Origin of the sequence: Aeromonas sp. 2HA2 (assembly GCF_029237345.1) — a bacterium.
Lineage (GTDB): Bacteria > Pseudomonadota > Gammaproteobacteria > Enterobacterales > Aeromonadaceae > Aeromonas > Aeromonas salmonicida.
In genome coordinates this window covers 1-57116 of sequence record NZ_JAACGB010000020.1, presented here as the reverse complement: position 1 = coordinate 57116, position 57116 = coordinate 1, and the positions used below count along the sequence as shown (strand labels likewise).

The window sequence follows — 57116 nt, the reverse complement described above, 5'->3', positions numbered from 1 at the left end:
GGCCTGCCCCACTGTTTGTCATGGTATTCGATATATTCCGGGTCCTTGGTCACCCAGGCGCAGCGCAGTTCCATTCTTCGTCTCCTGTTATTTTTCTCTGCCCGACTCTCTGTCCGACAAGGGGATTTCGTCGGCGACATGAGGGGGCTTCCATCCCGGGCCAACCAGGCCCGGCGCAGCCCCGCCCCATGAATCCCCTACAATTTCGCCTATTATCCGACCATGCCAGACGGTATACTCCTTCGGTTCACATTCAGCAAATCTTGCTCTGATTTCACTTCGCGCGAAAAACACTATGCAAAAATTCGATGTCAAAACCTTTCAGGGCCTGATCCTGCAGCTGCAGGACTATTGGTCCCGCCAGGGCTGTACCATTATTCAGCCGCTGGACATGGAAGTGGGTGCCGGTACTTCACACCCCATGACCTGTCTGCGCGCTCTGGGCCCGGAGCCCATCGCCTGCGCTTACGTGCAACCGTCCCGCCGTCCGACCGACGGCCGCTACGGTGAAAACCCGAACCGCCTGCAGCACTACTACCAGTTCCAGGTGATCATCAAGCCTTCCCCCGACAACATCCAGGAACTCTACCTGGGCTCGCTGAAAGAGCTGGGCATGGATCCTGAAATCCACGACATCCGCTTCGTGGAAGACAACTGGGAAAACCCGACGCTGGGTGCCTGGGGTCTGGGCTGGGAAGTGTGGCTCAACGGCATGGAAGTGACTCAGTTCACCTACTTCCAGCAAGTTGGCGGCCTGGAGTGCAAGCCGGTGACCGGCGAGATCACCTATGGTCTCGAGCGTCTGGCCATGTACATTCAGGGCGTGGACAGCGTCTATGACCTGGTCTGGTCCGATGGCCCGCTGGGCAAGACCACCTACGGCGACGTCTTCCACCAGAACGAAGTGGAGCAATCTACCTACAACTTCGAACACGCCGACGTGGACTTCCTGTTCCACTGCTTCGAGCAGTACGAGAAAGAGGCCCAGCACCTGCTGGCACTGGAAACGCCGCTGCCGCTGCCCGCTTACGAGCGCATTCTGAAAGCTGCCCACTCCTTCAACCTGCTGGATGCCCGCAAGGCCATCTCGGTCACCGAGCGTCAGCGCTACATATTGCGCATTCGCACCCTGACCAAGGCCGTGGCCGAGGCATACTATGCCTCCCGCGAAGCGCTGGGTTTCCCCATGTGCAAGCGCACTGAGAACAAGCAAGGTTAAGGAACGGACATGGCACAACATACATTTCTGGTAGAGATCGGCACAGCTGAGCTGCCGCCAAAAGCCCTGCGCTCCCTGGCCGAAGCCTTTGCCGACAACTTCAAAGCTGAGCTGACCAAGGCCGACCTGGCCTTCGGCGACGTCGAGTGGTTTGCCTCACCGCGCCGCCTGGCGCTGAAGGTAGACGCGCTGGCCGGCGAACAGCCGAGCAAGAGCGTCGAGAAGCGCGGCCCGGCCGTCTCCCAGGCGTTCGATGCCGATGGCAAGCCGACCAAGGCTGCCGAAGGCTGGGCTCGTGGCAACGGCATCACGGTCGAACAGGCCGAGCGTCTGGTCACCGACAAGGGTGAGTGGCTGGTTCACACCGCCAAGATCGAAGGCCGTCCGGCTAAAGATCTGCTGGGCGAGCTGGTCGCTGCTGCACTGGCCAAGCTGCCCATCCCCAAGATGATGCGCTGGGGCGACAAGACCATCCAGTTCGTGCGTCCGGTGTTCACCGTGACCCTGCTGCTGGATGGGGATCTGGTTCCCGCTCACATTCTGGGTATCGACTCTGCCCGCACCATTCGCGGTCACCGCTTTATGGGCGAGCCCGAGTTCACCATCGACAACGCCAGCCAGTACCCGCAGATCCTGCTGGAAAAAGGCAAAGTGGTTGCCGACTTCATGGCGCGCAAGGCCAAGATCAAGGCTGACGCCGAAGCGGCCGCTGCCGCCTTCGGCGGTGTTGCCGATCTGGACGACGCCCTGCTGGAAGAGGTCACCGCACTGGTCGAGTGGCCTGTGGTGCTGACCGCCAACTTTGAAGAGAAGTTCCTGGCCGTTCCGGCTGAAGCGCTGGTTCACACCATGAAGGGTGACCAGAAGTACTTCCCGGTCTACGACAAAAACGGCAAGCTGCTGCCGAAGTTCATCTTCGTCACCAACATAGAGTCGAAAGACCCGAGCCAGATCATCAGCGGCAATGAGAAGGTGGTTCGCCCCCGTCTCTCTGACGCCGAGTTCTTCTTCAAGACCGACCTCAAGCAGACTCTGGCCTCCCGCCTACCGCGCCTTGAAACCGTGCTGTTCCAGCAACAACTGGGCACAGTCAAGGCCAAGGTCGAGCGCATCGAGACCGTCGCCGGCTTTATCGCCGAGCGCATCGGCGCCAATGTGGCTCAGGCCAAGCGTGCCGGTCTGCTCTCCAAGTGTGATCTCATGACCAACATGGTCGGCGAGTTCGCCAGCACCCAGGGTGTCATGGGGATGCACTACGCCCGTCACGATGGCGAAGACGAAGTGGTGGCCGTAGCCCTCAACGAGCAGTACATGCCGCGCTTCGCCGGTGATGCCCTGCCGTCCGCTCTGGAAGCCTGTGCCGTCGCGCTGGCCGACAAGTTCGACACTCTGGCCGGTATCTTCGGCATCGGCATGCTGCCGAAGGGTGACAAGGACCCGTTCGCCCTGCGTCGCGCCGCCATCGGTGCCCTGCGCATCATGACCGAGAAGCAGCTGGATCTGGATCTGGTTGAACTGGTTGAAGAAGCGGTACGCGTCTACGGCGACAAGCTGACCAACAAAACCGTCGTTACCGACGTGGTCGACTTTATGCTGGGCCGCTTCCGCGCCGCCTATCAGGACGAAGGCATCGGTGCCGACGTGGTGCTGGCCGTACTGGCCCGCCGCCCGACCCGTCCGCTCGACTTCGATCGCCGCGTCAAGGCCGTCAGCCACTTCCGCAGCCTGGATGCCGCACTGGCATTGGCTGCTGCCAACAAGCGCGTCAGCAACATTCTGGCCAAGGTTGAAGGCGAATTGCCGACTGCCGTCAAACCGGAACTGCTGGTCGATGCCGCCGAGAAGGCGCTGGCCACCCAGGTTGCTGAACTGCAAGCCGAACTGGCGCCGCTGTTCGCTGCCGGTGACTATCAGGCTGCCCTCACCCGTCTGGCCGCCCTGCGCGAGCCGGTCGATACCTTCTTCAACGAGGTGATGGTGATGGCCGACGACGAAGCCCTCAAGGCCAACCGTCTGGCGCTACTGAACAACCTGCGCAACCTGTTCCTGCAAGTCGCGGATATCTCCCTGCTGCAGTGATCTTGGTTGGGTTGATTGAATAAAAAACGGCGCCGCGAGGCGCCGTTTTTTATTTAGAGGTCTGTCATACATATAGAACCATTTTATTGACATAGGACATATCTAATGTTCCTTTAATATCATATTAAATTAGAGAGAGCATTGGCATGTCAAAAATAAAATCCCAAGAGCTTTTTTATATTTTTTTGCAAGAAAAGCAAAAAACAAAAAATCGCTTTACTAAAGACGATGTAATTAAAGCTACGGGTTGGAAGCCATCGACTTTTAAAGCATATATGGGAAAAGGTCAGATAACTAATTTTCTAGTTGAGATAGCGGAGGACCAATACGAAGCAGTAAATACAATCAATATTAATTTTGTGGAGTTCAGGAAAAAATTATCGCAGAGTAAACATTATCAAGAGTTAGGTCATAAATGTAAAAATAGTTTATCTAAAGCTCTCCTTAAAAAATCTAAAGACAATATGATGCTTGCGATGGAGCTATATAATAGACCATCTTTAGAAAATAAATTAGATGGTTTTGTTATGTTGTTTTCCACTGCGTGGGAGCAATTGTTAAAAGCAATCATAATTGAGAGAGGTGGACTACAATCAATTTATTGTGGTGTTAGTAAAAAGGGAATTAAGCAGACCTTATCTTTAAGGCAATGCTTGGATAAACACTATAAGCCAACCGATAAAATAAGGCTAAACATTGAGTGTATATCCGATTGGAGAGATAATGCAGTTCACTTACTTATGCCAGAGTTACAAGGATTAGCATCAAGAATATTTCAATCAGGTGTTATTAATTACTCACACGCATTTGAAAAATTTTCTGAAGTTCCATTCTTGGAGGCTCAACACACAGGCATGATGTCGCTTGTTGGTGACTTTAAAATACCGCCAATATCTGTTCTTAAAAGTTTATATGGTGAGTCTGGGGACGAGATATTAAAACTAGCAAAAACGTTACAGGACGAGATTGAAAGCAGTAATGACATGGATTTTGCTATTCCAATCAATGTTTCCCTTGTATATGCAAAAAACAACAACGGAAGCCAGATAATTATTGCAGATGCAAATGGCAGTAAACAGGATTTGGAAAATCTTAGAAAAGCTCTTATTGTAGAGAAGCCTGTCGACTCTGAAAAAACTCACCCCTATACCCAGCAAACCGCCATCTTTGAAATAAACAAAAGACTCCATGCTGATTTCGACATTACAAAGCTCAATAAATGCCTAGTAGCAAGTGATCATTCAGGGACGCCAATAATTAATAGAGATTGTTTTCTGTCTGCTCTTAACAAATTAAATTGGAAAGCCAGCAATAACTCTTATCATCACCACCAAGCAATTGCTAACCGACATCTTTACTCTGAACAATGCATTTCTGAAATGATCGCAAAGATAACGGAAAATGATAATTTCTTAAGAGATGCTAAAGCAAAAAACCAAAAAACACGAACAAGAAAGTAATCCTTGTAGGCTCGATTAACCGTCCGGCGCAACCGGACGTTCACGTAAATCCATTATCCCATCATAACGGTCAGCCGTATTTCCCCCTCCGGCTGGCCGCCGCTGACTCGCAGGAACAACAGCCTCTCGATCGTCCGATTACGCTTCGCTAATCGAACCTACGTCCCCTTTCCCAACGCGGCGACAATCTTCTCCACGCTCTGGGCTACCGACAAGGCGGCGCTATCCAGTATCAGGCGCTCCCTGTCCCAGGGTTCATATTCACGGTCGAGAACCGCCTGCCAGTCCGGCAACGCAAACCCCGCAATATCGGCCGTCCGGCTCTCGACCCTCTCCCGATGCAGCTTCGGATTGGAGCAGACGACCTCTATATCGAGACAGGGAGCCCCGACCGAGAGGGCGATATCGTGGTAAGCATCCCGGGTGAGCTGGATGGGGTTAACGGAATCCGTGATGACGATAGAGCCAAGTTTCAGGTTCTCTCTGGCCAGCTCATAGGCAACAAAATACCCGGCGGGCCCCATCTCTTCACCCGCCCGTTCGGCGTCACGAATGGCCTGCTCTATGGTATCAATGCGCAGATAGACGGCCCCCAACCGCAGGGCCAAGGCACGCGCAATGGTGCTCTTTCCGCTGCCCGGCAAACCACTGAAGATAATCAGCATCATGTTCCCTTGTGATGAAAAGGCTTGCCGGCATTTTCCCCGCGATGGAGACCCTAAGTCCAGCGCTGGTGTGCCGGTACGCTCCACCCGATCACCACGACACAAAGCTGACCAGAACTGGGACACTCACCTACAACTCACTCCCCCTCCATATCCTGCCGAGCCTGATCGCACCAGTCGCGCCGTGCCGTGACCGGGCGTAACATAGCTGGCCCACTCATCGCTTTTTCAGGCACGGTTCCCCCCCGAAAAATCTGAATCGGCGACGGTCGTGGGCTAGGATGAGGAAAGCAACCTCCTGTTAATAGCCGCTGACCATCAGGGAAATTCATGCTGCAGAGACCCAGCTTCTGCCTCTTCTTTTCTGCCATGCTGCTCCTGCTGCACGTCTCATTGGTAATGGGAGCTCCGACCAAAGGCACCATCACCCTGGTGAGCTCGCTGGATACCAAGGAGTCCATGTACGGCCGCTGGCTGAAGCTGATATATCAGGATGCCTTTGCGCGCCTTGGCTACGACTTCATCTATGCCGGTTACCCGGGCGGGCGAGCCCCTCATATGGCCGAAAGTGGCGAGGTCGATGGCGAGATACATCGTGCCACCGAATATCAACTGCAAACCCGCCATCTGCTGAAAGTCCCCGAATCCCACTTCACCCTCTCCTATGAGGCGTATGCCGCCATTCCGGGTATTCAGCTCAAGGGGTGGAGCAGCCTGCTTGGCACCTCTTATCGGGTGGAATACCGCCGTGGGGCCAAGTTGCCAGAGTTGGCATTGTCCAGGGTGGTGGCGCCCGCCCAGCTGTTTGATATCAGCACTGTGGATCAGGGAATGGGCAAACTGCTCAAGGGGCGCAGCGATCTCTATATTGAGCAAACCATGGTAGCCAGACAGGCCATAGCCGCGCGGATCACCAGGTCTGAAGCCGGCACCAGGATCTACTCCGCAGGCATCATGGATACGTTTGACTCATATGTGTATCTGCACGAGAGACATAAAACCCTGGTGGCCCAGCTGGCGCTCGTTATCCGCCAGATGAAACAGGAAGGCACCATTGCCCGTTATCAACAACAAGCACTGCAAGAGAGCACCCCCTGGCAACCGGCCTGGCCTCTTTCCGGCAGATAGCGTTTAGTGTTCAATGGCAGCAAGTTCACCTGTTGGCAGGTCGTTTCCAGGGCGGTATCCAAGCTTGTTATCATTTGAAGCTGGATATAGGCTTGATATCGCGCTCCGGCTCACCAGCCCCCTGTATGAGGAAAGCATGGACATACCTTCTGCTCCCCCCCAGCTATCGTGCCAGCAGTGCCAGGAAAGCGGGGATCTCGGCTTCGATTTCACCATGGCCTTTCAACCCATAATCCGCTGTCGCACCCGCACCATATTTGGCTATGAAGCGCTGGTCAGGGGGATCAATAACGAACCCGCCCACTCAGTGATTTCACGGGTCAACGATGACAATCGCTACCGCTTTGATCAGCTTTGCCGGATCAAAGCCATTGCACTGGCGGCCAAACTCAAGATGCAGGGAATGCTGAGCATCAATTTCCTGCCCAATGCGGTTTATCGTCCGGAGCGCTGCATCCGCACCACCTTGCAAGCAGCGCGGGAGCACCAGTTTCCCATCGAGCAGATCATGTTCGAGTTCACCGAAGTGGAGCGCGTGGCGGATAACCAGCATATTCGCCACATAGTGGATCACTATCAGGCACTCGGCTTCAAGACGGCGATGGATGACTTTGGCGCAGGATATTCCAGTCTCAATCTGCTGGCAGATTTTCTGCCAGACATCATCAAGCTGGATATGCATCTGTTGAGGGGGATCGATAAAGACAAGGTCCGCCAGGCCATTGTGCGCCACTGTCTCGCCCTCTTTGAGGAGTTGAACATCACCCCCCTGGCGGAAGGGATCGAAACCCGGGATGAAATGGCATGTCTGCAGGCGATGGGGATAGACCTGATGCAGGGTTATCTGTTTGCCAAACCCGGTTTCGAAATACTGCCCCCCGTGGACTTTGATGCCATTCAGTAAAGCGGGAGAGGTGAGCTAGGCAAGCGGCCCCGCCATCGATCATCATAATCCACCCCATCGCTCACCTTACCCGGGAGCATGATGGCGAGCAGCGTGACCCGTCTGTGGGGATGCCGCTGCTAGCGGCATTGTCATCCATTTATCAAGGAGAGAGACATGATGCAACGCAAGACCCTGGCCCTGCTGCTGGCGACTCATCTGCTGATCGGGGGATTGGGGTTTGCCGCCGGCATCTATACCCTGCCCATACTGATAGCCCCACCCGCACCGAGCAGTGAAGCGGTAGCGGCCAGCCAGCAGCAGGCCAGTTTCAGCGGCACCTTTCGTCGGGATCTCAAAGACAGCGACCGGCTGCACTGGGGGGAAGGCAAGGTGAGCATTGGGCCCGACGCCGTCAGCCTGATGGGGCAACTGGCACTTGGGCCCGATTACCAGCTCTATCTATCCCCGGAATTTGTCGAAACCGAGGCGGATTTTTCCCGCCTGAAAGCGCAGATGGTGCACGTGGGGCCGGTCAAAACCTTCGACAACTTTATCGTGCCACTGCCCGCCAGCATCGATCCAGCCCGCTACACCAGCGTAATCGTCTGGTGTGAAACCTTCGGCCAATTCATCACCGCAGCCCGCTATCGCTGAGTTCGACATCAGATGGCCCCCCCGAACGGCTAGTTTTTGTTATCAAAAAAGGCGCCAAAAGGCGCCGTTTTCTTGTTGCAGCACACCCCCTCACGCTAACTCGGAGGGAAGTGGCCGCCAATGCTGATCACCTTGACCTGCTGCAGGGTGCCATTGATGGTAAAGGCGACCCTGTGTTCCTGACTGAGCCGGATCGTGTAAACCCCCTTGTTGTTGCCGCTCAGCTGCTCGTAGTGCATATCGCCGACCTTGCCGGCGGCACTCTTGGGATCCGAGCCGCGCTCGATCTCCCGCCGCCATTCGTGATACTTGCTCATGGCCGATGGGGTCACAGCAACATGCTTGTCCTTGTTGTAGAGGATCCGGGGTTGAGAATCATCGATAGTCCATGCCATAGCCATCTCCATAGTCAGGCTCCAAAGAGAACCAAACTATAGCCCAAACCAGCTGAATGGCAGACTACGGTGGCACAACGCCGAACTGCTGTTGCAGCAACCGCTGACCCCGGGCGGTCAGGATCAGCTCACGACTGCCCAGTCCTCGCACCAGCCACCCCTTGTCCAAAAGATGGGCAAGCAGTCGGGTTCCCAGCTCGCCTCCCAGATGCATGCGCCTCTCGCTCCAGTCGAGACAGTGGCAAGCAAAGTGGCGCTTGCCACTCGGCTGGCAATCAACCCCAAGCTGCGCGAAATGGTGCTCCCCCTCAGGAGTCAGGGCATAACTACTGGCGTCCAGCCAACCTCGGGCAATCAGGCTGTCATGGAGTCTCACCCCCAGCTCGCCCGCCAGATGGTCATAACAGGTGCGGGCAAAGCGCAGTCGTTCCGGGGTCTTGCTACGAAGAGAACCTTGCTCTACCAGCCCCATCAACTGCTCCACCACCCTCGCCACCTCATGATTCGCGATGCGGTAGTAGCGATACTTGCCCTGCCGGACACAGGCCGTCAGTCCCTGCTGCTGGAGCATGGCAAGGTGACTGCTGGCAGTGGATGCCGACACCTCGGCGACCGTGCTCAGCTCGGTGGCCGTCCAGGCACGGCCATCCATCAGGGCGCACAGCATGCGGGCGCGGCTACTGTCGGCAATGGCGGCCGCCACCTGTGCCAGACCTTGTTCAAGGGTGTCCTGTTCGCTCATATCGCTACGCTCTGCTCGTCGTTGCTATTGCCACTCGGCCGTGACAGTGCGGGCCTTGTCGATATCATCCGTCACCAGTATCAGCTGGTTGGCATGGTCACTGTACAGGATGATGATGTTGACCGATGCATCCCCCAGGGCGCTGCAGATGGCGCCAAGCTGACCCGGCACTTCCTGTTTCAGACGGCGCACCAGCACCTCACGTACGGCGACCACCTCCAGACCTGCCTGCTCTGCAGCCTGAGCCGCCCTGGCACCATTCTCAACCAGAAAATGGGCATGACCTGCGCCACCCGCAGTAAACATGCCCCCGCCTTCCAGGCTGACGCCTGCCCGTCCCATCAAGAGACCAAACTGCCCCAGCGAGCCCGGGTTATCGGGCAACATCACGTGAATATCGTACATCCTTGCCTCTCCATTCTGCTTGCGATAAGAGCCTGCAGATTAAGGGAGCTACCGCAGCAACGCTTCGATGGCGAGCGAAGTGTGCCCTTGTTTGGCGCATGGGCAGGATGCAAGGGAAGAGTGGGTCACTGGCCTGATACCAAAACGGCGCCCGAAGGCGCCGTTTTGTTGATCCCCCCACAACTGCAGGTGGGACTGGCCAGGCTTGATCAGCCGGTATAGACAGGCAGCAGACCCGCCATGTTGAGCAGGTGGAAGAGGGCTGTCAGCACACCGAACAGCAAGACCCCCACTATCATCGGCAGGCCGCCCGGCGCGCGGAAGCCGTCGCCTTTGCCGCTTTGAGCGCTCTTGCCGGCGCGCACCTTCCAGGCCAGCAGCGCCGGTATGATGCAGGTCCAGAGGGTCGCCACTGCGCCTGCGTAGCCGATGGCCATCAGGAAACCGAACGGGAACAGCAGGGAGAGCAGCAGCGGTGGCAGGAAGGTCACGCCCCATGACTTGGCGCGGCCCTTGGGACTGTTGTCGAACTTGAACAGATCCGCCAGATAGTCGAACACCCCCAGACCCACACCAATAAAGGAGGAGAGGATGGCGGCCATGGAGAAGAGGTTGAGAGCGCTGGAGACGGCCTCCGACTCTATCACCGAAGCCAAGGCCTTGAGCAGCACGTCGACGTTGCCGCCCTGCGCCACCACGGGCCCGAACTCGCTGCGCGGCAGGTTGCCAAACACGCTCACCAGCCAGATTAGGTAGAACAGCAGCGCTATGGCGGTACCACCGAGAATGGCGTAACGGGCGCGGCGCTCCTCACCGTAATAGGCGCGCATGGAGGAGACAGAGTGGTGATAACCGAACGAGGTAAGTGCCACCGGCAGCATGGCAAGCGCATAGGGTGCATAGCTGGCGTGCTCGCTCAGGGTATCGAACAACAGCGTCGGCTTGATGTTGAGGGAGAGACCCGAGATGCCGAACACGAAGCTCAGCCCCATGGCGATGACCAGCACGACCGAGATGCGATCCACAGCCCGAGTCGAGTGCCATACCAGCCCGGAGAAGCCCAGGGTGAACAGAACTGAGGCCCAGTGGCTGCCGATCCCCGTCATCCCATCTATGATGAGACCGGCCGAGGTGATGTAGGCGTAAAGCAGTATGCCACCGACGAAGTAGACGGTGATGTTGTTGAGGGCGTTGACCTTGTCCCCCAGCAGCTCCCGGGTCACGGTATCGAACGACACGCGCAGCGGATAGCCCTGATAGGATTCCAGCAGCATCCAGCCGGAGACCGTCATCACCACCATAGTCAGGGTGATGGCCAGCACCGACCAGATGGTCCAGGCGCCCGCCCCGGCACTCGGCAAGCCCAGCATGCCGGCCCCCACACAGACGCCGGCAATGATGCATGCCCCGCCCACCAAAGATGGTTTCTGTCCCATTTACTTCTCCAAAGACGATTGTTGATCTGATCGCGACCGCGGACCGTTGCATTTGCTACGCCGGTTGTCATGGTAGATCGCGCTCATCTATGCTGCCGGCGCCCAGTGCTTGCTGCTTCGAAAGCGAAGCAAGGTGTGACCGGGGCTAGCTGCCGGCACGACATGGCAGCAGGGCCATCATGTCGGGGAAGGGACTTTACCCTGCTACCCCTCAGGTATCAAATGCGGATGCATCCTCAGACAGCCCGGCGCCCCTCAGAGGAGCACCTGCCACTGACTCATCTGTGCTCAATGAGCCAGTTGGGGCAACAGCTGCAGCAGCTGGGCCCGCACCGCCAGCGGTGTCTGGCTGACCCAGATATCCAGCAGGCCGTAGGAGAGCAGCGGCAGTATCAACAACAGCAGGCAGAGCATACCCAGCAGCCAGCGAGGAGTGAGCCTGTGCGCCTTGCTGCCAAGGTGCAACGCATCGGCCCGTTTGGGGCAGGCGGCGACACAGCTCAGGCAGCTGCTGCACTCCAGACTGCGCACCGCGATCAGCTGATGTACCTGAATGCGGGACGGGCAGGCCCGGCTGCACTTGTCGCAGTCATGGCCAGCGCTTCGCAGGCAGCGGGCTGGGTCGCGGCGAATGCGCAGCGGGGTCAACAAGCCCAGCAGGGCGAGCCAGGCGCCGTAGGGGCAGAGATAGCGGCAGAAGCCCTGCCGAAAGAGGGTTGTGAGCAGCAGAACCCAGCCCAGACAGAGGCCGGAGATGAGGTTCAAATTGAAGAAAAAGGCGCCCATCTTCATGTCCGCCGCCTGATGATAGGGACTGGCGAGATAGCCGGGCAGGGCGGCAGCGGGCACCGCCAGCAGGATAATGAAGAGCAAAAAGCCGAGCACCAGGAATTTCTGGGCTCGCAGCACGCCATCGAGCCAGCTCGGCGGCGTCCACTCCCCCGCCATCAATCGACTGCGCAGACGATACAGCCACTCACCCACCAGCCCGATCGGGCAGAACCAGGCGCAGAAGGCCCGCCCCAGCAGCAGGGCCGACAGGCAGAGCACCAGCACTGTGATAGTGGCCGCCGGATGATGGGGATCCACTATGCCCTGACTGAGCCAGGCCCGCAGCCCGAGCCCGCCGGCGATGGGAAGGAAGCTGTCGACCACGTCCGGACGCACCAGCCAGGGAGGTATCCCCTGCCCCAGCTGCCAGATATGCAGGCCATGCTGCACAGTCACCAACCCCCAGCAGAGCAGCAGCAGATGACGGGTCCACTCCCGCAGCGGCTGGCTGTTGATCTCGCTTGGCATCGGTAGCGGCTTGTAGCGATGAAACAGGCTGAGGGTACCAACCACCAGCCCCAGTGCGAGCCAGAGGGTGAGGTCCGCCGCCACCAGCCAGCCGACGAGCAGCAAGCCGATGGAGAGGCGCCATGACCAGCCGAGCCCGGCCTGCCATTGCAACAGGACCAGATAGACCAGGCCAGCCACCATGGTCATCGCTTCAATCAGGCTCATGCATCTCCCTCATAGCACTCATTCGGATAAGGGGGCAGGATAACGAACATCTGAGTTGATTATTTTGATCTGCATGGGCAGAGGGGGCCATTCACCCAGATTGGCCCCCACCCGTTCTCACCCTTTGCGGCTGTTGAACAGGGGCTGATCGGATTCTGCCTGCTCGGCCCAGAAGTGGATGTTGAAGCGGGCATCCTCCGACAGCTCGACCCTGTGCCAGTACTGGGGCGGGCTGGTGGCAAACTCCCCGGCCCGGATCACCAGGCTGACTTCGGGCTCCTCGGCCTGCTCGTCGGCAAAGCCGTGATAGGTGACGGTTCCCTCCATCACGCAGAGCTGGCCGAACACCCCGGCCGCCGTATTGTGGTGGCTGAGCAGGGCCTGGGGCACATTCTCGCGGGTAAAGAAGGGTGTGGAACGACGCACCACCCAGTGAGACGGAATAAGTTGCATGGACATATCAGTTCTCCTCAAGTGGCCGGGTCAACCCGGCCTGGTGTTATCAATGAATCAACGGGGCAGCTGGCGCAGCAGCGGGAAGGCGGCACTCATCTGATCGCCCCCCACCACAAAGCCGCACAGCTCGCCATCCTCGCCGTGTGCCTCGGCCACCATGCCCCGGCTGTTCCAGCGGCACTGCCAGGCGAGATCCTCGCCCTTGGTGCGGCCCGCCAGCTGCAAGGGATAACGCGGCGTCTTCACCTTCACCAGCATGGGCGGCAGAGTCAGCGGGGTGAGCGTGCCAAGCAGCGTTTTGGCCAGGGCGTTTGCCCCCAGCACGATTGGTTGCAAGAAGGGGAGCAGCTGTCCCCGCCACTGGGCGCAATCACCCAGTGCGAAGATATGGGGAGCGCTGGTCTGCAAGCTGTCGTCGACCAGGATGCCGCGCTCGACCGCCAGCCCGGCGGCTTGTGCCAGTACCAGATTCGGCCGCAGGCCGATGGCGGCGATCACCAGATCCTGCTCGCTGACGCGCCCGTTACTCAGGGTGACGCGCCAGCCACCCTGGGGCCGATCGGGATCGAGCAGGCCCAGTTCAGCGATACCCTGACCCAGTTGCAACTTCACTCCCTGACTGTGCAGTGCCTGCTGCAGTGGCTGACTCAGCACTGCCGGCAACAGGGCGCTGAGCGGGCTGTCGGCCAGATCCACCAGAGTGACCTCGCGACCATCGCTCGCCATGTCCATCGCCAGCTCGCAGCCAATCAGTCCTGCCCCCAGCACCATGATGCGGCGGGCCTGCTGGATTGGCCCCTCGGCAGCGGCGAACTCTTGCTGGCTGTTGAGTGTCACCAGATGCTCACTGCCAGGCAGGTCGGGGCGGGCCGCACTGGCGCCGGTGGCCAGCACCAGCTGACCATAGGCAAACTCCCCCTGCCCGGTCATCACAATACGACGAGCGGGATCGATGCCAAGCACGGGACAGTGGGGCACCAACGCGATGCGCTGCTGCTCGGCAAAGTCGCTGCCGCTCAGCCGGGTCATGGCCGCTGCGGTACAACCTCGGCTCACCACGTGGCTGAGATCCGGCTTGTTGTACTCGTCGCCGCTGTCGGCCGTGATGAGACGAATGGGCTGCTCGGCATCCAGCTTGCGCAGGCTTTTGACCAGTTGCTGGGCAGCGAAGCCGCTGCCGATCACCAATATCTCCCGGCTGACACCGGCCTCACTCAGAGTCGCAGCCTTCATACACAGGCCTCCACCGCGCAGGGCTCGAATACCTCCTTGCCGATGCAGCAGCCGGGGCAGAGGAAGCTGTCTGGGACTCGGGCCCAGGGGGTACCCGGCGCCACCAGCTGATCCGGCTCACCGAGGGCCGGGTCATAGATCCACTGGCAGACGGTGCAGAGCATGGGCTGGTCATCGTCCTGCTCGCAGGTGATCGGGGCCACGCCGCGAGATACCGGGAGCTCCATCGCACCAGAAAAAGCTGGGACACTCATCTCAACCACAACTCCTGCCTCAACTACCGGAGCCGCTGCGGCGCTAGTTGTGGTGATCGGACGGGGCGCCTCGAGCGGGTGCAGTGCCCACTGGCGGGCGAGCTGGCGACCATGCTCGCGGCACAGGGCCAGCGCCGATCCGTCGGGGCGCCACTTGGCCTTGAGGGAGATGCTGATGTCGAAACCCGCATCCATCAGCCGGGTCTGGATCCGGTCAACGGCACCACCGGTCCAGCCGTAACTGCCGAAGGCCGAGGCGCGCTTGTTTCTGAAGCGCAGGCCGGTGATCTCTTCGAGCATGCCCGCCACCTTGGGCATCATGACATTGTTCATGGTGGAGGAGCCCACCAGCACCCCCTTGGAGCGGAACACCTGGGTCAGGATCTCATTCTTGTCGTGGCGCGCCACGTTGTAGATTTTCACCGCCACCCCGGGGTCCACCTCGTGGATGCCCTGGGCAATTGCATCGGCCATCATGCGGGTGTTGTTGGACATGGAGTCGTAGAAGAGGGTGATGCGATCCTCCTGGTAGTGGTCGGCCCACTCCAGGTATTTCAGGATGATCTGGGTGGGATCGTCGCGCCAGACGATGCCGTGGGAGGTTGCCACCATGCTCACCGGCAGATTGAAGCCCAGCACCTCCTTGATCTTGGCTGTCACCAGCGGGCTGAAGGGGGTGAGTATGTTGGCGTAGTAGCGCTGGCACTGCTCCATCAGCTCAACCTGATCCACTTCGTCGTTGAACAGGTGCTCGTCGCAGTAGTGCTGGCCGAAGGCGTCATTGGAGAAGAGCACCGCATCCTCCGTCATATAGGTCATCATGCTGTCTGGCCAGTGCAGCATGGGAGTCTCGATAAACACCAGCTGCTTGCCATTGCCGATATCCAGGCTGTCGCCGGTTTTCACCGGGTGGAAGTTCCACTCTGGATGATGATGGTGGCCCGTGATGGAGTCGATGGCGTTGTGGGTGCAGTAGATGGGGGTGCCCGGGATACGGGCCATCAGCTCGGTCAGGGCACCGGCATGATCCTCCTCGGCGTGGTTGATCACGATAACGTCGATGGAGGCGAGATCGATCTCGGCCGCCAGATTCTGCACGAACTCGCGGCTGAACTTGTGATCGACCGTATCGATCAGCACATTCTTGCCTTCGCGGATGAGATAGCTGTTGTAGCTGGTGCCCTTGTGGGTCTTGTACTCGGTGCCGTGAAAGTCGCGCACCTCCCAGTCCCGTTGGCCGACCCAGTGAATGTTGTTTTTGACGTGAATGGTCATCAAGTTGTTCCTCAGAATGCAATAGCGAATGTGCGACTGAACGGACTATTGCAGTTGACGTGCCAACTCATAACTCATTGTTTTTATAGAAAACAGATTTCAGGCATTGTCATTTAGACACTTACTCTTCATAGTCAAAAACACAAAGACACTGTCATTTGGACAATTCTCGTGATTTCAACCGACAGCCTGGCGCGCATCGCCCTCGACCTGCAACTCGGCATCTCCCATCAGGACAGGTTCCACCGTCTGATCCAGAGCGTGCGCAGCCTGCTGCACTCGGACGCCTCGGCCCTGCTGCGCTACGAGGGGGGCCAGTTCATACCGCTGGCCATCGACGGCCTGATGCAGGACGTGCTGGGCCGCCGCTTCGCGCTGGCGGACCATCCGCGCATGGAGGCCATCGCCCGTGCCGGTGACGTGGTGCGCTTCCCCGCCGACAGCAACCTGCCCGACCCCTATGACGGCCTGATCCCGGATCACGACGACTTCAGGGTGCACGCCTGTGTCGGCCTGCCACTGTTTTCGGATCAGACGCTCATCGGCGCCCTGACCATAGATGGCATGAACCCGACCCAGTTCGACGGCATCAGCGACGAAGAGCTGCGACTGGTGGGCGCCCTGGCCGCCGCCGCCCTCAGCAACGCCCTGTTGCTGGAACGGCTCGCCCGCCAGAGCAGCGAACCCCTCGCCCCCTCCACCCAGAATGGGCCGGGCCAGCCCGAGATGATTGGCCGCTCCCCGGCCATGGACCGGTTGCGCCACGAGATAAACGTGGTGGCGAGCTCCGAGCTGAACGTACTGATCCTGGGGGAGACAGGAGTCGGCAAGGAGCTGATCGCCAAGGCGGTGCATCAGGGCTCACCCCGTGCCAGCGCGCCGCTGGTCTATCTCAACTGCGCCGCCCTGCCGGAATCGGTGGCGGAGAGCGAGCTGTTCGGCCACGTGAAGGGGGCCTTCACCGGCGCCATTCACAACCGGGCGGGCAAGTTCGAACTGGCCGACAAGGGCACCCTGTTCCTGGACGAGATCGGCGATCTCTCCCTGTCGCTGCAGGCCAAGCTGCTGCGGGTGCTGCAATACGGCGATCTGCAGCGCATCGGTGACGACACCCCCCTCAAGGTGAACGTACGTATTCTGGCCGCCACCAACCGGGATCTGAAACAGGCGGTGGTCGAGGGGCAATTTCGAAGCGATCTCTACCACCGCCTGAGCGTCTTCCCGATCCACGCCCCCGCCCTGCGGGAGCGGCCGGACGACATCCCCCTGCTGGCCGGTTATTTTTGCGAACGCTGCCGGGTCAGCCTGGGGCTGGAGCGGCTGCGCATCGAGCCCAGGGCGCTGCAACTGCTCGGCAGCTATGACTGGCCGGGCAACGTGCGGGAGCTGGAGCACGCCATCCACAGAGCCGCCGTGCTGGCGCGGGCCGAGCAGGGCAGTCAGGCCCCGGCACTGGATTGCCACCACTTCAACCTTGCCACCGGCAGCGCCTCCTCATCCAGCCGCATTCCTGTGGAACAGGCAGCGCAGCAGATGACGGCTGGCATGGGGCTGCGCACGGCTACCGATGCCTTCCAGCTCCGGCTGATCGAGCAGACCCTGGCAGCCCAGCACGGCAACTGGGCCGCCACCGCCCGAGCGCTGGAGATGGACGGCGGCAACCTGCACCGGCTCGCCAGACGGCTCGGCCTCAAACCCTGAGACGCACCCCGCCCATAAACAAAACCCCCCTCGGTGACGAGGGGGGGGGGGTCGTGGTGCCTATGCGATGACAGGTGCAACGGCATGGTCCATCAGTCGCGGGCACGGCGCAGGTGGTAGTCCACGTGATAGTCGTTGGCGTTGCGAAACATGATGGAGTAGTTGAGAAACTCCCCGTTCTCGCCATACGAGAGGGAGGTCAGCCGCAGGATGGGCGCCCCCTGCTCGATATGCAGCAGCTCGGCCATCTGCCGGTCGGCCAGCACGGCGCTGAAGCTCTCGTAGTTGCCGGCGATGGGGAGCTGGCACTCGTTCTCGATATAGGCAAACTTGGAGCCCTCCAGATGGGCCACCGACAGGGTGCGAAACAGCCGCACCGGCATGTAGCTCTCCTCCACCAGCAGGGCCCGACCATCCACAGACCGCACCCGGCTTGAGTAGTAGACGGGCTCGTTGACCTTGACCCTGAGCTGGCTGGCAATCGCCGGTGGGGCTGGCATGGTACGAAACTCCAGCACCTGACTGGTGAGTACCCGGCCCTGATCGCGCATCAGCTCGGTAAAGCCGCTCAGCCCCTTGGTCTCGTGCTGGACATCCTTCTTGGTCACATAGGTGCCGCTGCCGTGGCGCCGCGCCACCAGCCCCCATTCGATCAGCATGTCCACCGCCTTGCGCACCGTCATCCGTGACACGCCAAACTGGCTCGCCAGCATCTTCTCGCTCGGCAATACGTCTCCCACCCGGCAATCCGCGCCATTGACCCGGATACGCAGCCGATCCGCCACCGATTTATAGATCACTGCTAGACCTCCCTCAACCTGCACCTGTGACACCCTCGTTGAGGCTCATCAGGCCCAAGCAATTGAAAATAAACAATTTTAAATTCAAATAAAACGACAAGAACGTCACAAAAACAAGATGTACAACAATATCTCAAAATTTAGATCTCTTTGTCTAAATAAGAGCATGCGCCGGATCACATAACCACCATCTATTTCATGAGGGCTTGACCCATTGTTGTTAGGTTCAATTCAGCAACACCAACGACACCCCATCAAAAAATCTTTTAATAAAGGGACTATATATGCTCAGTCAAATTCAACGCTTTGGCGGAGCAATGTTTACTCCTGTACTACTGTTTCCATTTGCAGGTATGGTAGTGGGCATTGCAATCATGCTGAAAAATCCCATGTTCGTGGGAGAGGCGCTGGCAAACCCGCAAGGTTTGTTTTTTCAAATAGTACATATTATTGAAGAAGGTGGCTGGACCGTATTCAGAAACATGCCGCTGATATTTGCCATTGGTTTGCCGATTGGGCTGGCAAATAAGGCGCAGGCACGAGCCTGTCTCTCCGTCTTGGTCAGCTTCATGACCTGGAATTATTTCATCAATGCCATGGGGATGATCTGGGGCGACTATTTCGGAGTCGATTTCAGCCAGACGGTCGGCGGTGAAAGCGGCCTGGCCATGGTGGCCGGGATCAAGACGCTGGATACCAGCATCATAGGGGCCATCGTTATCTCGGGTATCGTCACCGCCCTGCACAACCGCCTGTTTGATCGACAGCTTCCCGTCTTTCTCGGCATCTTTCAGGGCAGCTCCTTTGTCACCATCATCGCCTTCTTCGTCATGATCCCCTGTGCCTGGCTGACCCTGCTGGGGTGGCCCAAGGTACAGATGGGCATCGCTTCGCTGCAGGAGTTCATGCTGATCTCAGGCCCGCTCGGTGTCTGGGTCTACACCTTCCTTGAGCGCATTCTTATCCCGACCGGCCTGCACCACTTCATCTATGGCCCCTTCATCTTCGGCCCGGCCGCGGTGGAAGGCGGCATCCAGCTCCACTGGGCCCAGCATCTGCAGGAGTTCAGCCAGAGCACGCGTCCGCTCATCGAGCTGTTCCCCCAGGGTGGCTTCGCCCTGCACGGCAACTCCAAGATCTTCGGTGCCATGGGGATTGCCCTGGCCATCTACGCTACTGCCGCCCGTGAAAACAAGGCCAAAGTTGCCGGTCTGCTGATCCCGGCAACCCTGACCGCCATGCTGGTGGGCATCACGGAGCCGCTGGAGTTCACCTTCCTCTTCATCTCGCCTCTGCTGTTTGCCATCCATGCCCTGCTGGCTGCCACCATGGCCACCGTCATGTACCTGTTCGGCGTCGTCGGCAACATGGGCGGCGGCCTGCTCGACCAGTTCCTGCCGCAGAACTGGATCCCCATGTTCCACAACCATGCCGGCATGATGTTTACCCAGATAGCCATAGGCCTGGCGTTCACCGGACTCTGGTTCCTGATATTCAGAAGCCTCATTCTGAGATTCAATTTAAAAACCCCGGGACGGGAAGACAGCGAAATAAAGCTTTATTCAAAAGCAGATTATCAGGCAGCCAAACAACAGCGGGGTGGTGATATTGCGACTCAAATCATCGAAGCACTCGGCGGCAGCAAAAATATAAGAAGCCTGAATAATTGTGCCACCCGATTAAGAATGTCGCTGATAAATGCCAGCTCGGTCGCAGCAGATGAAGTTTTCAAACAACTGGGCGCCCATGGAGTGGTTCGTCATGGCGACAGCATTCAAATAATCATAGGTCTGCATGTGCCACAGGTACGTGAAAATATGGAATCGATAATGAACAACCCCACTCAATCCTCTTCTTTCGTAACGGAGTCATGAACATGAAAAAATTCTCTGTAGTCATCGCCGGCGGCGGCAGCACTTTCACACCGGGTATCGTCCTCATGCTGCTCGAGAACCAGCATCGTTTCCCGCTCAAGGAGATCAAGTTCTACGACAACGATGGTGCCCGCCAGGAAGTCATCGCCGAGGCATGCAGGATACTGCTGAAAGAGAAGGCACCCGAGATTGCCTTCAGCTACGGTACCGATCCCAAGGCCGCATTCAGCGAAGTGGATTTCGTCATGGCCCACATCCGGGTCGGCAAATACCCCATGCGCGAGCTGGACGAGAAGATCCCCCTGCGCCACGGCGTGGTCGGTCAGGAGACCTGCGGCCCGGGCGGCATCGCCTACGGCATGCGCTCCATCGGTGGCGTGCTGGAGCTGGTCGATTACATGGAGCAGTACTCCCCCAACGCCTGGATGCTGAACTACTCCAACCCGGCCGCCATAGTGGCGGAAGCAACCCGTCGCCTGCGCCCCAACGCCAAGATCCTGAACATTTGTGACATGCCTATCGGGATCGAGGGCCGCATGGCCCAGATCGCCGGCCTTAAATCCCGTAAAGAGATGCGGGTGCGCTACTACGGCCTCAACCACTTCGGCTGGTGGACCCGCATCGAGGATCTGGCAGGCAACGACCTGATGCCCAAGATCAAGGAGCACGTCGCCCGCCACGGCTATGTGCCCGATCACGCCAGCCATGCCGAGGCAAGCTGGAACGATACCTTCGCCAAGGCCAGGGATGTGTGGGCACTCGATCCGGATACCCTGCCCAACACCTATCTCAAGTACTATCTCTTTCCGGACTATGTGGTGGCCCACGCCAACCCGGAACATACCCGCGCCAACGAGGTGATGGAGCACCGCGAGAAACAGGTGTTCAGTGCCTGCCGCGCCATCGTCAAAGCGGGTCACTCAGAAGCGGGCGAGCTGGAGATCGACGAACACGCCTCTTATATAGTGGATCTGGCCACCGCCATCGCCTTCAACACCCAGGAGCGGATGCTGCTGATAGTCCCCAACCGGGGGGCCATCAACAACTTCGACCCCGAGGCCATGGTCGAAATCCCCTGCCTGGTGGGCAGCAGCGGGCCCGAGCCCTTGCAGGTCGGCGATATCCCCCTGTTCCAGCAAGGCTTGATGGGCCAGCAGGTGGCCGTCGAGAAGCTGGTGGTGGAAGCCTGGGTCGAGCGCTCTTACCAGAAGCTGTGGCAGGCGATCACCTTGTCCAAGACGGTGCCGAGTGCCTCGGTGGCGAAGGCCATCCTGGATGACTTGGTGGCCGCCAACAAGGATTTCTGGCCAGCGCTGCAATAAATCGCCCGCAAACAAAAACCCCCTCGGTAAAGAGGGGGTTTTTCGTGGTGCCGACTATGCCGTGCAATACGGCGTGGCGGTCAGCGCAGGGATTTGACCGAGCGACGGACGATAAGCTCGGGCTCTACCGTCATGGACTCGACTTCCAGCGCCTTGTTGCGGATGCGGCTCACCAGATGCTTCACCGCCAGCAGGCCGAGCTCGGCCTTGGGGTGGCGTATGGTGGTGAGCGGCGGGCTGGAGAAGCGCGCCATTTCCACGTCGTCATAGCCGATCATGGAGATATCATCCGGCACCTTGACCCCGGCTTCCCAGGCAGCGCAGATAGCACCTATGGCCATGGGATCATCGAAGGCAAACACAGCCGTCGGGCGAGGCGTGAGGGCCAGGATGCGCTGCATGGCATCGAAACCGCTCTGGCTCTCGTAATCCCCTTCGAAGATCTGCTCCTCTTTCAGAGTCAGACCCTGCTCGCCCAGGGCATCGCGTACCCCGGCCAGTCGCTGCTGGGTGGTCGGCTTGGAGATCTGGCCCGTGATACAGACGATGTCCGTGTGACCCTGCTCCAGCAGATGGCGCACGGCCAGACGCGCACCTATGCGGGCGTTGTCATTGATCACGTTGGCAAAGTCGCACTCGGTTCCCCAATCCAGCACCACTTGTGGCACATTCTTGTGGATGCGCAGCATGTCACGCAGCGGGGTGTCGATGTCGGTCCCCAGCACCAGCAGGCCATCGACCCGCTTCTCCATCAGCATTCTCAGGTAATGCTGCTGGCGGGGCGGCTGGTTTTCGGTGTTGCACAGGATCAGGCTGTAGCCCTGCTCGAAGCAGTAAGCTTCGACCCCTTGCACCACTTCCGCAAAGAAGGGGTTGGCACTGGTGGTCACCAGCATGCCTATGGTCTTGGTTGAGTTTATCTTGAGGCTGCGCGCTACCGAGTTGGGCGCGTAGTTGAGTTCTGCCACCGCCTCAAGCACTTTTTGGGTTGCATCTTCGCTAACCCGACGGGTGTGATTGAGTACATGTGAGACGGTGGAGATGGATACGCCTGCGCGCGAGGCGACATCCTTGATAGTGGCCATCTCTGTCTCCTGAATATCAAAGGCGGAACATTAGCAGATTTCCCGAATAAAGGCTTGGTTTTAACGGGCACTGCCAATGATTTGTCAATGCTGGCTAATCTAAGCGGTCACCTCCATTTGCGCAAACGGATTTTGGTCAAAATGGGAGCAGTATCAGAGTAAAATATCGTCAGTTTTTTCCTCTACCATTTACCACCAGCACACCTTGTTGTGAAGATGTTAACTTGATAAATCAGCAGCAACATCTACTAAAGCAATAAATGTCAGTTATTTGTTTCAAAAAAGCCCTATTCCCCCCTCTCTGGTTAGTATCTTTAACAGCTTGTTATTGCCCAGCGAGGAATGATAGAACCATACCTATTGCCGGACTGGCGGGATCCTGGTTCGGAATGACACACGGAAAATGAAACAATCCACTGATTAAGGGACGAATCGATGAATAAGTTGAGCAAAATTGCAGTCAGGACAGCGGTTTCTATGGCTCTGTTCGGATCGGTATCGCTGGCCCATGCGGCGGACACCATCAAGATCGGCATCGCCGGCCCGGTGACCGGCCCGGTCGCCCAATACGGTGACATGCAGTTCACCGGTGGCAAGATGGCGGTCGAACAGATCAACAAGGCCGGCGGTATCGCAGGCAAGCAGATTGAAGCCGTCATCTATGACGATGCCTGCGATCCCAAGCAGGCGGTGGCGATCGCCAACAAGGTGATCAACGACGGGGTCAAGTTCGTGGTCGGCCACCTCTGCTCCGACAATACGCTGCCAGCCTCCGACATCTATGAAGATGAAGGCGTGCTGATGATCACCCCCGCTTCCACCAACCCCAAGATCACCGAACGTGGCTACCAGCTGACCCTGCGCACCATTGGTCTGGACAGCGACCAGGGCCCGACTGCCGCCAAGTACATCATCGAGCAGGTCAAGCCCCAGCGCGTGGCCGTCATCCACGACAAGAAGCAGTACGGTGAAGGCATCGCCTCCAGCGTGAAAGCCTCGCTGGATAAAGCCGGCGTGAAAGTGGTGGCGTTCGAAGGCATCACAGCCGGTGACAAGGACTTCTCCGCCCTGATCGCCAAGCTGCAGAAAGAGAACGTCGACTTCATCTACTACGGCGGCTATCACCCCGAGCTGGGTCTGATCCTGCGCCAGGCGGCCGAGAAAGGGCTCAAGGCCAAGTTCATGGGTCCGGAAGGGGTAGGTAACAAGGACATCTCCGCCATCGGTGGCCCGGCTTCAGAAGGCCTGCTGGTCACCCTGCCGAACAAATACGATCTGGTGCCGGCCAACGCCCCGCTGGTCGCCGCGTTCAAGGCCAAGGGACAGGACTCTTCCGGTCCCTTCGTCTGGACCACCTACGCCGCGGTGCAAACCCTGGCTGCCGGTATCGCCAAGGCGGGTGAAGATGACCCGGCTGCCGTCGCTGCCGCCATCAAGGCCACGCCGATCGAGACCGTCATGGGTACCCTGAGCTGGGCACCGAGTGGCGACCTGAAAGGCTTTGAATTCGGTGTGTTCCAGTGGCACGCCGACGGTACCTCCACTCAAGTCAAATAATCTGCCGGTCGGGGTGACGTGAGTCACCCCTCCCTTCTTGCGGGCAAGCACAGGGAACGTAGTATGTCCGAACACCTCCTTTACCTGGTTCAGCAACTGCTGAACGGGTTAACCATAGGTAGCACCTATGCGTTGATCGCCATCGGCTACACCATGGTCTATGGCATCATCGGCATGATCAACTTCGCCCACGGCGAGGTTTACATGATCGGCTCCTATGTCGCCTTTATGGTGATGGCCGGGCTCATGATGATGGGCATCGACAGCACCTTCCTGCTGCTGGGAGGCGCCTTCCTGGTCAGCATCATCATTACGGGAACCTATGGCTGGACCATAGAGCGGGTCGCCTATCGCCCGCTGCGGGGCGGTAATCGCCTTATTCCCCTCATCTCCGCCATCGGCATGTCGATCTTCTTGCAAAACATGATGCGAATGGCTCAGGGCTCGCGGGATATCGCCATGCCCACGCTGATCTCCGGGGGCTGGACCCTGGGTGGAGAAGACGGCTTTCAGGCCAGCCTCTCCTACATGCAGCTCATCATCTTCGTGGTGACCTTCATCACCATGCTGGCACTCACCCAGTTCATCGGCCGATCCCGCATGGGACGGGCCTGCCGGGCCTGCTCGGAAGATATCAAGATGGCCAACCTGCTGGGGATTGATACCCATGTGGTCATCTCCATCACCTTCGTGCTGGGGGCCACCCTGGCCGCCGTCGCCGGCGTGCTGCTCGGCATGTACTACGGCGTCATCAATCCCTATCTCGGCTTTATGGCCGGGCTGAAAGCCTTTACCGCGGCTGTCTTGGGCGGCATCGGCAGCATACCCGGCGCCGTGCTCGGCGGCCTGCTGCTGGGGGTGGTTGAAGCGCTCACCGCTGGCTATCTCAGCACCGAATACAAGGATGTGATGGCCTTCGTCCTGCTGATCGGTGTCTTGCTGTTCATGCCCACCGGCATTCTGGGTCGTCCGGAGGTCGAAAAAGTATGAAACATCAATTTATTCATGCCTGCATCGCCAGCCTGGTGCTGATGGTGCTCTCCTTCTGGTTGCTTGGCTTTCGGCTCGAAACGCAAGGCAGCCAGTTGCTGGTCGTGAGCCGCCTCGACATATCGCTGGCCTGGCTGGTGGGTGGCGCGGCACTGGTGTTCTGGTTCCAGCTGTTGCGCGGCCAGATAGGCAGATTGTTTCAGGCCTCCATCAGCGGCTTCTCCACCGGTTTCACCAAGCTGGTGCTGCCAAGCCCGGAAGAGGCACCACGGCTCTACAATGTCACCGCCATTCTGGTGCTGCTGTTTGCGGTGAGCTGGCCCTTCATGGCCTCTCGCGGTGCCATCGATCTGGCGACCCTGGCGCTGATTTACATCATGCTGGGGCTGGGGCTCAACGTGGTGGTCGGTCTGGCTGGCCTGCTGGATCTGGGCTATGTGGGCTTTTACGCCGTCGGCGCCTACAGCTATGCCCTGCTCAACACCTATTTCGGCCTGAGCTTCTGGGAGTGTCTGCCCATCGCAGGGCTGATGGCAGCGACCTTCGGCTTTTTGCTCGGCTTTCCGGTATTGCGGCTACGGGGGGACTATCTGGCCATCGTCACCCTGGGGTTTGGCGAGATCATCCGCATCCTGCTCAACAACATGACCAGCCTCACCGGCGGCCCGAACGGCATCTCCGGCATTCCCAAGCCGACCCTGGCTGGACTGGAATTCAACCGTACCGTCAAAGATGGGGGCTTTGGTACCTTCCACGACTTCTTTGGCATCGCCTACAACGCCAACCACAAGGTGATCTTCCTCTATCTGATGGCACTGGTACTGGTTGTCGCCACCCTGTTCGTCATCAATCGCCTGCTGCGCATGCCGCTGGGCCGAGCTTGGGAAGCGCTGCGGGAAGACGAAATCGCCTGCAAGTCCCTGGGACTGAACCCCACCATCATCAAGCTGACCGCCTTCACCATAGGCGCCACCTTTGCAGGGTTCGCCGGCAGTTTCTTCGCCTCCCGTCAGGGGTTTATCAGCCCTGAATCCTTCGTCTTCATCGAGTCGGCCATAGTGCTCGCCATCGTCGTGCTGGGCGGCATGGGCTCCCAGATAGGGGTGGTGCTGGCAGCCATCGTCATGACGGTGCTGCCGGAGCTGGCCCGTGAATTCAACGAGTACCGCATGCTGATGTTCGGCCTCTTGATGGTGTTCATGATGATCTGGCGGCCACAAGGACTGCTGCCGATGACCAGACCTCACCTGGAGCTACAAAAATGAGCGCGAATCAGAACAAGTTGTTGGAAGTCTCTGATCTGTCGATGCGCTTTGGTGGACTGCTCGCAGTCAACGGCGTCAAGCTGGATGTCGACAGGGGGGAGGTCATCTCCATCATAGGACCGAACGGCGCTGGCAAGACTACAGTCTTCAACTGCCTGACCGGCTTCTACCGCCCGAGCGGCGGCACCATCCGCTACAAGGGCGAGGAGATCCAGGGGCTTCCTGGCCATCTCATAGCGCGCAAGGGGATAGTGCGTACCTTCCAGCATGTGCGGCTGTTCAAGGAGATGACAGCGGTGGAGAACCTGCTGGTTGCCCAGCACAGGCACCTCAACACCGGCTTTATCGCCGGTCTGTTCAAGACAGCGGCCTTTCGCCGTGCCGAGCAGGAGGGGCTGGAACAGGCCGCCTTCTGGCTGGAGAAGGTAGGGCTCAAGGATCTCGCCAATCGGGCCGCCGGCAACCTGGCTTATGGTCAGCAGCGCCGCCTCGAGATAGCCCGCTGCATGGCGACCCGGCCCGACCTGCTGATGCTGGACGAACCGGCCGCCGGCCTCAACCCGAACGAAACCGATGAGCTCAACGATCTCATCATCAGCTTGCGGGACGAATTCGGCGTCTCCGTGCTGCTGATTGAGCACGACATGAAGCTGGTGATGGGCATCTCCAACCGCATCTTCGTGGTCAATCAGGGGACACCGCTGGCCCACGGCAAGCCGGATGAGATCCGCAACAATCCGGCTGTGATCAAGGCCTATCTGGGCGAGTCGTAAGGAACACAAGATGTTAGAACTTCGCAACGTATCGACCCACTACGGCAAGATCCAGGCTCTGCACGACGTCAGCGTCGAGGTAAAAGAGGGGGAAATCGTCACCCTGATCGGCGCCAACGGTGCCGGCAAGACCACCTTGTTGATGACGCTGTGCGGCGAGCCCAAGCCCAGCAGCGGCAGCATCTGGTTCGAAGGGGAGCAGATAAGCTCCCTCAGTACGGCCCGCATCATGCGCAAGGACATAGCCGTGGTGCCGGAGGGGCGCCGCATCTTCGCCCGCCTGACGGTGGAGGAGAACCTGCTGATGGGCGCCTTCTTCGTCGACAAGGAAGAGCAGCACGGCCTGCTGGATCAGGTGTTCACCCTGTTCCCCCGCCTGCACGAGCGACTGCAGCAAAGGGCCGGCACCATGTCCGGTGGCGAGCAGCAGATGCTGGCCATAGGCCGCGCCCTCATGAGCAAGCCGCGCCTGCTGTTGCTGGACGAACCCTCGCTGGGGCTGGCCCCCATCGTCATCCAGCAGATCTTCGACACCATAGAGCAGCTGCGCCAGAAAGGGATGACCATTTTTCTGGTGGAGCAGAACGCCAACCAGGCGCTCAAGCTGGCCGACCGGGGTTATGTGCTGGAAAACGGCCACGTGGTGCTGCAAGACTCGGGGGCTGCCCTGCTGGCCAACCCGGCCGTTCGGCAGGCCTACCTGGGTGGTTAACCCATGAGCAGGGCCAGGGCGGAGGCGGATCACCACAGCTTCTGGCGTGACCCTGCCCTGCCGTTCATAGAGGCGCGAGCGGTGCAGGATGGCCGCCGCGTCTGCTATGAAAAACACAGCCACGCCCATTTCTCCATTGGCGCCATCACGGGTGGTCACAGTCACTATCTCAACCAGCACACAAAACAGGAGGTCAACGCAGGCACCCTGGTACTGATGAACCCGGAAGAGGTACATGCCTGCAACCCCATCGCCGATCACCCCTGGTCTTATCTGATGTTCTACCTCGATACCGACTGGCTGCGCGGCCAGCAGGAGGAAGCCGGGCTGGGGGCCCATTTTCGCCCCTTCGACATGACGGCCAGTCGGGATCCCGTGCTGTATGCAGGTTTGCTACACCTCTATCGTACTTTGCAAGATGACCAGCAAGATCGCCTCGCCAAGGAGGTCGTCTGTCACCAGTTCAGCCACCAGCTGCTGGCAAGGCTCACGCCCGCCAGATGGAGCGAGCCACCGCCCCTGCATCTGAGGCGCGCCGCCGAGCTGATAAAGGACGAGTATGCGACGACCCTCACCTTGCAGCACCTAAGCACAGTCGCCGGGCTGACCCCATCCCACTTGGTGCGAGTATTCAGCCGCCATTACGGCATGACCCCGCACGCTTACCTGCTCAACCAGCGGATACGCCAGGCACGAACCTTGCTCGCTCAGGGACGGCCCCTGGTCGAGGTGGCATTGGCGACGGGCTTCTCCGATCAGGCCCACTTCCAGCGCCAGTTCAAGCGGCTGGTCGCCGCGACCCCGGGTCAATACCAGTCGCAGACCCTTCCTCAAGGTTCCAGAACAAGGTAACCGGCACTGAGCAACAGCAACATGGCCATCGCCCGGTTGAACCAGCGCAAGCGGTGAGGCGAGAGCAAAGCTGCCTGCAGACAGCTGCCGACATAGGCCCAGCAAGCGATAGAAACCAGACAGATCACCAGATAGAGGCTGGTAAACCACACTATCTTGCCCACATCGCCCACGGCTCCATAGGCCCCCATCCCCATGCTGGCCGCCAGCCAGGCCTTGGGATTGAGCCACTGCATCAGGGCGCCGTATAAAAAAGCGGGTGGCGTGCCGCCTTCACGCTCTATCTCTCCGCTGTCCATCAGCAGCAGCCAGGCCATGTAGCACAGGAAGAGGATGCCTCCCCAGCGGATGCCACCGAGCGCCACTGGCCAGTGCGACAGGGCTGCGCCGAGACCCAGCCCCATCAGCAGCAACAACAGGATGAAACCCAGGGTGGCCCCCACCACATGGCGCAGGCTGGCGCGAAAACCATATTGCGCCCCCGCACTGAGGGCGACCAGATTGACCGGCCCCGGAGAGATGGACATGGCCAGGGCAAACCCGGCCATGGATAACAACAGACTCATTTCCATGGATAATGCTCGTTGAAGATATCGAGATCTCACCCTACCCATGAGCCTGGTTCTGATATTGAAGAAAATTGCGATCTTCCCGGCGGGACGACCGAACACATTGCGGGCTTAGCACCAGCGCAGGCTTGCGGTAAACTGGCCTCCAGTTACCTATTCGCAGGACATGCAAATGGACCAGTTTGCCCATATCAGTGCCCATGATGCCCACCAGAAGCTCGCTGCCGGTGAAGCCCGCCTCGTGGATATTCGCGATCCCCAATCCTTCGAGGCAGCCCATGCGGTCGGTGCCTTCCACCTCACCAACGGCACCCTGGTGCGCTTCATGGACGAGGTGGACTTCGACACCCCTGTCATCGTGATTTGCTATCACGGCAACAGCAGCCAGAGCGCTGCCCAGTACCTGCTGCAACAGGGGTATGACGAGGTCTACAGCCTGGATGGCGGCTTCGAGGCGTGGCGCCGGGAGTTTCCCATCGAGGCAGGCGACGCATGATCCAGCTGCTGGTGCTCGACAACGCCCGCATGGCCCAGGCGCTGGTGGACTATCTCGCCACCCTCGGCATCTCGTGCGAGCTGACCCAGTCAGAGCTCGGCGTCTCGGTCTGGCTGGCGGATGAACAGCGCCTCGCCCAGGCCCAGCTGGAGGTAAAGCGATTCCTGGCCGATCCGTCCCATCCCCGCTACATGGAGGCCTCCTGGCAGTCAGGTCAGGCGGATGCCCGCATCGATTACAGCAAGGGTATGACGGATCCCGTCACCGATTTCCTTCATCAGGCGGGGCCCCTGACCCTGGTAGTTATCATCGCCTGTCTGGCCATTTATGCCCTGGATGCCATCGGCCTGCCCATCTTCGACGAGCTGGCGTTCCACCCGACCCTGGCCCAGTTCACCGACTGGCAGGCGTGGCGTTACTTCACCCCGGCCTTTATCCACTTCTCGATACTACATCTGGTGTTCAACCTGCTGTGGTGGTGGTATCTGGGGGGCCAGATAGAGCAACGCCTCGGCAGCGGCAAGCTGCTGGTCCTGTTGCTGGTGGGGGCTGCCCTGCCCAATATCGCCGAGTTCTTCGTCAGCGGACCGCTGTTTGGCGGCCTCTCCGGTGTTGTCTATGCCCTGCTGGGCTACTGCTGGCTGCGCAGCAAACTGCAGCCGGCCTGCGGTATCACCCTGCCACCGGCCCTGATGGGTTTCATGCTGTTCTGGCTGGTGCTCGGCTTCTTCGACATGCTTGGCACCAGCACCGCCAACATGGTTCTTCTGGTGGGCCTGCTGGTAGGCCTGCTGCAAGGCTGGCTGGACAGACACCACCAGCCTGCCTGACGGCCGGACCTCGCCCCGGTCGCAGAAACGAAAACGCCGCCCCAAGGGGCGGCGTTTTTTTATGGTCTGCAGCGTTATTGCTTGAGCAGAGAACTGTCGGTGACCTGCACCGCAGTACCGCCACTCATAAAGAAGCTGCCGAACTGGGTCTGCATCTCGGTAGTGACGGCGCCGGTCGGGTCGAAGTTCTCGTCCGGTGCCAGCAAGGAGCTGTGACCGCCAGCCACGAAACGAGCCGCATGGTGGTTGGCTGCGCCGGTGGCGGTCAACGGTTGCAGGGCCAGCAGCTTGAACAGCGGCTCTGTGCCCCCCAGCGGAGCGGACGCTATGCTGTTCGGGATCACCTGATCCGACAGGCTCAGGGCACCGTCACCCACTATCTCGGTGGCAAACAGCGGGAAGTCCGCCTTGATGCCGCTGGCGAGGTTGATCGGATCCGCCGAATCCAGTACCGACTGGGCCGCAAAGCTGTAGCTCTGCAGCGTGCTGGCTGCGGCCGCCTGAGTGGTTGCACCCAGGCTAGGCAGGAACTCGTTGACGAAGCAGGTTGGCACTGCCGTCTGGCAGTTGGGCGCATAGGCGGTGAAGGCCGCCTTCAGCTCGGCACTGCCACCTGTCAGCACGCCCATCTTGATGGTCGGGCCGAAGGTCGGCGAGTTCAGCAACAGCGGTGCTATGCCGCCACCCGGCATGGCCAGACCACCGGTATCGAACTTGAACAGGGCATCCGCCGTCGGGTTGCCGATCGGCTGGTTGGCAACCGCCAGCAGGTTGGCTCCCGCAATGGCGCCCAGGGAGTGACCCAGGAAATGTACCTTGAGGTTGCCGGCACTGCCGATGGCGTTCTGGCTATTGGCCAGACCCACCGCCATGCGCAGACCCAGCAGATCCGCCACGCTCTGTTTCAGGTTGTCCCGCGCCACTGTCAGGTAGCTCAGGTTCAGATACGGCGTCGGATTGTCGGAGGTGGTCACCGTATCCATGCTGCCACTCAAGGCGAAGCCACGTTCACCGTGCAGCGGATGATCGATCACCACCACTGCGACATTTTTGCTGGCCGTGATGCCAGCGCCAATCTGCCCCAGTGCCAGCGCATAGGCGTTCTCTTTCACCGAGGTGACGCCGTGCTGATAGATGATCACATCGGTGATATTGGCCAGCGGCGCTGCCGCGAAGATCCGCATCGGCACTGACTGGACCTCTTCCAGCGCAGGCAGCGGATTGAAGCGACCAATGTTCTGCTCGGCATCCAGCGGCTTGCCGCCGGAGGTGAGGGTCACCCCGACCAGCTTGCTCGCCTCGGCCAGCAACTCGCTCTGACGAGTCGGATCGGCCATCAACTCTGCCAGCAGGGCCGGATCCACACCCGCGCCCACCAGACCGGCGATCACTTCGCTGTCAGATGCCTTCAGCGCATTGGCGATGGCGTACAGGCTGGGGATGGCACCGTGCCAGGACTGGGTCTTGGCTTTGTCCCATGAACCGGCGGTCGCCGGTGAGGAGAGGAAATAGGGCAGTTTGACCGTACCGGTGTAGACCTTCGTCATGCCGGCGATGCCGGTCAGCGTCGGGCTGGCGGCAACGGCGGCGGCAATGGCATCCTTCTGCTCCTGCGGCAGGAACTGCTCATTGTCCAGCTGGGTCAGGAAGTCATCGTTGCCGGTCACGGCCAGGGTATAGGTACCGGGCAGGCTGGTATTGCCCAACGCATCCTGCTTCCATACCTTGGCGGCATCCAGCCCCTGCAACACGACAGATGCGGCGGCGCCTTTCACGGCCACCAGCACATCGGCGCCGGACTGGGTACCGAACCAGTCGGAGAAGATCACGTGATCCGTGGCGATACCCGTTGCGGCCTTGAACAACCCTTCCTGCAGCGCGATCAGACCATTGATGGTCTGCTCCTGCGCATTGCTGCCCGCGTTGTTCTTGTAGTTGCTGTAGTCGCTACCTGCCCGTACCGGGCTGCCGGTGCTGTCTTTCAGCGAATCGGTGGCCACTATCATGTAGTAGGAAGAAGGATTGAGCGGCTTGAGCGGCACCAGATTCAACTTGCCAGCCGATGCGGCCACCACGAAATCCACCCCGTAGGTCAGCACCTTCTTCACGCCATTCGGGCGCAGCGCAGCGCTGTCGAAGGCAAGCTCCAGCAGGTAGAGCGGTGCCACAGAGGCACTGAACTCGGCCGCAGTCGGTGCCTGAACCTGAATGCCGGACGAGGTGACAGGCACGATCTGGATAGCCTGGGTCGTGGACCAGCCATCCAGCGTTGACATGGCAGAGACCGGATTGGAGAGATCTGCCGTCTCGGTAGAGAACTTCAGGGTACCATCGCTGGCCCGTGCCGCCAGGGCACTGGGGCGTACCGCATTGGAACCGGTCAACAGATAGTCGAGATAGCTTGAGGTATCGCCTTTGTTATCGTCACTGCCACCACAGCCAGCCAACAGGGCACTGACAACTGCGGCGTAAATTAGCTTCTTTTTCATATCCTTATCTCTTTTTAGTTGTTATCCATGATGTGCTGACGGGGGAGGGTGAAAACCCGACCGAACCATCTTAACAGCAACGCAACAATTGTTAAGCGTCTGGTCGGTCATCTGATCTGCTTTTTTTGTGTACAACATCAAGGAATTGGAATAGAAACGGGACTCGATAGGTTAACAGCTTCATTCCGGATACCAGACCCGACCAGCACGCCCTGTGTTCCTGATGGCAAAAAGCCACCCCGATCTCGGCAAAGGGGATGAATTGTCGGTAGAATGGCGCCATTGCTTAAGGAGAATCACATGATCGACCCGAAGAAACTGGAAGAGATCGCCAAACAGGTGCACAACTCCCTGCCGCCCGGCATTCGCAGCATGGGTGAAGAGGTTGAAAAGAAGATCCGTCAGGTGCTGCAATCTCAGCTCAACAAGCTGGATCTGGTCAGTCGCGAAGAGTTTGACGTACAGACCAAGGTGCTGCTGCGCACCCGTGAGAAGCTGACGGCCCTCGAGGCCAAGCTGGCACAGCTGGAACAGCAGTTTGGCGCCAAGGGCGAATAACCCGGCCGTCGCCGATGGCCCGCACAGCACATAAAGCAAACCCCAGCCTGGCTGGGGTTTGTTGTTTCTGGCTCGCCGAAGAGCAGCCGGCAGGGTCGATTAGCTAAGCGTAATCGGCCGACATATACGATTGACGCCTGTTTGAGGCCTACCGATTCCCATTCTGAACTCAGATGAACTCGTAGGCGTCGCCGAAGATGCGCTCAGGCTCGGCACCGAGGATCTTGAACTCCTCCCGCGCCGCACCCGCCATCTCGAAACGGCCAGCTACATAGATGTCGTAGTCATGCAGACTGACGAAATCATCCATGATGGCCTTGTGTACCAGCCCGCTCTTGCCGGTCCAGCCGCTTTCCGGCTCCTGCACCACAGGGATGAAGGTCAGCGGCGCATAATCGCTCGCCCACTGCTGCATCTGCTCCAGTTCGTAGAGCCAGTGGGCCTGACGCACACCCCAGTAGAAGAACACAGGACGCTTGCTGCCGGTATCGATCAGATACTCCAGGATGGAGCGGGCATAGGAAAAGCCGGTGCCTCCAGCCATCAGGATCAGTGGGCGCGGCGACTCTTCCCGCAGGAAGGCCTTGCCTGCCGCCAGTTCAACCTCTATTTCCCCCTGCTCGCGCATACGGGCCAGCACCTGGCCTGCGTAGGCATTCTCCGGGGTTGCACCGATCTGCAGCTCCAGCACACCGGGGCGAGTCGGTGAGTTGGCGATGGAGAAAGGACGCTTGTCCGAATCACTCATCACCACCAGCAGATACTGACCGGGTTTGAAGCTGATCTCTTGCAGCGGCGTCAGGACCACGTGCCAGATGGTGTCGACATATTCGCGCAGTTCCTCTACGCGGCACTTGATACGTTGCATTCTTATCCTTGTGACGGGCTCGCTCGGCCCGCTTTCGCTCATTGATTCACTGTGGACTGACGACCAGTGCATCTGGTCAGGTTCCCCGAGCATACCCAATTCCGCCCGGAGATCCTCAACCTTTTGCACCATGGCAGCCGTGTTTAGCCGAGAATATTCAGCTCGGCCCAGATGGAATCCACCTTCTGCTTCACCGCTTCGTCCTGGACTATGGGCTGACCCCATTCACGGTTGGTCTCCCCCGGCCACTTGTTGGTAGCATCCAGTCCCATTTTGGAACCCAGACCCGACACAGGCGAGGCGAAGTCGAGATAGTCGATGGGAGTGTGTTCGATCAGTGTGGTGTCACGGGCTGGGTCCATCCGGGTGGTGATGGCCCAGATCACATCCTTCCAGTCACGGGCGTTGATGTCGTCGTCACAGACGATAACGAACTTGGTGTACATGAACTGGCGCAGGAAGGACCAGACACCCAGCATCACCCGCTTGGCATGGCCGGGATAACGCTTCTTGATGGTGACCACCGCCATCCGGTAGGAACATCCTTCCGGCGGCAGGTAGAAGTCCACGATTTCGGGGAACTGCTTTTGCAGCAGCGGCACGAACACTTCGTTCAATGCCACCCCCAGCACGGCAGGCTCATCGGGTGGACGGCCAGTGTAGGTGCTGTGATAGATGGCATCGCGGCGCATTGTCATGTGAGTGATGGTAAAGACCGGGAACTCGTCCACCTCGTTGTAGTAACCGGTGTGGTCCCCATAGGGTCCTTCCGGCGCCAACTCGCCCGGCTCCAGATAACCTTCCAGCACGATTTCGGCACTGGCGGGTACTTCCAGATCGCAACTGAGGGCCTTTACCACCTCGGTGCGGCTGCCACGCAGCAAACCCGCAAACGCATACTCCGAGAGGGAGTCGGGCACTGGGGTCACAGCACCGAGTATGGTTGCAGGATCGGCGCCAAGCGCCACCACCACGGGGAAACGCTCCCCCGGGTGGGCTTCCTGCCACTCGCGAAAATCGATGGCGCCACCGCGATGATCGAGCCAGCGCATGATCAGCTTGTTCTTGCCGATCTTCTGCTGGCGGTAGATACCGAGGTTCTGGCGCTTCTTGTAGGGGCCGCGAGTAATGGTGAGACCCCAGGTGACCAGGGGCGCCACATCACCGGGCCAGCAGTGCTGGATCGGGATCTGGTCCAGATCGACCGCCTCCCCTTCCAGCACCAGTTGCTGGCAAGGGGCGGAGGAGAGCCGCTTGGTCGGCATGTTGAGCACCTGCTTGAAGATGGGCAGCTTCTCCATCAGCTCCTTGAGCCCACGGGGCGGCTCGGGCTCCTTCAGGTAGGAGAGCCAGGTGCCCACCTGGCGCAGGGCGCCGACGTTGGGCTGACCCATTCCCATGGCGACCCGATCCGGGGTGCCGAACAGGTTGGTCAGCACCGGCATGGAGTAGCCTTTGGGATTCTCGAACAGCAGGGCCGGGCCACCTGCACGCAGGGTGCGATCGCTGATTTCGGTCATCTCCAGATAGGGATCTATCTCGCGAGTGATGCGCTTTAGTTGTCCGTTTTGTTCCAGCTGCGCGATGAAATCACGCAAATCCTTGTATTTCATGCAGGTACCCTACCGGGTTCAGGAGATGCCGCATTATAACCCTGGCTGGGCAGCGGGTGTACCCGTATCAGGCAGCATCACTGAACTCGAATGGCGCTTTTCCTGTCGTGTGAGCCGATCGGCGAACTGGGCAAGCAACCTGGGTTCATCCATCTGCAGCAAGAGGCTGGCGACCTGACCGCTGTAATTGCGATTGCCAAGCTCGGCCAGCAGGAATTGCTGAGCCGCCTCGGGCAAGGGAGAGAGCTGGCTGAGCTGGTGCAGGGCTGGCTGTTTCAGGCGACTGTTGCGGCTGGCGGCGATCAGCAGGCTGCTTGCATCCTGACCCTGGTGAAAACGAGCCACGCTTTTCAGGGCAGCCACGCTATCGTGATCCACTGGTTGACGCCACAGCTTTAGATAGAGAGCGCTATCGCCGGTGCGTTCGACCAGTTGTCGCAGCAGCTGGTTATCGGGCAGGAAAATGTTCATGGCGGCAAGTCGATGGGCTTCACGCTGCAAAACAGAAGCAGGCTGCTGATCGAGCACCGCCAGCAGCGCCTCTTGCTGCAAGGCCAGTTCAGGGTTGCGGCTGTTGTATATCTGCTTGAACTGGAAGCTGTCCTGCGCCAGCAACTGGCGATAATTGCCCTGCCAGGCCTGCTGTTGCCAGCGGTTCAGCACCAGCCGCGCCGCAGCGGCAAAATCGTAGGCGGGCAGCTGGACCAGAAAGCCATCCACCTCTTTTTCTACCAGCCATCGGGGTGCCTTGACCGCCTGGGCGCGCACCCAGGCAAGCTGCTCCGGGGTACTGGCCCCGGAAGTCTTGCCGAGGGTGGCAAGCAGCTGGCACAGCAGATATTCGCGCTGGCCCACGGCCAGGGAGTCCAGCAGCGCATCGATGGCGGCAAACTGCCCCTGCTGCAATCGGCCAGCCAGAAAATCGAGATGGCCCTGCAATCCTTCGTCGGCCACCAGCGCAGCCCTGGGTGGGGAAGGAGGCGAGGCATGTGCCGGCAAGGCCATCAACCAGCCCAGCCATATCCAGAATACAAGCTTCATGACGTCCCTATCCTTGTGACATCGAGGTTTCATACTACTCAGGCGACCGGGAAATAGATAAACAAAAACCGCGACATGAGCCGCGGTTTTTCATTTTCCGACCAGATTACTTCTGCTGACGCCGCATGGAGTCGAAGAATTCGTCGTTGGTCTTGGTGGCCGCCAACTTGTCGATCAGGAACTCTATGCTGTCGATCTCACCCATGGGATGAATGATCTTGCGCAGGATCCACATCTTCTGCAGCTCATCACCGGTGGTCAGCAACTCTTCCTTCCGGGTGCCGGAACGGGTGATGTCGATGGCCGGGTAGATGCGCTTCTCGGCAATCTTGCGCGAGAGGTGCAGTTCCATGTTGCCGGTACCCTTGAACTCTTCGTAGATAACCTCGTCCATCTTGGAACCGGTATCCACCAGCGCGGTGGCTATGATGGTCAGGCTGCCGCCTTCCTCAACATTGCGAGCGGCGCCGAAGAAGCGCTTGGGTCTGTGCAGGGCGTTGGCATCCACACCACCTGTCAGTACCTTGCCGGATGACGGGATGACAGTGTTGTAGGCGCGGGCCAGACGGGTGATAGAGTCCAGCAGGATGACCACATCCTTCTTGTGCTCGACCAGACGCTTGGCCTTCTCGATAACCATATCGGCAACCTGAACGTGACGGGAAGCAGGCTCGTCGAAGGTGGAAGCAATCACTTCACCCTTCACCATGCGTTGCATCTCGGTCACTTCTTCCGGACGCTCGTCGATCAGCAGGACGATCAGTTCACAGTCCGGGTGGTTGTAGGCAATGCTCTGGGCGATGTTCTGCAGCAGCATTGTCTTACCGGCCTTGGGCGGCGCCACGATCAGACCACGCTGGCCTTTACCGATGGGGGAAGCCAGGTCCAGCACACGGGCTGTGATATCTTCGGTAGAACCGTTACCCCGTTCCATGCGCAGACGTTCGTTGGCATGCAGGGGGGTAAGGTTTTCAAACAGGATCTTGTTGCGGACGTTTTCCGGACGGTCGTAGTTGACCTCGTTGACCTTGAGCAGCGCGAAATAACGTTCGCCCTCTTTCGGTGGCCGGATTTTGCCGGAAACAGTATCGCCGGTTCGCAGGTTGAAACGGCGGATCTGGCTCGGGGAGACATAAATATCGTCCGGGCCAGCCAGATAGGAGCCATCTGCACTACGCAGGAAGCCAAAACCGTCGGTCAGGATTTCCAGCACACCGTCGCCAAAGATATCCTCGCCACCCTTGGCGTGCGCCTTGAGGATTGCGAAAATAATATCTTTCTTGTGCGCCCGAGCCAGATTTTCTAACCCCATGGATTCGCCAAGCTTTACCAGCTCGGACACAGGAGTGTTCTTTAATTCAGTCAGATTCATAGTGGTGAAAGTCTGTAAGCAAGGATTGAAATGAGGAGACAGTCTGCTGGATTGATGCTGATCGGATTTGACTTGCCAGGCTGCTGCTAAGCAAAGAGTCAGGCAAAAAGGTTAGCAAACGAACGATAAGCTAGCACCAATCGGGATGAGCGTCTAGGTGATAAAACACAAGGAGCGCATTATTGCAATGCGCTCCTTTTTGATTATTACAGGTTAACGTCCAGAAACTCTTTCAGCTGAGTCTTGGACAGGGCGCCGACCTTGGTCGCAGCCACTTCGCCATTCTTGAACAGCAAGAGGGTCGGAATACCGCGAATGCCATACTTGGGCGGCGTGTCGGCGTTATGATCGATGTTCAATTTCGCCACTGTCACACGACCGGCATACTCTTGGGCGACTTCGTTCAGGATAGGGGCAATCATCTTGCACGGACCACACCATTCGGCCCAGAAGTCGACCAGAACGGCGCCATCGGCTTTGATTACATCTGCCTCGAAGCTGGCATCGCTCAGCTGAACAATCTTGTCACTCATCTCCAACTCCAGTCAGTAATTAAGGCTTTATTGACGTATCAACAAAGGCAATAGTTGCCCTATTTGAAATGATCCTGTTTATTATTGCAAGCCTAACCTGATAACCTACCGCCATGAGCAAAACACACTTAACGACCGAAAAATTCGCCCAAATGGGCCTCGAACCCGAAGTTCTGGCTGGTCTGGAATCAAAGGGATTTCACTATTGCACGCCCATCCAGGCGCTGTCTCTGCCACTGCTGGTTGAAGGTCATGACCTCGCCGGTCAGGCTCAGACAGGGACCGGCAAGACCATTGCCTTCCTGGCCGCGACATTCAACTATTTGCTGACCCACCCGCTGAGCAATCCCCGTCTGGTTAACCAACCCAGAGCCATCATAATGGCGCCCACCCGGGAACTGGCAGTACAGATCTACAACGATGCCGACACCATTTCCGCATCCACCGGCCTGAAACTCGGCCTCGCCTACGGTGGCGAAGGTTACGACAAACAGCTGGCCGTGCTGGAGCAGGGCGTCGACATCCTGATCGGCACCACGGGTCGCATCATCGACTACTTCAAGTCCAAGGTGATCGATCTGAGCAACATTCAGGTCGTGGTGCTGGATGAAGCGGATCGCATGTTCGATCTGGGTTTCATCAAGGACATCCGCTTCCTGTTCCGTCGCATGCCTGCCCCGACCGAGCGTCTGAGCATGCTGTTCTCCGCCACCCTCTCCCTGCGGGTGCAGGAGCTGGCCTACGAACACATGAACCACCCGGAACATGTGCAGATAGAGCCGGAGCAGATGACCGGCATCCGCATTCAGGAGGAGCTGTTCTACCCCTCCAACGAAGACAAGATGCTGCTGTTGCTCTCCCTGATGGAAGAAGAGTGGCCGGAAAAAGCCATCGTCTTCGCCAACACCAAGCATGTCTGTGAAGACGTGCATGCGTGGCTGGAGAATGACGGCCACCGCGTCGGTCTGCTGACCGGTGACGTGCCGCAGAAGAAGCGGATGAAGATCCTGGAAGACTTCACCAAGGGTGCGCTCGATATTCTGGTCGCCACCGACGTCGCCGCCCGTGGTCTGCACATTCCTGATGTGACCCACGTCTTCAACTACGACCTGCCCGACGATGCCGAAGACTATGTACACCGTATCGGTCGTACCGGTCGTGCCGGCAAGAGCGGTCACTCCATCAGCCTTGCCTGTGAAGACTATGCCTTCAACCTGCCGGCCATCGAGGAGTACATCCACCACCCGATCCCGGTCAGCAAATATGACCGTGAAGCGCTGCTGGATGACGTGACTGCCCCGAAACGGGTCGTTCGCAACCGTCAGCCGGTGAACCGCAACATGCGGGATCGCCAGGGCGGTGGCAACAGCAACAACCGTCGTCGTCCGCCACGCAAGAGCTGAAGGACAGGCCCAGTTGCACAACTCGCCTCTCTATGCCGCCATTGACCTCGGCTCCAACAGCTTTCATATGCTGGTGGTGCGCGAGGTCGCCGGTGCCCTGCGCACCGTCACCAAGGTCAAGCGCAAGGTTCGCCTCGCCGCCGGGCTCGATCCGGAATTTCGTCTCAGCCGTGCCGCCATGGAGCGGGGCTGGGACTGCCTGCGTCTGTTCTCCGAGCAGCTGCAGGACATTCCGGCCGACAATATACGGGTGGTGGGCACGGCCACACTGCGCCTTGCCACCAACGTCGACGAGTTCCTGAGCGAAGCGGAACGGGTGCTCAACCACAGCATAGAGATCATCTCTGGCGAGGAAGAGGCCAAGACCATCTACGAGGGTGTCTCCTGGACCTCGGCCGGGGAAGGCAACCGGCTGGTGATCGACATCGGCGGCGCCAGCACAGAGCTGGTGATTGGCGAGCACAGCGAAGCGAAACTGCTCAACAGCCTGCACATGGGCTGCGTAACCTGGCTCAACAACCACTTCGGTGATGGCGAGCTGAGTGAAGCCCGCTTTGCGCAGGCGATTGCCGCTGCCAAGGCGGTGCTGGAGAAGGTGGCGGAAGATTACTGCGTCCTTGGCTGGCGCACCTGCGTCGGCGCCTCCGGCACTGTACAGGCGCTGCAGGAGATCATGCTGGCGCAAGGGAAGAGCGAGCGGGTCACCCTGCCCAAGTTGCAGGAGCTGATGGGTCAGGCCATCGCCTGCGGCAGGCTGGACCGACTGCAGCTGGAAGGACTGGCGGCCGAGCGGCTGACCGTATTCCCCTCCGGTCTCGCCATCCTGATCGCCATCTTCGAAACCCTGAACATAGAGAGCATGACCCTGGCGGGTGGTGCCTTGCGCGAAGGGCTTATCTACGGTCTGCTTGGCAACAATCACGACTGCGATGCCCGGGATCGTACCGCCGACAGCCTCATCAGCCGCTATCAGCTGGATAAAGAGCACGCCGAGCGGGTACGTGACACCGCCATAGAAGCGTTCAACCAGCTGCAACCGGCCTGGCGCCTATCCAAACGTTACGGTCGCCCTATCCTGCGTTATGCGGCCCTGCTGCACGAGATTGGCCTCTGTATCGAGTACAAGAAGGCCCCGCAACACGCGGCCTACATCATAGACAACATCGACATGCCGGGTTTTACCCCTGCACAGAAGAAGTTGTTGTCGGCCCTGCTGTTCAACCAGCGGGATGAATTCAAGCTGGAAACCCTGGAGAAACAGGGTGCCGTCACGGGTCGTCAGGCGATCCGGTTGGCCCGCATCCTGCGCATCTCGCTGATCCTCTGCATGCGCCGTACCCAGGGCACAGTACCCAACTTCACCCTGCAGGCCGAGGAAGAGGCGTTGACCCTGACCTTGCCCAAGGGGTGGATGGACGAGCACTACCTCCGCGCCAGCGAATTGCGTCTCGAAGTGGAACGCCAACAGAAGATGGGCTGGCCTACCCGCTTGCTGGAAGCCTGACCCAGAAACTTGCTCGTTTGGGAGCCGATCATGCCGGATTACCAACCCATCAGCTGCGATCTCTACGACTGGCTTGAAATTGCCGCCAGCTGGCAATTGCCGGTGACTCTCGCCAGCCGCGATGGCCACCAGTGGGATGACAAGATCCGCACCATCGAAGCCAGCGAGGGTATCGAGTATCTGCTGCTGCACAGTGGCGAGCGACTCAGCCTGGGGGATCTGGCGACCCTGCGCCTGAGCTGGCAAGGGGAAGAGAAGCTGATCCGCTTCGCCCCAACCAACTGAATCCGGTACGAAAAAAGAGGGCCAACCTTGGGTTGGCCCTCTTTTTTAATCAGCGGCTCACACTGGCAGTTAACCCGCCGCCAGCGCTGCCATCACGTAGACATCGAAGCGGTTGCTCTTGGTCTCGATGGCCATGCTGGGCTTGTGCTCGTTGAGCCAGCCTGCGTAGTCGGGGCGCTTCACCACCACCCGCTTGTCCGCCATCTGCAGCGCGGCCGGCAGCAGGGCATCCGCATCGAGATCCGGCCCCACCAGCGACTGGAACACCCGCATCTCTTTCTTCACCAGCGCCGACTTTTGCTTGTGAGGGAACATGGGATCGAGGTAGATGACATCGGGCCGCTCCGGCAACGCCAGCAGGTTGTCCACCGCCGGCCCTTGCAGCAGGCGCATCCGCTCGCTGACCCAGGGACCTATCTCGGGATCCTGTGCCGCCCGCATCAATCCATCCTGCAACAGGGCCGCCACCACAGGGCTGCGCTCAATCAGGGTCACCTTGCAGCCGAGGGAGGCCAGCACGAAGGCGTCTCGGCCGAGCCCGGCGGTGGCATCCACCACGGTAGGCATTGCACCGGCCTTGAGCCCGACCGCCTTGGCAATGGATTGACCGCGCCCGCCGCCAAACTTGCGGCGATGGGCCACCGCCCCTTCCACGAAGTCCACATAAACGGCACCCAGCTTGGGTTCGTCCAACTTGCGCAGCTCCAGCCGCTCAGGCGTAAACACCAGCGCAAACTGGGGGTAGTCGGTCTGGTTCAGCTGGCTGGCCAGCGCGTGTGCCTGCGCGGCCTTGGTGGGGTCTTCGAGGAGGATTTGCATGGTCTTGGCTGCGTTCTAAATTCAATGAGCGGAGTGTATCACAGCCCCTTTATGCGGCTGTAGGGTGTGTCGTATCGGGGCATAATGGCATGGCGAGAACACGCTACAGGCTGACGTTAGCGCCAGAGCTGGTATCGGCTAGCTGATCTGCAGGAACATGCTCTTGTCGTTGAGTTGCAGATATTCGACCAGATCGTCATAGGCCAGCGGGCGGCTGAGCAGGAAACCCTGAGTGAAGGCACACCCCTTCTGGCAGAGGAAGTTGAGCTGCTCGCGGGTCTCCACCCCCTCGATCACCACCTGCATACCGAGGTTGTGCACTATGTTGATGATGCCGTCGAGCAGCAGCCTGTCCTGTTCGTTGAACGGGATATGACGCACGAAGGCCCTGTCAATCTTGACCAGATCCACAGGGAAGTTACGCAGGTAGTTGAGGGCAGAATAGCCGGTGCCGAAGTCGTCGATGGCCAGCTTGCAGCCCGCCTCGCGCAGGGCATCGATCCGCACCCTGTGCTGATCGCTGGTCTCCATCAGCAGAGATTCGGTGATCTCGATGACGATGTCGCAAGGGTCGAGTCCGAAGTGGTGAATCACCTTGAGCCACTCGCTCGCTTCCGGATCTATGGTCTGGAACTCCAGGGTGGAGCGGTTGATCGACATCTGCAGGTTCGGAAAGCCGGACTGCTGCAAGCGCGCCAGATCCCGGCATGACTGCCACAGCACCAGCGCACCCAATCCCTGAATGAGCCCCGCTTCTTCCGCCAGCGGAATAAAGTCCGCCGGTGAGACCTGACCCCAGTGCGGGTGATACCAGCGCACCAGTGCCTCCAGCTTGGCCACCCGGCCGCTGCGGTTGTCCCAGATGGGCTGATAGGCCATGGTCAGCTGCTCGAGCTTGATGGCCTCCGCCAGATCCTGCTGCATCTGGTGGCGCTGGCGCACCTCTTCCCGCATGGAGGCGCAGTAGCTGCCCAGCATCCGCCCCTGGCGCTTGGCGGCAAACAACGCCTGCTCCGCGTTGCGCAGCAGCTCGTCGCTCTCGACACCATCCCCCGGGCAGAGGGTGATGCCTATGGTGGCCGTCACATAGAGGTGCTGGTTGGCCAGCATGAAGGGGCGGGCAAAGCCGCCGATCACCTGTTTGGCAAACACCTCGGCCTGACGGCGGTTGACGATGCCGGGCACCAGAAACGCGAACTCGTCGCCGCCGATACGGGCCACCAGATCTTCGGTGCGCACCCGGCTCACCAGCCGATCCGATACCTCGCGCAGCAGGGCATCACCAGCGTGGTGATCCATGCTGTTGTTGACCGCCTTGAAGTTGTTGAGGTCGAGCACCATCAGCGCGAAGCGCTCGCCCCGCTCGCAGAAGCGGCTGAGGCAGCGACCAAACAGCCAGCGGTTGGGCAGGCCGGTGAGGTTGTCGTAGTTGGCCTGGGCGGCAATCTTCTGTTCCGCCAGCTTGGTCTGGGAGAGATCGCTGAAAATGCCTATGTACTGGCTGATCTTGCCCCCTTCCCGCAAGGTGCTGATCATCAGCTGCTGGGGGTAGAGCTTGCCATTCTTGCGCTTGTTCCACACCTCCCCCCGCCAGACGCCCACCCGCTCCAGCGCATGGTACATGTCGGCATAGAAGGCCTGATCGTGCAGCCCGGATTTGAGCATGCTGGGACGCTGGCCGCACACCTCCTCCCCGCTGTAACCGGTGATCTGCTCGAACGCCGGATTGACCGAGATGATGCGACTGTCGGCATCACACACCAGAATGGCTTCGGAGAGGTTGTCATAGACCCGGTGGGAGAGCTTGAGCTGCTCGGCATGGCGCTTGAGGGGATCGATATTTTCCAGCACCACCATCAGGTAGTCGGGCTGCAAATGTTCATCCCGCACCAGAGTGACGGTCACCCGGCCCCACAGCACCTGGCCATCTCGATGCAGGTAACGCTTCTCCTGGGTGAAGGCGGTGCGCTCGCCACGCTTGAGCTCCGCATAGCAGGAGACGCTGCGCAGCCAGTCTTCCGGGTGGTTGAGCTCGGCGGCGGTACGGTGCAGCAGCTCGCTCTGGCTGTAGCCCAGCATCTTTTCGATGGCCGGGTTGGTCCAGAGGATCTTGCCATCCAGATCCAGCTTGCCGATCCCCACAGGGGCGTGGGACATCATGGTGTGCAGGAAGTGGTGATACTCGGGCTGGCTCTGCACCGGCTGCTGCTGAAACATCAGCGCCAGCTCACGGCCGGCCAGTGGGGCCAGCAGTCGCAACAGCCCCATCACCTTGTCCATGTTGGCGAGCGGCCGTTTGAACAGCACGCTGCAGATACCGATGGTCTCGCCCTGGGCATTCTTGAGGGCGATCCCCGCATAGGCCTGGATGTGCCAGGCCTGCAACACAGAAGCATGGGGGAACAACTGCTGGACGCGGTCGCTGAACCAGGCCTCTCCCTCTTGCAGGGTGATTTCCCCCGGGGTGGCGCTGACCGGAAAAGTGAAGCTTGTGGTGTCGAGAGATGCGGGATGAGCGGCGTGGACCTTGAAAAACAGCTCCGCTTGATCCCTACCTGAAATCAGGACGAAGTCGGCCCCGATCGCTGCTGCGATTTCACTCACAAAGGTATCGAAATATCCCTGACCACTCGAATGAGACAGATTTGAGATGATTTGATAGACAGACTCGAGTGCTCGCCTCATGGCAAGGTTCTTTCTCTCCCTGGAAGGTAGAACCCGACTCTACTCAAGAGGCGGGGACAGTGCAAACATGCACTCCGCAAGATATTAAAAAGCCTTGAGAAAAGGGACCAAAAGGTCCCTTTTTATCTCAAAAATCACGCGGAGATCGCACTATGCCGCAAAAGTGTACCTGCTTGAAGCTCAAGGCCGCCTGGGGCACTGAGTCTCACGCGGCAATCCCGCTATGGCGCAGCAGAGCATCCACTTGGGGCTCGCGGCCACGGAAGGCTCGGAACAGCTCCATCGGCTCCTTGGAACCGCCCTTCTCCAGGATGTTCTTCAGGAAGGATTGGCCTGTGGCCGGATTGAAGATCCCCTCCTCCTCGAAGCGGGAGAAGGCATCTGCCGACAACACTTCGGCCCATTTATAGCTGTAGTAACCCGCCGCATAGCCGCCCGCAAAAATGTGGGAGAAGCTGTGCTGGAAACGGTTGAACGCAGGCGGCGTCATCACGGCTACCTGGCTGCGCACCTCGGCCAGCAGGGTCGGGATCTGATCCGGGTTGGCCGGGTCAAACTCCTGGTGCAGACGGAAGTCGAACAAGGCGAATTCCAGCTGACGCAACATCTGCATGGCGGCCTGGAAGTTGCGGGCAGTCAGCATCTTCTCCAGCAGATCGGCAGGCAATGGCTCACCGGTCTCATGGTGGCCGGAGATAAAGGCCAGCGCCTCGGATTCCCAGCACCAGTTCTCCAGGAATTGACTCGGCAGTTCCACCGCATCCCAGGCCACGCCGTTGATGCCGGCGACACCGGCCACGTCGATCTGGGTCAGCATGTGGTGAATGCCGTGGCCAAACTCGTGGAACAGGGTCACCACCTCGTCGTGGGTAAACAGGGCCGGTTTGCCATCCACAGGGCCGTTGAAGTTGCAGGTCAGGTAAGCCACCGGCTTTTGCAAGGATCCATCCTGACGATAGCGACGACCCAGGCAGACATCCATCCAGGCGCCGCCCTGCTTGTGCTCACGGGCATAGAGGTCGAGGTAGAAGCTGCCGCGCAGCTCATCCTCGGCATCGAAGATGTCATAGAAACGCACGTCCGGATGCCAGGTGTCGATGCCGAGACGCTCGCGCACCTTGATGCCGAATACCCGCTTCACCACCTCGAACAGCCCTTTCACTACCTTGTTGGCAGGGAAGTAGGGGCGCAGTTGCTCGTCGGAGATGGAGAACTTGTGCTGCTTGAGCTTCTCGGCGTAATAGGGAAGATCCCAGGCCGCCAGCTCGCGCTGACCGTGATGCTCGGCGGCAAAGGTGCGGATCTCTTCCAGCTCGGCCTTGCCTTGCGGCAGGGATTTGGCTGCGAGATCAGTGAGGAAACCCACTACCTGTTCGGTCTTTTCCGCCATCTTGGTCGCCAGGGAGAGCTCGGCATAGCTGCCAAAGCCCAGCAGCTGGGCCAGCTCGCGACGCAAGGTGAGCAGCTCTGTCATGATGGCGGAGTTATCCCATTTGCCGGCGTTCGGGCCCTGATCCGAGGCGCGAGTCGTGAATGCCTCGTACAGCTCGGCACGCAGCTCGCGGTTGTCTGCATACATCATTACCGGCAGATAGGAGGGGATATCCAGGGTGAACAACCAGCCCTGCTGACCCTTCTGCTCCGCCAGCTGACGGGCGGCAGCCAGTACGCTTTGTGGCAGACCGGCCAGTTCGGCCTCGTCACTCACCAGCTTGGTCCAGCCCTGGGTCGCATCCAGCACATTGTTGCTGAAGCGGGAGGCGAGCTCGGAGAGGCGGGCATGGATTTCACCGTAGCGCTGCTGCGCCTCGGCGGGCAGACCGATACCGGACAGACGAAAATCGCGCAGGGTATTCTGGATCTCCTTGCGCTGGGCACCATCGAGGCGAGGGAAATCATCGCTCTCAAAGAGGCCCAGATAAGCCTGATAGAGGCCTTCATGTTGACCGACATAGGTCTGGAATTCGGACAGCAGCGGCAGGCAGGCGTCGTGGGCCGCGCGCAGCGCTTCGCTGTTGAGGACGGAGTTGAGATGGCTGACCGGCGACCAGACTCGTGCCAGGCGGTCATTCACCTCTTCCAGCGGGGCAATCAGGCTGTCCCAGGTATGGGAATCGCGCTGGGCCAGCACATCGCTGATCTTCTGTTTGCAATCGGCGATGGCCTGCGTCACGGCAGCTTGCACCTGTTCGGGCTGGATCTGGCTGAAGGGGGGTAGCGAGTCCATTGTCAGCAAAGGGTTGTTCATCCTGCGGTACCTCTAAATTCTCTTACAGCCCCTGCCGTCCAGAAGCCTGCTTGGACTACCTAAGATGTAGGCAGGAACCTCATTAATCAAGCCTTTGCCGCCGTGAACCGGGTCAGTTGCCCACTTTTCGCGAAAACATGCTCATTAAAGCAGCGATCAGGCTGTCAGAGACGACAATGCCGGCCCAGGGGCCGGCATTGTGAGGGAAATGAGACGGCGGACATCAGCGTCTGGCGTCTTCCTGCAGCCACTGGGCAACCCGTTTGGCGAAGTAGGTGAGAATGCCATCGGCACCGGCTCGCTTGAAGCAGAGCAGGGACTCCATGATGCTCTCCTTCTCCTTCAGCCAGCCGTTCTGGATCGCCGCCATGTGCATGGCGTACTCGCCGCTCACCTGATAGGCAAAAGTCGGCACGCCGAACTGATCCTTCACCTGACGGATCACATCCAGATAGGGCATGCCCGGCTTGACCATGACGCTGTCAGCCCCTTCCTGAATATCCAGCGCCACTTCGTGCAGGGCTTCGTTGCTGTTGGCCGGATCCATCTGATAGGTGGCCTTGTTGCTCTTGCCCAGGTTGCCGGCAGAGCCCACCGCATCGCGGAACGGGCCGTAGTAGCAGGAGGCATACTTGGCGGAGTAGGCCATGATCTGGACATTGATGAAGCCGTTCGCTTCCAGTGCGGCGCGAATCGCGCCGATGCGGCCATCCATCATGTCGGACGGCGCAACGATATCGGCCCCGGCGGCAGCGTGGGAGAGCGCCTGCTTCACCAGGATTTCCGTGGTGATGTCGTTCAGCACATAGCCTTCATCATCTATGATGCCGTCCTGACCATGGGTGGTGAAGGGGTCGAGCGCCACGTCCGTAATGACACCCAGCTCGGGGAAACGAGCCTTGAGGGCGCGGGTCGCCCGCTGGGCCAGACCGTCCGGACTGTAGGCCTCTTCCGCCAACAGGCTCTTGCTCTCCAGCGGGGTCACCGGGAAGAGCGCAATGGCGGGCACGCCCAGCGCCACCAGCTCTTCGGCTTCCGCCAGCAGCAGGTCGATGGAGAGACGATCCACCCCCGGCATGGAGGTGACGGCCTCACGACGGTTCTCCCCCTCCAGCACGAACACGGGATAGATGAGATCGTTGGCGGTCAGTACGTTCTCGCGCACCAGACGACGGCTGAAATCATGTTTGCGCACCCGGCGCAGACGGCGACCCGGAAAGGCGCCCGGAAGAGTTGTAGCCATGAATCACTCCTGAAGAGGAAGTTGGAAGAACGCGGCGGAGGTGGCCCGGGTATGGGCCAGCAAGGCCTCGGGCGCTTCACCACGGCAAGCCGCCACCACCTTGGCGATATGCGGCAAAAAAGCGGGTTCGTTGCGTTTGGGTCTGGGTTTCAAATCCCGCGGCACCAGATAGGGGGCGTCTGTCTCTATCATCAGCCGACCGGCCGGAATGCGGGCCACCTGTTCGCGCAGCAGCTGGCCGCGGCGCTCGTCGCAGAGCCAGCCGGTCACCCCGATATGCAGCCCCAGCGCCAGACACTCGTCCAGCTCCTCGTCGGAACCGGTGAAGCAGTGCAGCACGGCTCCCGGTAGTTTCGGCAACCAGGGACGGAGGATCTCGATGAAACGGGCGTGGGCATCGCGGCAGTGGAGAAACACCGGCATCCCGAGCTCGGCGGCCAGTGCCAACTGGGCGTCGAATACCGCATCCTGTACCGGACGGGGGGAGAAATCGCGGTTGTAGTCGAGGCCGCACTCGCCGATGGCCACCACCTGCGGCAGCGTAGCCAGCTCGCGCAAGGCGGGCAGGGTCGCCTCATCGACACTCTTGGCGTCGTGAGGGTGAACCCCGGCGGTGGAGAAGCAGTAACCCGGCCAGCGGGCGGCCAACTCGGCGCTCTCGCGGCTGCCAGCCAGATCGGTACCGGTCAGGATCAGCGCTTCCACTCCGGCGGCACGGGCGCGTGCCACCAGTTCAGGCTGTTCACCGGCAAACTGGCTGCTGGTGAGGTTGAGACCAATGTCGATCATGGGATGAGACGTTCCAAACAAAAGGAAGACATATCAGGTATTTGAAAACCATCTACTCGATGGGGCATCACCATACGCCTCGAACGTGGGCATGAAAAGAGGAAGGGAGCCTCAGCTCCCCTCTTCCGTTTGTTCCTGTTGCTCCTCATCCTCTTTCTTCACATAGAGACGGGCGAAGAACAGACCTATCTCCCACAAAGCCCACATGGGAATGGCGAGCAGGGTCTGGGAGAAGACATCGGGTGGCGTCAGCAACATGCCGACCACGAATACCCCGACGATAACGTAAGGGCGCTTCTCCCGCAGGCTTTGGGGGTTGGTCACCCCGGTCCAGCAGAGCAGTATGGTGGCCACAGGTATCTCGAACGCCACCCCGAACGCGAAGAACAGGGTCAGCACGAAGTCCAGATAACTGGCGATGTCGGTGGCGATGGTCACGCCGGCGGGCGCCGTACTGGTGAAGAAGCCGAACACCAGCGGGAACACCACGTAATACGCAAACGCCATGCCGGCGTAGAACAGTGCCGCACTGGAGAAGACCAACGGCATGATGAGACGCCGTTCATGCTTGTACAGACCGGGGGCGATGAAGGCCCAGGCCTGATACAGCAGATAAGGTATGGCCAGGAAGAAGGAGACCACTATCGTCAGCTTGATGGGGGTCAGGAAGGGGGTTGCCACATCCGTCGCTATCATGCTGGTGCCGGCCGGCAACTGGCTGAGCAGCGGCTGGGCTACGAAGTCGTAGATATTGTTGGAAAAGTAAACCAGACAGACAAACACCAGCAGGATGGCCGAGATGGCATGCAGCAACCGGGTTCTCAGTTCGATCAGATGACTGATCAGAGGTTGTTCGGCCTGACTCATGGCTTCACCTCCTCTTTTTTGTCGGCAAGGGCATCCGTGCTCTGAACGGTTGTCACCATGGGTGCCTCATCATGAGTCATGGCCGCGGCTGGTTGTGCAGGTTCAGCCTTCACCTCGGCAGCAGCCGGGGCAGGATGGATGGTATTTTGCTGTTCATAGGGACGGGTCACCGATTGTGCCGCCGCCTTCAACTGCTCGATAGACTCCTGCAACTCGGGGCTCAGGTTGCTCATCTGCAACTGTTCGGCCTTCTTCAGGTCGTTGTGCAGCTCTTGCAACCTCAGCTCCTGCTCCAGCTCGGACTTGACCGAGTTGGCAGTGCTGCGGATCAGTCTGATCCAGTGGCTGGCGGTACGGATCGCCACGGGCAGCCGCTCGGGGCCGAGCACCACCAGGGCGACGATGCCGATGACAACCAGTTCCCAGAAACCGATATCGAACATGGCTTAAGCCTGATCTTTGTCTTTCTGCTTGGCGGCCTCGGCTCTGGTAGCCGCATCGTTCAGCTGTTTCGGATCGAAATCTGCATCCTTCTCGGCCGGCTTGGCCTCGGGTTCGTCAGACATGGCTTTCTTGAAGCCTTTGACGGCCGCGCCCAGATCACCACCGATCCCGCGCAATTTCTTGGTGCCGAACAGCAAGACTACGATGGCCGCGATGATCAACAACTGCCAAATACTGATACCACCCATGATATTTCTCCAAAATTGGCGCCAAGGAGCGCGAGTGTGTTATTGACGAGCACGATACTGATACCAGCACGTAATCTTTTCCAAACTGGCACTTGAGGTGTGCAAGCAGGCAATTAGTGTGAACGGGCCTTGAACCACCCAAGCAGCCAGCATAATCCGGCACCAGCCAGGCTGATTTGTCCCCATTCAATGTGTTGTTTTTGAGTCAGCAAGAATACACCCACCAACAGCAGGCTGGCTCCAACCCCTAAGAGGTAGCGTGCCTGCCCCTGCCGCCGGCTATGACGGCGAAAATCGGCAAACATCTGGTCGAAGTGGCGCTGCTGATGACGGGTCTGGCGCAGTGTCTCGTAGACCAGCTCGGGCAACTCCGGCAGCTTCTCCGCCCAGAACGGCGCCTTCTCCTTGATGGCATTCCACACCGCTTTCGGCCCGACCTGCTCCTGCATCCAGTTTTCCAGATAAGGCTTGGCGGTCTGCCACAGGTCCAGCTGGGGATAGAGTTGACGACCCAACCCTTCCACATAAAGCAGGGTCTTTTGCAGCAGCACCAGTTGCGGCTGCACCGCCATATTGAAGCGACGGGCTGTATTGAACAGGTTGAGCAGCACGTGGCCGAACGAAATCTCGGACAGCGGTTTCTCGAAGATGGGTTCCAGCACGGTGCGAATGGCAAATTCGAATTCATCCACCTTGGTATCGGGTGGTACCCAGCCAGACTCCACATGCAGCTCCGCCACCCTTTGATAGTCGCGGTTGAAGAAGGCGAGGAAGTTCTCGGCCAGGTAGCGCTTGTCTTCCCGATTCAGGGTGCCGACTATGCCGCAGTCTATGCCGATCCAGAGCGGATTGTCGGGATGCTCATAGGAGACGAAGATGTTGCCCGGGTGCATGTCGGCGTGGAAGAAACTGTCACGGAACACCTGGGTGAAGAAGACTTCCACACCCCGCTCGGCCAACAGCTTCATGTTGGTGCCGTTGGCTTCCAATGCCGGAATGTCGGAGACAGGAATGCCGTAGATGCGCTCCATCACCAGCACATGCTCACGGCAGTGTTCGGTGAACACCTCGGGCACGTAGAGCGCATCGGAACCGGTGAAGTTGCGGCGCAGCTGGATGGCATTGGCCGCTTCTCGCATCAGGTTCAATTCTTCGAGTATGGTCTTGCGATACTCTTCCACCACCTCGATGGGTCGCAGGCGCGCGCTCTGAGGTACGAAACGGGCCACCAGACGGGCCAGGGTCTGCATCAGACGCAGGTCGGCCTCGATGACCGGCTCTATATCCGGGCGGATCACCTTGATGACGATCTCGCGGCCATTCTCCTTCAATCGACCGGTATGGACCTGGGCGATGGAGGCCGATGCCAGCGGCGTCTCGTCGAAATCGTCGAACAGCGTCTCGACGGGGCAACCCAGGCTCTCCTCGATCTTGAGACGGGCCGCCTGACCGCAGAAGGGGGGAACTCTGTCCTGCAACATGGCCAGCTCTTCGGCGATATCCGGCGGCAGAAGATCGCGCCGGGTCGACAGCATCTGACCGAACTTGATGAAGATGGGGCCGAGAGCCTCGAAGGCGAGGCGAATGCGGGCACCCCGGCTAAGATCGGGCTGCTTTTTCTTCAGCCAGAACAGGCTGCGACGAGCCAGACGACCCGGCCAGGGTTGATAGCGGGCAGGCACCAGTTCATCTATGCCCTGCTCCAGCAGTATGGTGATGATGCGATAGAGGCGCTTGAACTCCTTCGGGGTCATCAGGCTACCTGCTGTTCGAAGCGTGCCAGCCGTAGCTCGACTGCTTTCATCTGTTGCGCCAGCACCTCGACGTCATCGTTGAAGCTCGCCACCTCCAGCGGACCGGGAGCGAGCCGGATCTCTTCGGTCAGGTATTCGGCCAACTGACGCTGGGAGCGGCACAGCTCGCGCCCCAGCACGCGGCGCGCCTGACGGGCACCGCTGAACAGGGTGTGAGCCAGCACGTCGCCGGTATAGCGCGACAGCTCCTCTTCCCAGTCGATATCCAGCTCGCCAAGCAAGACACTGAACGCCTGTACCAGCTGGGGATCGCCGCTCAGATCCAGCTTCTCCTCGCGGATATAACGGGTAAGAGCGGACGGGTCTTTCAGCAGGCCAAGCGCCGTCAGCGACAGGCTGAGCACGGCATCGGCCTCACCCTCATGCTGAGCCAGCACATCGAGCCGGCGATCGGAGAAGACGAACCAGAGCGGTTTGAGCTCACGCAATTCCAGCTTGAGCACCTTGCCCGTCAGCTTGCGCAACCGCTCCGGGCTCTGCTTGTCGAACCTCAGCAGCTGATTGAGGCTGGTTTCGATCACGGCAGTGACCATGACATCCATCGGCATAGGCAACCTTAAAACTTGTAACCGCGGTGCAGGGCAACCACACCCTGGGTCAGGTTGTAGAACTCAACCTGCTCGAAACCGACATTTTCCATCATCCCCTTCAGGGTCTGCTGGTCCGGGTGCATGCGGATGGATTCTGCCAGATACTTGTAGCTTTCACCGTCGTTCGCGACAAGTTCGCCCATTTTCGGCAACAACTTGAAGGAGTAGAGATCGTAGAGCTTGGCGATCACTTCGCTGGCCGGCTTGGAAAACTCCAGCACCAGCAGGCGGCCACCCGGCTTGAGCACACGGTACATGGAGGCCAGCGCCTTGTCCTTGTCGGTCACATTGCGAAGGCCGAAGCCGATGGTGATGACATCGAAGTGATTGTCCGGGAAGGGCAGTGCCTCGGCGTTGGCTTGCACGTAGGAAACGTTGTTCGCCACCCCCAGGTTGCGCAGCTTGTCGCGGCCCACCTTGAGCATGGAGTCATTGATATCTGCCAGCACCACCTGACCTGTCTCGCCGACGATGCGGGAGAACTTGGCGGTCAGATCACCGGTACCACCGGCCAGATCCAGCACCTTCTGGCCCTTGCGCACACCGGAACAATCGATGGTGAAGCGCTTCCACAGGCGGTGGATGCCGAACGACATCAGATCGTTCATCAGATCATACTTGGCTGCCACCGAATGGAAGACGCCGGCAACCAGAGTTTCCTTCTCGGTCGCGGCCACGGTTTTAAAGCCAAAATGCGTTGTCGTAGTCTGTTCTGACATCCCTTAAACACCCATAGAGCAAAGAATGGTCGCCAGTTTACCAGAGCCAATGGCGTGCGGACACCTTAAACCCGGCTGGCGACCAACTGCATCCCCAACAACACCATGGCCAGGCAGAGGGACAGGTTGAGACCCATATTCAGCACCGCCTTCAGGTAGGCCCCCTGCTGCGCCAGCACGACTGTATCCAGCGCGAAGGAAGAGAAGGTAGTCAGGGCCCCGAGGATCCCCACCATCAGCAACGGCTTCATAGGGTGTTCCACCACATGACCGTGACTGATAAGGGCAAAGGCGATACCCATGATGAAAGAGCCCACCACATTGACCACCAGGGTGCCGTAGGGGAAATGGCGACCCAGCAATAACGCCATCAGCTCGGATATACCAAAGCGCAGGCAGGCACCGATGGCACCACCGGCTGCAACAAATAACCAGGTTTGCATGGGGCAGACTCCGTAATATCAGGCCGACATTATGCAAAATATCCACAGCAGAGGACAGACAGGCAATTAATCGACACAGCAGTGCCGTCTTAGCGGCGAAAATCGACCGGCTCGACCCGATCCAGATGGAGTGAGGCCTGGGCTGGCCTGGTCTCGGCAATCACCCGACCATGGCGAATGGAGTAACGCACCGGCACCTGACGGCGAACCGCATCAAAGCCATTCTCGGCAGGCAGGATCAGCAGATTGGCCGGCTTGCCCACCTCGATGCCGTAGCGATCCTGCACATTCAGGGTACGGGCGCTATGGCGGCTGATCAGTTTCAAGCTGTCGTTGATCTGCTCATAACCCATGATCTGGCACACATGAAGCCCCATGTGCAGCACCTGTAGCATGTTGGCGGTGCCCATGGGATACCAGGGATCGAACACATCATCGTGGCCGAAGCAGACATTGATGTTGGCCTCCAGCATCTCCTTCACTCTGGTGATGCCGCGACGCTTGGGATAGGTATCGAACCGTCCCTGCAGGTGGATGTTCACCAACGGATTGGCGACGAAGTTGATGTCCGCCATCTTGAGCAGCCGGAACAGGCGGGAAGCATAGGCCCCGTTGTAGGAGTGCATGGCTGTGGTATGGCTGGCGGTCACCCTATGGCCCATGCCGCGCTCGTAAGCCAGAGTCGCCAGGGTCTCGATAAAGCGGGACTGCTCGTCATCGATCTCGTCACAATGAACATCTACCAGAACCTGATACTTCTCGGCAAGATCGAAGATGTAATGCAGACTTTCGACCCCATATTCCCGGGTAAACTCGAAATGGGGTATGGCGCCAATCACGTCGGCTCCCAGCCTGAGCGCCTCTTCCAGCAAGGCCTTGCCATTGGGATAAGAGAGGATCCCCTCCTGCGGAAAGGCCACTATCTGCAGCTCGACCCACTCCTTCATCTCCTCCCGCACCTCCAGCATGGCTTTCAGGGCCACCAGATTGGGGTCGGAGACATCCACATGGGTGCGGACAAACTGGATGCCGTTGGCCATCTGCCATTTCAGGGTCTGGATGGCCCGCTGTTTCACATCTTCATGAGTCAGCAGCGCCTTGCGCTCGGCCCAGCGCTCTATCCCCTCGAACAGGGTACCGGACAGATTCCAGCTTGGCTCCCCGGCAGTCTGGGTAGTGTCGAGGTGAATATGAGGCTCGATAAAAGGTGCAATAGCCAGGCCTGCTTCCCCATCCAGCTCCCGGGCAGACAGAATATGAGTGCTCATGGGCGCTATGGTCCGGATCAACCCATCCTGACAGAGGATTTGCCACAACCCCTCCCTGTCAGTCAGACACACATTCTTTATCAGCATGTTTTTCATCCTTTTTCTGACACCTATTACCTTTCCAATCGACAACTTAGCTCGGATCAATTTAATAGAACAGCATTCACGTTGAATACATATGAAGCTGACACTATTGGCAAACGGCAACAATAAAATGAATTGACCGGAATGAAGGCAGGATTGACCGAAATAGGGGCCTCGGATCAGACCCGTCTCTATCTGGATGCCAGAAAAATCTCAGTAAACTGAGAAACGCAGATGCAAAAAAGCCTCCCGATTGGGAGGCTTTAATATTTAATGGTGCTGATACCCAGAGTCGAACTGGGGACCTCATCCTTACCAAGGATGCGCTCTACCAACTGAGCCATATCAGCACACTAACCGGTAAAGACCGCACTGCGTGCGTTATCTAAATCTCTTGTCCGCAACAACCTTACGTTGTCACACGACCAACCACATCGCTGTGATTGCTTAATTGAAGCCTGGCAGTGTCCTACTCTCGCATGGCGAATGCCACACTACCATCGGCGCTACCGCGTTTCACTTCTGAGTTCGGCATGGGATCAGGTGGTTCCACGGCGCTATGGCCGCCAG

Annotated in this window: 53 protein-coding genes, 1 tRNA gene and 1 rRNA gene (1 of these 55 running past the window's edge); 21 read left to right on the top strand and 34 right to left on the bottom strand. The window is 59.2% G+C overall.

From position 1 onward, the window contains the following. Window positions 1–74 carry the 5' end (the start) of a DNA-3-methyladenine glycosylase I gene (locus GWQ29_RS19900; protein WP_275920157.1) on the bottom strand. 499 nt of this gene lie to the left of the window's left edge, so 74 of the gene's 573 nt are visible here — the first part of the coding sequence; it begins with the start codon at window positions 72–74; its stop codon lies off the left edge, out of view. Window positions 75–295: 221 nt separating this feature from the next. Between GWQ29_RS19900 and glyQ the strand changes: the two genes are divergently transcribed. The 3 genes from glyQ (at window position 296) to GWQ29_RS19885 (ending at window position 4758) form a co-directional block, all read left to right on the top strand. Continuing rightward, window positions 296–1219 (top strand): glycine--tRNA ligase subunit alpha, encoded by a 924-nt coding sequence (glyQ, locus tag GWQ29_RS19895; protein WP_005320598.1) that lies wholly within the window; start codon window positions 296–298, stop codon window positions 1217–1219. A gap of 9 nt (window positions 1220–1228) precedes the next feature. Then, window positions 1229–3298 (top strand): glycine--tRNA ligase subunit beta, encoded by a 2070-nt coding sequence (gene glyS / locus GWQ29_RS19890; RefSeq protein ID WP_275920156.1) that lies wholly within the window; start codon window positions 1229–1231, stop codon window positions 3296–3298. A 146-nt stretch (window positions 3299–3444) separates the two neighbouring features. Next, window positions 3445–4758: a DUF3644 domain-containing protein gene (locus tag GWQ29_RS19885; RefSeq protein ID WP_131731142.1), complete on the top strand. Its 1314-nt coding sequence runs from the start codon at window positions 3445–3447 to the stop codon at window positions 4756–4758. A 158-nt stretch (window positions 4759–4916) separates the two neighbouring features. Here the strand turns inward: GWQ29_RS19885 and GWQ29_RS19880 are convergent, their stop codons facing one another. After that, window positions 4917–5423, bottom strand: a complete 507-nt coding sequence (locus tag GWQ29_RS19880) for an AAA family ATPase (protein ID WP_275920155.1) — start codon at window positions 5421–5423, stop codon at window positions 4917–4919. A 330-nt stretch (window positions 5424–5753) separates the two neighbouring features. Here GWQ29_RS19880 and GWQ29_RS19875 point away from each other — a divergent pair, with 330 nt between their 5' ends. The 3 genes from GWQ29_RS19875 to GWQ29_RS19865 all read left to right on the top strand — a co-directional run bounded on the left by GWQ29_RS19875 (window position 5754) and on the right by GWQ29_RS19865 (window position 8091). Further along, window positions 5754–6551 carry a hypothetical protein gene (locus GWQ29_RS19875; protein WP_169047083.1) on the top strand — a complete coding sequence of 266 codons (798 nt, stop codon included), beginning with the start codon at window positions 5754–5756 and terminating at the stop codon, window positions 6549–6551. Between the two features lie 136 nt (window positions 6552–6687). After that, window positions 6688–7455 (top strand): EAL domain-containing protein, encoded by a 768-nt coding sequence (locus GWQ29_RS19870; RefSeq protein WP_169047084.1) that lies wholly within the window; start codon window positions 6688–6690, stop codon window positions 7453–7455. A 159-nt stretch (window positions 7456–7614) separates the two neighbouring features. Continuing rightward, complete coding sequence (locus GWQ29_RS19865) at window positions 7615–8091, top strand: DM13 domain-containing protein (RefSeq protein WP_275920163.1); 477 nt, start codon at window positions 7615–7617, stop codon at window positions 8089–8091. Window positions 8092–8186: 95 nt separating this feature from the next. Here GWQ29_RS19865 and GWQ29_RS19860 read toward each other — a convergent pair whose 3' ends face one another. From GWQ29_RS19860 to norV, 8 genes are all read right to left on the bottom strand, one after another. Then, window positions 8187–8486, bottom strand: coding sequence for a toxin (locus tag GWQ29_RS19860; protein WP_021139539.1), 300 nt, complete (start codon window positions 8484–8486; stop codon window positions 8187–8189). Between the two features lie 64 nt (window positions 8487–8550). Then, a complete protein-coding gene (locus GWQ29_RS19855) occupies window positions 8551–9228 on the bottom strand; it encodes a metalloregulator ArsR/SmtB family transcription factor (protein WP_111589761.1) in 678 nt (225 codons plus the stop codon). Between the two features lie 24 nt (window positions 9229–9252). Further along, a complete protein-coding gene (locus GWQ29_RS19850; protein ID WP_256686300.1) occupies window positions 9253–9633 on the bottom strand; it encodes an amino acid-binding protein in 381 nt (126 codons plus the stop codon). Window positions 9634–9842: 209 nt separating this feature from the next. Then, window positions 9843–11069, bottom strand: coding sequence for an aromatic amino acid transporter (locus GWQ29_RS19845; protein WP_275920154.1), 1227 nt, complete (start codon window positions 11067–11069; stop codon window positions 9843–9845). A gap of 288 nt (window positions 11070–11357) precedes the next feature. Then, complete coding sequence (locus GWQ29_RS19840; protein WP_275920153.1) at window positions 11358–12575, bottom strand: 4Fe-4S binding protein; 1218 nt, start codon at window positions 12573–12575, stop codon at window positions 11358–11360. A gap of 117 nt (window positions 12576–12692) precedes the next feature. Continuing rightward, the gene (locus GWQ29_RS19835) at window positions 12693–13034 is read right to left on the bottom strand and encodes a DUF1971 domain-containing protein (protein ID WP_265457983.1); all 342 of its coding nucleotides are present in this window, start codon (window positions 13032–13034) and stop codon (window positions 12693–12695) included. Window positions 13035–13085: 51 nt separating this feature from the next. Then, the gene (norW, locus tag GWQ29_RS19830) at window positions 13086–14264 is read right to left on the bottom strand and encodes an NADH:flavorubredoxin reductase NorW (protein ID WP_275920152.1); all 1179 of its coding nucleotides are present in this window, start codon (window positions 14262–14264) and stop codon (window positions 13086–13088) included. Beyond that, window positions 14261–15793, bottom strand: coding sequence for an anaerobic nitric oxide reductase flavorubredoxin (gene norV / locus GWQ29_RS19825; protein ID WP_275920151.1), 1533 nt, complete (start codon window positions 15791–15793; stop codon window positions 14261–14263). The genes norW and norV overlap by 4 nt, the downstream gene beginning before the upstream one ends. Window positions 15794–15964: 171 nt before the next feature. Here norV and norR point away from each other — a divergent pair, with 171 nt between their 5' ends. After that, the gene (gene norR / locus GWQ29_RS19820; RefSeq protein ID WP_275920150.1) at window positions 15965–17494 is read left to right on the top strand and encodes a nitric oxide reductase transcriptional regulator NorR; all 1530 of its coding nucleotides are present in this window, start codon (window positions 15965–15967) and stop codon (window positions 17492–17494) included. Window positions 17495–17586: 92 nt separating this feature from the next. Here the strand turns inward: norR and GWQ29_RS19815 are convergent, their stop codons facing one another. Further along, on the bottom strand, window positions 17587–18294 hold the full coding sequence (locus tag GWQ29_RS19815) for a GntR family transcriptional regulator (protein WP_275920149.1): 708 nt from the start codon (window positions 18292–18294) through the stop codon (window positions 17587–17589). Window positions 18295–18578: 284 nt separating this feature from the next. On the opposite strand from GWQ29_RS19815, the gene GWQ29_RS19810 reads away from it, so the two are divergent. Next, on the top strand, window positions 18579–20168 hold the full coding sequence (locus tag GWQ29_RS19810) for an alpha-glucoside-specific PTS transporter subunit IIBC (protein WP_275920148.1): 1590 nt from the start codon (window positions 18579–18581) through the stop codon (window positions 20166–20168). Next, a complete protein-coding gene (locus tag GWQ29_RS19805; RefSeq protein WP_265467633.1) occupies window positions 20165–21490 on the top strand; it encodes a 6-phospho-alpha-glucosidase in 1326 nt (441 codons plus the stop codon). The genes GWQ29_RS19810 and GWQ29_RS19805 overlap by 4 nt, the downstream gene beginning before the upstream one ends. Window positions 21491–21570: 80 nt before the next feature. Here GWQ29_RS19805 and GWQ29_RS19800 read toward each other — a convergent pair whose 3' ends face one another. Beyond that, window positions 21571–22575, bottom strand: a complete 1005-nt coding sequence (locus tag GWQ29_RS19800; RefSeq protein WP_005320642.1) for a substrate-binding domain-containing protein — start codon at window positions 22573–22575, stop codon at window positions 21571–21573. 435 nt (window positions 22576–23010) lie between these two features. Here GWQ29_RS19800 and GWQ29_RS19795 point away from each other — a divergent pair, with 435 nt between their 5' ends. The 6 genes from GWQ29_RS19795 (at window position 23011) to GWQ29_RS19770 (ending at window position 28724) form a co-directional block, all read left to right on the top strand. Further along, the gene (locus tag GWQ29_RS19795) at window positions 23011–24132 is read left to right on the top strand and encodes a branched-chain amino acid ABC transporter substrate-binding protein (protein ID WP_017411787.1); all 1122 of its coding nucleotides are present in this window, start codon (window positions 23011–23013) and stop codon (window positions 24130–24132) included. A gap of 63 nt (window positions 24133–24195) precedes the next feature. Then, window positions 24196–25122 carry a high-affinity branched-chain amino acid ABC transporter permease LivH gene (gene livH / locus GWQ29_RS19790; protein ID WP_005320646.1) on the top strand — a complete coding sequence of 309 codons (927 nt, stop codon included), beginning with the start codon at window positions 24196–24198 and terminating at the stop codon, window positions 25120–25122. Continuing rightward, window positions 25119–26387, top strand: a complete 1269-nt coding sequence (locus tag GWQ29_RS19785; protein WP_059113636.1) for a high-affinity branched-chain amino acid ABC transporter permease LivM — start codon at window positions 25119–25121, stop codon at window positions 26385–26387. The genes livH and GWQ29_RS19785 overlap by 4 nt, the downstream gene beginning before the upstream one ends. Beyond that, window positions 26384–27160, top strand: a complete 777-nt coding sequence (gene livG / locus GWQ29_RS19780; RefSeq protein ID WP_059169302.1) for a high-affinity branched-chain amino acid ABC transporter ATP-binding protein LivG — start codon at window positions 26384–26386, stop codon at window positions 27158–27160. Before GWQ29_RS19785 ends, livG begins: the two co-directional genes overlap by 4 nt. A gap of 10 nt (window positions 27161–27170) precedes the next feature. Beyond that, a complete protein-coding gene (locus tag GWQ29_RS19775; RefSeq protein ID WP_005320651.1) occupies window positions 27171–27872 on the top strand; it encodes an ATP-binding cassette domain-containing protein in 702 nt (233 codons plus the stop codon). Window positions 27873–27875: 3 nt separating this feature from the next. After that, window positions 27876–28724 (top strand): AraC family transcriptional regulator, encoded by an 849-nt coding sequence (locus tag GWQ29_RS19770; protein ID WP_111589771.1) that lies wholly within the window; start codon window positions 27876–27878, stop codon window positions 28722–28724. Here the strand turns inward: GWQ29_RS19770 and GWQ29_RS19765 are convergent. After that, window positions 28703–29296: a LysE family translocator gene (locus GWQ29_RS19765; protein WP_275920147.1), complete on the bottom strand. Its 594-nt coding sequence runs from the start codon at window positions 29294–29296 to the stop codon at window positions 28703–28705. The genes GWQ29_RS19770 and GWQ29_RS19765 overlap by 22 nt on opposite strands. Window positions 29297–29465: 169 nt before the next feature. On the opposite strand from GWQ29_RS19765, the gene glpE reads away from it, so the two are divergent. Then, window positions 29466–29789 (top strand): thiosulfate sulfurtransferase GlpE, encoded by a 324-nt coding sequence (glpE, locus tag GWQ29_RS19760; protein ID WP_021139521.1) that lies wholly within the window; start codon window positions 29466–29468, stop codon window positions 29787–29789. Beyond that, window positions 29786–30619 carry a rhomboid family intramembrane serine protease GlpG gene (glpG, locus tag GWQ29_RS19755; protein WP_265422465.1) on the top strand — a complete coding sequence of 278 codons (834 nt, stop codon included), beginning with the start codon at window positions 29786–29788 and terminating at the stop codon, window positions 30617–30619. The genes glpE and glpG overlap by 4 nt, the downstream gene beginning before the upstream one ends. A gap of 74 nt (window positions 30620–30693) precedes the next feature. Here the strand turns inward: glpG and GWQ29_RS19750 are convergent, their stop codons facing one another. Then, window positions 30694–33108 carry a VolA/Pla-1 family phospholipase gene (locus GWQ29_RS19750; RefSeq protein ID WP_275910035.1) on the bottom strand — a complete coding sequence of 805 codons (2415 nt, stop codon included), beginning with the start codon at window positions 33106–33108 and terminating at the stop codon, window positions 30694–30696. 300 nt (window positions 33109–33408) lie between these two features. Here GWQ29_RS19750 and GWQ29_RS19745 point away from each other — a divergent pair, with 300 nt between their 5' ends. Then, on the top strand, window positions 33409–33666 hold the full coding sequence (locus tag GWQ29_RS19745; protein WP_005320662.1) for an accessory factor UbiK family protein: 258 nt from the start codon (window positions 33409–33411) through the stop codon (window positions 33664–33666). Between the two features lie 169 nt (window positions 33667–33835). On the opposite strand, the gene fre is transcribed toward GWQ29_RS19745, so the two are convergent. The 5 genes from fre to trxA all read right to left on the bottom strand — a co-directional run bounded on the left by fre (window position 33836) and on the right by trxA (window position 39093). Then, a complete protein-coding gene (fre, locus tag GWQ29_RS19740) occupies window positions 33836–34534 on the bottom strand; it encodes an NAD(P)H-flavin reductase (protein ID WP_275920146.1) in 699 nt (232 codons plus the stop codon). 143 nt (window positions 34535–34677) lie between these two features. Then, the gene (ubiD, locus tag GWQ29_RS19735; RefSeq protein WP_005320666.1) at window positions 34678–36147 is read right to left on the bottom strand and encodes a 4-hydroxy-3-polyprenylbenzoate decarboxylase; all 1470 of its coding nucleotides are present in this window, start codon (window positions 36145–36147) and stop codon (window positions 34678–34680) included. A 33-nt stretch (window positions 36148–36180) separates the two neighbouring features. After that, on the bottom strand, window positions 36181–37188 hold the full coding sequence (locus GWQ29_RS19730) for a hypothetical protein (protein WP_265434572.1): 1008 nt from the start codon (window positions 37186–37188) through the stop codon (window positions 36181–36183). A gap of 106 nt (window positions 37189–37294) precedes the next feature. Then, the gene (rho, locus tag GWQ29_RS19725) at window positions 37295–38560 is read right to left on the bottom strand and encodes a transcription termination factor Rho (protein ID WP_005320670.1); all 1266 of its coding nucleotides are present in this window, start codon (window positions 38558–38560) and stop codon (window positions 37295–37297) included. Window positions 38561–38766: 206 nt separating this feature from the next. Beyond that, on the bottom strand, window positions 38767–39093 hold the full coding sequence (gene trxA / locus GWQ29_RS19720) for a thioredoxin TrxA (protein ID WP_005320671.1): 327 nt from the start codon (window positions 39091–39093) through the stop codon (window positions 38767–38769). A gap of 113 nt (window positions 39094–39206) precedes the next feature. On the opposite strand from trxA, the gene rhlB reads away from it, so the two are divergent. Genes rhlB through GWQ29_RS19705 form a run of 3 tightly spaced genes read left to right on the top strand, consistent with a single transcriptional unit; the run spans window position 39207 to window position 42285 of the window. After that, entirely contained in the window at window positions 39207–40496 is a 1290-nt protein-coding gene (gene rhlB / locus GWQ29_RS19715) for an ATP-dependent RNA helicase RhlB (protein ID WP_219598080.1), read from the top strand. A 13-nt stretch (window positions 40497–40509) separates the two neighbouring features. Then, window positions 40510–42000, top strand: coding sequence for a guanosine-5'-triphosphate,3'-diphosphate diphosphatase (gene gppA, locus GWQ29_RS19710; RefSeq protein ID WP_058406732.1), 1491 nt, complete (start codon window positions 40510–40512; stop codon window positions 41998–42000). Between the two features lie 30 nt (window positions 42001–42030). Next, window positions 42031–42285, top strand: a complete 255-nt coding sequence (locus GWQ29_RS19705; protein WP_275910036.1) for a Rho-binding antiterminator — start codon at window positions 42031–42033, stop codon at window positions 42283–42285. A gap of 69 nt (window positions 42286–42354) precedes the next feature. Here the strand turns inward: GWQ29_RS19705 and GWQ29_RS19700 are convergent, their stop codons facing one another. The 15 genes from GWQ29_RS19700 to rrf form a co-directional block, all read right to left on the bottom strand. After that, window positions 42355–43104, bottom strand: a complete 750-nt coding sequence (locus GWQ29_RS19700) for a class I SAM-dependent methyltransferase (protein WP_021139514.1) — start codon at window positions 43102–43104, stop codon at window positions 42355–42357. 138 nt (window positions 43105–43242) lie between these two features. After that, window positions 43243–45789: a bifunctional diguanylate cyclase/phosphodiesterase gene (locus GWQ29_RS19695; RefSeq protein ID WP_275920145.1), complete on the bottom strand. Its 2547-nt coding sequence runs from the start codon at window positions 45787–45789 to the stop codon at window positions 43243–43245. A 205-nt stretch (window positions 45790–45994) separates the two neighbouring features. Then, window positions 45995–48037, bottom strand: a complete 2043-nt coding sequence (gene prlC, locus GWQ29_RS19690; RefSeq protein ID WP_265462958.1) for an oligopeptidase A — start codon at window positions 48035–48037, stop codon at window positions 45995–45997. Window positions 48038–48260: 223 nt separating this feature from the next. Beyond that, on the bottom strand, window positions 48261–49280 hold the full coding sequence (gene hemB / locus GWQ29_RS19685) for a porphobilinogen synthase (RefSeq protein ID WP_111589783.1): 1020 nt from the start codon (window positions 49278–49280) through the stop codon (window positions 48261–48263). Window positions 49281–49283: 3 nt separating this feature from the next. Continuing rightward, window positions 49284–50069 (bottom strand): TatD family hydrolase, encoded by a 786-nt coding sequence (locus GWQ29_RS19680; RefSeq protein WP_275920144.1) that lies wholly within the window; start codon window positions 50067–50069, stop codon window positions 49284–49286. Window positions 50070–50180: 111 nt separating this feature from the next. After that, window positions 50181–50936, bottom strand: coding sequence for a twin-arginine translocase subunit TatC (gene tatC, locus GWQ29_RS19675; RefSeq protein WP_275920143.1), 756 nt, complete (start codon window positions 50934–50936; stop codon window positions 50181–50183). Then, the gene (gene tatB, locus GWQ29_RS19670) at window positions 50933–51379 is read right to left on the bottom strand and encodes a Sec-independent protein translocase protein TatB (protein ID WP_275910040.1); all 447 of its coding nucleotides are present in this window, start codon (window positions 51377–51379) and stop codon (window positions 50933–50935) included. The genes tatC and tatB overlap by 4 nt, the downstream gene beginning before the upstream one ends. Window positions 51380–51382: 3 nt before the next feature. After that, a complete protein-coding gene (gene tatA / locus GWQ29_RS19665) occupies window positions 51383–51628 on the bottom strand; it encodes a Sec-independent protein translocase subunit TatA (protein WP_005320705.1) in 246 nt (81 codons plus the stop codon). 113 nt (window positions 51629–51741) lie between these two features. Continuing rightward, on the bottom strand, window positions 51742–53382 hold the full coding sequence (gene ubiB / locus GWQ29_RS19660; RefSeq protein WP_275920142.1) for a ubiquinone biosynthesis regulatory protein kinase UbiB: 1641 nt from the start codon (window positions 53380–53382) through the stop codon (window positions 51742–51744). Next, on the bottom strand, window positions 53382–53990 hold the full coding sequence (locus tag GWQ29_RS19655; protein ID WP_275920141.1) for an SCP2 sterol-binding domain-containing protein: 609 nt from the start codon (window positions 53988–53990) through the stop codon (window positions 53382–53384). Before GWQ29_RS19655 ends, ubiB begins: the two co-directional genes overlap by 1 nt. Window positions 53991–53998: 8 nt before the next feature. Further along, a complete protein-coding gene (gene ubiE, locus GWQ29_RS19650) occupies window positions 53999–54751 on the bottom strand; it encodes a bifunctional demethylmenaquinone methyltransferase/2-methoxy-6-polyprenyl-1,4-benzoquinol methylase UbiE (protein WP_275910043.1) in 753 nt (250 codons plus the stop codon). A 65-nt stretch (window positions 54752–54816) separates the two neighbouring features. Beyond that, complete coding sequence (gene crcB, locus GWQ29_RS19645) at window positions 54817–55194, bottom strand: fluoride efflux transporter CrcB (protein ID WP_005320732.1); 378 nt, start codon at window positions 55192–55194, stop codon at window positions 54817–54819. Between the two features lie 89 nt (window positions 55195–55283). Further along, the gene (locus GWQ29_RS19640; RefSeq protein ID WP_275920140.1) at window positions 55284–56549 is read right to left on the bottom strand and encodes a cytosine deaminase; all 1266 of its coding nucleotides are present in this window, start codon (window positions 56547–56549) and stop codon (window positions 55284–55286) included. A 271-nt stretch (window positions 56550–56820) separates the two neighbouring features. Beyond that, window positions 56821–56896, bottom strand: a tRNA-Thr gene (locus GWQ29_RS19635). Window positions 56897–57002: 106 nt separating this feature from the next. Continuing rightward, window positions 57003–57116: ribosomal RNA gene (gene rrf / locus GWQ29_RS19630) — 5S ribosomal RNA — on the bottom strand.

Bases quoted from the DNA above. Each gene is read 5' to 3' on its own strand.
- GWQ29_RS19750 (WP_275910035.1), bottom strand. From the start codon at position 33,108: ATGAAAAAGAAGCTAATTTACGCCGCAGTTGTCAGTGCCCTGTTGGCT.
- GWQ29_RS19785 (WP_059113636.1), top strand. From the start codon at position 25,119: ATGAAACATCAATTTATTCATGCCTGCATCGCCAGCCTGGTGCTGATG.
- norV (WP_275920151.1), bottom strand. From the start codon at position 15,793: ATGACCATTCACGTCAAAAACAACATTCACTGGGTCGGCCAACGGGAC.
- GWQ29_RS19700 (WP_021139514.1), bottom strand. From the start codon at position 43,104: ATGCAAATCCTCCTCGAAGACCCCACCAAGGCCGCGCAGGCACACGCG.
- tatC (WP_275920143.1), bottom strand. From the start codon at position 50,936: ATGAGTCAGGCCGAACAACCTCTGATCAGTCATCTGATCGAACTGAGA.
- GWQ29_RS19875 (WP_169047083.1), top strand. From the start codon at position 5,754: ATGCTGCAGAGACCCAGCTTCTGCCTCTTCTTTTCTGCCATGCTGCTC.
- GWQ29_RS19640 (WP_275920140.1), bottom strand. From the start codon at position 56,549: ATGCTGATAAAGAATGTGTGTCTGACTGACAGGGAGGGGTTGTGGCAA.
- GWQ29_RS19855 (WP_111589761.1), bottom strand. From the start codon at position 9,228: ATGAGCGAACAGGACACCCTTGAACAAGGTCTGGCACAGGTGGCGGCC.
- livG (WP_059169302.1), top strand. From the start codon at position 26,384: ATGAGCGCGAATCAGAACAAGTTGTTGGAAGTCTCTGATCTGTCGATG.
- GWQ29_RS19805 (WP_265467633.1), top strand. From the start codon at position 20,165: ATGAACATGAAAAAATTCTCTGTAGTCATCGCCGGCGGCGGCAGCACT.
- GWQ29_RS19745 (WP_005320662.1), top strand. From the start codon at position 33,409: ATGATCGACCCGAAGAAACTGGAAGAGATCGCCAAACAGGTGCACAAC.
- GWQ29_RS19835 (WP_265457983.1), bottom strand. From the start codon at position 13,034: ATGTCCATGCAACTTATTCCGTCTCACTGGGTGGTGCGTCGTTCCACA.
- ubiE (WP_275910043.1), bottom strand. From the start codon at position 54,751: ATGTCAGAACAGACTACGACAACGCATTTTGGCTTTAAAACCGTGGCC.
- GWQ29_RS19795 (WP_017411787.1), top strand. From the start codon at position 23,011: ATGAATAAGTTGAGCAAAATTGCAGTCAGGACAGCGGTTTCTATGGCT.
- rhlB (WP_219598080.1), top strand. From the start codon at position 39,207: ATGAGCAAAACACACTTAACGACCGAAAAATTCGCCCAAATGGGCCTC.
- glyS (WP_275920156.1), top strand. From the start codon at position 1,229: ATGGCACAACATACATTTCTGGTAGAGATCGGCACAGCTGAGCTGCCG.
- tatB (WP_275910040.1), bottom strand. From the start codon at position 51,379: ATGTTCGATATCGGTTTCTGGGAACTGGTTGTCATCGGCATCGTCGCC.
- fre (WP_275920146.1), bottom strand. From the start codon at position 34,534: ATGCAACGTATCAAGTGCCGCGTAGAGGAACTGCGCGAATATGTCGAC.
- GWQ29_RS19770 (WP_111589771.1), top strand. From the start codon at position 27,876: ATGAGCAGGGCCAGGGCGGAGGCGGATCACCACAGCTTCTGGCGTGAC.
- GWQ29_RS19810 (WP_275920148.1), top strand. From the start codon at position 18,579: ATGCTCAGTCAAATTCAACGCTTTGGCGGAGCAATGTTTACTCCTGTA.
- GWQ29_RS19885 (WP_131731142.1), top strand. From the start codon at position 3,445: ATGTCAAAAATAAAATCCCAAGAGCTTTTTTATATTTTTTTGCAAGAA.
- GWQ29_RS19730 (WP_265434572.1), bottom strand. From the start codon at position 37,188: ATGAAGCTTGTATTCTGGATATGGCTGGGCTGGTTGATGGCCTTGCCG.
- hemB (WP_111589783.1), bottom strand. From the start codon at position 49,280: ATGGCTACAACTCTTCCGGGCGCCTTTCCGGGTCGCCGTCTGCGCCGG.
- glpE (WP_021139521.1), top strand. From the start codon at position 29,466: ATGGACCAGTTTGCCCATATCAGTGCCCATGATGCCCACCAGAAGCTC.
- crcB (WP_005320732.1), bottom strand. From the start codon at position 55,194: ATGCAAACCTGGTTATTTGTTGCAGCCGGTGGTGCCATCGGTGCCTGC.
- livH (WP_005320646.1), top strand. From the start codon at position 24,196: ATGTCCGAACACCTCCTTTACCTGGTTCAGCAACTGCTGAACGGGTTA.
- GWQ29_RS19705 (WP_275910036.1), top strand. From the start codon at position 42,031: ATGCCGGATTACCAACCCATCAGCTGCGATCTCTACGACTGGCTTGAA.
- GWQ29_RS19765 (WP_275920147.1), bottom strand. From the start codon at position 29,296: ATGGAAATGAGTCTGTTGTTATCCATGGCCGGGTTTGCCCTGGCCATG.
- GWQ29_RS19695 (WP_275920145.1), bottom strand. From the start codon at position 45,789: ATGAGGCGAGCACTCGAGTCTGTCTATCAAATCATCTCAAATCTGTCT.
- GWQ29_RS19840 (WP_275920153.1), bottom strand. From the start codon at position 12,575: ATGAGCCTGATTGAAGCGATGACCATGGTGGCTGGCCTGGTCTATCTG.
- glpG (WP_265422465.1), top strand. From the start codon at position 29,786: ATGATCCAGCTGCTGGTGCTCGACAACGCCCGCATGGCCCAGGCGCTG.
- glyQ (WP_005320598.1), top strand. From the start codon at position 296: ATGCAAAAATTCGATGTCAAAACCTTTCAGGGCCTGATCCTGCAGCTG.
- trxA (WP_005320671.1), bottom strand. From the start codon at position 39,093: ATGAGTGACAAGATTGTTCAGCTGAGCGATGCCAGCTTCGAGGCAGAT.
- GWQ29_RS19850 (WP_256686300.1), bottom strand. From the start codon at position 9,633: ATGTACGATATTCACGTGATGTTGCCCGATAACCCGGGCTCGCTGGGG.
- norW (WP_275920152.1), bottom strand. From the start codon at position 14,264: ATGAAGGCTGCGACTCTGAGTGAGGCCGGTGTCAGCCGGGAGATATTG.
- tatA (WP_005320705.1), bottom strand. From the start codon at position 51,628: ATGGGTGGTATCAGTATTTGGCAGTTGTTGATCATCGCGGCCATCGTA.
- GWQ29_RS19800 (WP_005320642.1), bottom strand. From the start codon at position 22,575: ATGGCCACTATCAAGGATGTCGCCTCGCGCGCAGGCGTATCCATCTCC.
- rho (WP_005320670.1), bottom strand. From the start codon at position 38,560: ATGAATCTGACTGAATTAAAGAACACTCCTGTGTCCGAGCTGGTAAAG.
- GWQ29_RS19680 (WP_275920144.1), bottom strand. From the start codon at position 50,069: ATGATCGACATTGGTCTCAACCTCACCAGCAGCCAGTTTGCCGGTGAA.
- GWQ29_RS19880 (WP_275920155.1), bottom strand. From the start codon at position 5,423: ATGCTGATTATCTTCAGTGGTTTGCCGGGCAGCGGAAAGAGCACCATT.
- GWQ29_RS19865 (WP_275920163.1), top strand. From the start codon at position 7,615: ATGCAACGCAAGACCCTGGCCCTGCTGCTGGCGACTCATCTGCTGATC.
- ubiD (WP_005320666.1), bottom strand. From the start codon at position 36,147: ATGAAATACAAGGATTTGCGTGATTTCATCGCGCAGCTGGAACAAAAC.
- GWQ29_RS19655 (WP_275920141.1), bottom strand. From the start codon at position 53,990: ATGCCGATGGATGTCATGGTCACTGCCGTGATCGAAACCAGCCTCAAT.
- GWQ29_RS19870 (WP_169047084.1), top strand. From the start codon at position 6,688: ATGGACATACCTTCTGCTCCCCCCCAGCTATCGTGCCAGCAGTGCCAG.
- ubiB (WP_275920142.1), bottom strand. From the start codon at position 53,382: ATGACCCCGAAGGAGTTCAAGCGCCTCTATCGCATCATCACCATACTG.
- GWQ29_RS19845 (WP_275920154.1), bottom strand. From the start codon at position 11,069: ATGGGACAGAAACCATCTTTGGTGGGCGGGGCATGCATCATTGCCGGC.
- GWQ29_RS19860 (WP_021139539.1), bottom strand. From the start codon at position 8,486: ATGGCATGGACTATCGATGATTCTCAACCCCGGATCCTCTACAACAAG.
- GWQ29_RS19775 (WP_005320651.1), top strand. From the start codon at position 27,171: ATGTTAGAACTTCGCAACGTATCGACCCACTACGGCAAGATCCAGGCT.
- prlC (WP_265462958.1), bottom strand. From the start codon at position 48,037: ATGAACAACCCTTTGCTGACAATGGACTCGCTACCCCCCTTCAGCCAG.